This window comes from Vreelandella alkaliphila (genome assembly GCF_016107625.1).
Lineage (GTDB): Bacteria > Pseudomonadota > Gammaproteobacteria > Pseudomonadales > Halomonadaceae > Vreelandella > Vreelandella alkaliphila.
Window position 1 is genome coordinate 1 of record NZ_JABASV010000016.1, and the last position, 57,671, is coordinate 57,671.

Annotated in this window: 49 protein-coding genes (1 of these 49 running past the window's edge); 12 read left to right on the plus strand and 37 right to left on the minus strand. The window is 52.9% G+C overall.

Annotation, left to right across the window (positions count from 1 at the left end):
- Positions 1-263: 263 nt before the first annotated feature.
- Positions 264-1,238 carry a malate dehydrogenase gene (locus JFC11_RS17305; protein WP_038486035.1) on the minus strand — a complete coding sequence of 325 codons (975 nt, stop codon included), beginning with the start codon at positions 1,236-1,238 and terminating at the stop codon, positions 264-266.
- Positions 1,239-1,506: 268 nt separating this feature from the next.
- On the opposite strand from JFC11_RS17305, the gene JFC11_RS17310 reads away from it, so the two are divergent.
- Positions 1,507-2,598, plus strand: coding sequence for an efflux RND transporter periplasmic adaptor subunit (locus tag JFC11_RS17310; protein ID WP_198350149.1), 1,092 nt, complete (start codon positions 1,507-1,509; stop codon positions 2,596-2,598).
- The gene (locus JFC11_RS17315; RefSeq protein WP_198350150.1) at positions 2,582-5,656 is read left to right on the plus strand and encodes an efflux RND transporter permease subunit; all 3,075 of its coding nucleotides are present in this window, start codon (positions 2,582-2,584) and stop codon (positions 5,654-5,656) included. Before JFC11_RS17310 ends, JFC11_RS17315 begins: the two co-directional genes overlap by 17 nt.
- A 167-nt stretch (positions 5,657-5,823) precedes the next feature.
- Here the strand turns inward: JFC11_RS17315 and rsd are convergent, their stop codons facing one another.
- From rsd to yrfG, 9 genes are all read right to left on the minus strand, one after another.
- On the minus strand, positions 5,824-6,312 hold the full coding sequence (gene rsd / locus JFC11_RS17320; protein ID WP_038486042.1) for a sigma D regulator: 489 nt from the start codon (positions 6,310-6,312) through the stop codon (positions 5,824-5,826).
- A gap of 166 nt (positions 6,313-6,478) precedes the next feature.
- Positions 6,479-6,976: a disulfide bond formation protein B gene (locus JFC11_RS17325; protein WP_038486044.1), complete on the minus strand. Its 498-nt coding sequence runs from the start codon at positions 6,974-6,976 to the stop codon at positions 6,479-6,481.
- Positions 6,973-8,613 (minus strand): glutamate--cysteine ligase, encoded by a 1,641-nt coding sequence (gene gshA, locus JFC11_RS17330; RefSeq protein WP_198350151.1) that lies wholly within the window; start codon positions 8,611-8,613, stop codon positions 6,973-6,975. Before gshA ends, JFC11_RS17325 begins: the two co-directional genes overlap by 4 nt.
- Before the next feature lie 142 nt (positions 8,614-8,755).
- Positions 8,756-11,131 (minus strand): Tex family protein, encoded by a 2,376-nt coding sequence (locus JFC11_RS17335; protein ID WP_198350152.1) that lies wholly within the window; start codon positions 11,129-11,131, stop codon positions 8,756-8,758.
- Positions 11,132-12,447: 1,316 nt separating this feature from the next.
- Positions 12,448-12,945 (minus strand): peptide-methionine (R)-S-oxide reductase MsrB, encoded by a 498-nt coding sequence (gene msrB / locus JFC11_RS17340; RefSeq protein ID WP_038486050.1) that lies wholly within the window; start codon positions 12,943-12,945, stop codon positions 12,448-12,450.
- Positions 12,946-13,085: 140 nt separating this feature from the next.
- Positions 13,086-14,642, minus strand: a complete 1,557-nt coding sequence (locus tag JFC11_RS17345; protein ID WP_038486052.1) for a phosphoenolpyruvate carboxykinase — start codon at positions 14,640-14,642, stop codon at positions 13,086-13,088.
- Positions 14,643-14,952: 310 nt separating this feature from the next.
- A complete protein-coding gene (hslO, locus tag JFC11_RS17350; protein WP_038486054.1) occupies positions 14,953-15,828 on the minus strand; it encodes an Hsp33 family molecular chaperone HslO in 876 nt (291 codons plus the stop codon).
- A 58-nt stretch (positions 15,829-15,886) separates the two neighbouring features.
- The gene (gene hslR / locus JFC11_RS17355; RefSeq protein ID WP_038486056.1) at positions 15,887-16,276 is read right to left on the minus strand and encodes a ribosome-associated heat shock protein Hsp15; all 390 of its coding nucleotides are present in this window, start codon (positions 16,274-16,276) and stop codon (positions 15,887-15,889) included.
- On the minus strand, positions 16,276-16,953 hold the full coding sequence (yrfG, locus tag JFC11_RS17360) for a GMP/IMP nucleotidase (protein WP_089037425.1): 678 nt from the start codon (positions 16,951-16,953) through the stop codon (positions 16,276-16,278). The genes hslR and yrfG overlap by 1 nt, the downstream gene beginning before the upstream one ends.
- A 70-nt stretch (positions 16,954-17,023) precedes the next feature.
- Between yrfG and nudE the strand changes: the two genes are divergently transcribed.
- Positions 17,024-17,638 (plus strand): ADP compounds hydrolase NudE, encoded by a 615-nt coding sequence (gene nudE, locus JFC11_RS17365; RefSeq protein WP_193060828.1) that lies wholly within the window; start codon positions 17,024-17,026, stop codon positions 17,636-17,638.
- Positions 17,639-17,895: 257 nt separating this feature from the next.
- On the opposite strand, the gene JFC11_RS17370 is transcribed toward nudE, so the two are convergent.
- From JFC11_RS17370 to nrdR, 12 genes are all read right to left on the minus strand, one after another.
- Positions 17,896-18,948, minus strand: a complete 1,053-nt coding sequence (locus tag JFC11_RS17370) for an oxidoreductase (RefSeq protein ID WP_198350153.1) — start codon at positions 18,946-18,948, stop codon at positions 17,896-17,898.
- A 110-nt stretch (positions 18,949-19,058) separates the two neighbouring features.
- Positions 19,059-20,903 (minus strand): dihydroxy-acid dehydratase, encoded by a 1,845-nt coding sequence (ilvD, locus tag JFC11_RS17375; protein ID WP_038486064.1) that lies wholly within the window; start codon positions 20,901-20,903, stop codon positions 19,059-19,061.
- 139 nt (positions 20,904-21,042) lie between these two features.
- Positions 21,043-23,202 (minus strand): methyl-accepting chemotaxis protein, encoded by a 2,160-nt coding sequence (locus JFC11_RS17380; protein ID WP_198350154.1) that lies wholly within the window; start codon positions 23,200-23,202, stop codon positions 21,043-21,045.
- A gap of 150 nt (positions 23,203-23,352) precedes the next feature.
- Positions 23,353-25,812 (minus strand): endopeptidase La, encoded by a 2,460-nt coding sequence (lon, locus tag JFC11_RS17385; RefSeq protein WP_198350155.1) that lies wholly within the window; start codon positions 25,810-25,812, stop codon positions 23,353-23,355.
- A 202-nt stretch (positions 25,813-26,014) separates the two neighbouring features.
- On the minus strand, positions 26,015-27,268 hold the full coding sequence (locus JFC11_RS17390; RefSeq protein ID WP_095604551.1) for a DUF945 family protein: 1,254 nt from the start codon (positions 27,266-27,268) through the stop codon (positions 26,015-26,017).
- A gap of 127 nt (positions 27,269-27,395) precedes the next feature.
- Entirely contained in the window at positions 27,396-27,869 is a 474-nt protein-coding gene (locus JFC11_RS17395; protein ID WP_038486072.1) for a phosphatidylglycerophosphatase A family protein, read from the minus strand.
- The gene (gene thiL / locus JFC11_RS17400) at positions 27,866-28,843 is read right to left on the minus strand and encodes a thiamine-phosphate kinase (protein WP_198350156.1); all 978 of its coding nucleotides are present in this window, start codon (positions 28,841-28,843) and stop codon (positions 27,866-27,868) included. The genes JFC11_RS17395 and thiL overlap by 4 nt, the downstream gene beginning before the upstream one ends.
- A 35-nt stretch (positions 28,844-28,878) precedes the next feature.
- Complete coding sequence (gene nusB / locus JFC11_RS17405; protein WP_009721754.1) at positions 28,879-29,382, minus strand: transcription antitermination factor NusB; 504 nt, start codon at positions 29,380-29,382, stop codon at positions 28,879-28,881.
- On the minus strand, positions 29,379-29,867 hold the full coding sequence (gene ribH / locus JFC11_RS17410; protein ID WP_009721753.1) for a 6,7-dimethyl-8-ribityllumazine synthase: 489 nt from the start codon (positions 29,865-29,867) through the stop codon (positions 29,379-29,381). The genes nusB and ribH overlap by 4 nt, the downstream gene beginning before the upstream one ends.
- A gap of 4 nt (positions 29,868-29,871) precedes the next feature.
- A complete protein-coding gene (gene ribBA, locus JFC11_RS17415) occupies positions 29,872-31,038 on the minus strand; it encodes a bifunctional 3,4-dihydroxy-2-butanone-4-phosphate synthase/GTP cyclohydrolase II (protein WP_038486076.1) in 1,167 nt (388 codons plus the stop codon).
- A 72-nt stretch (positions 31,039-31,110) separates the two neighbouring features.
- Positions 31,111-32,277 (minus strand): bifunctional diaminohydroxyphosphoribosylaminopyrimidine deaminase/5-amino-6-(5-phosphoribosylamino)uracil reductase RibD, encoded by a 1,167-nt coding sequence (gene ribD / locus JFC11_RS17420; RefSeq protein ID WP_231658604.1) that lies wholly within the window; start codon positions 32,275-32,277, stop codon positions 31,111-31,113.
- Positions 32,277-32,780, minus strand: a complete 504-nt coding sequence (nrdR, locus tag JFC11_RS17425; protein ID WP_038486078.1) for a transcriptional regulator NrdR — start codon at positions 32,778-32,780, stop codon at positions 32,277-32,279. Before nrdR ends, ribD begins: the two co-directional genes overlap by 1 nt.
- A gap of 237 nt (positions 32,781-33,017) precedes the next feature.
- Here nrdR and JFC11_RS17430 point away from each other — a divergent pair, with 237 nt between their 5' ends.
- The 3 genes from JFC11_RS17430 (at position 33,018) to dsbG (ending at position 36,560) form a co-directional block, all read left to right on the plus strand.
- Positions 33,018-34,787 carry a sugar phosphorylase gene (locus tag JFC11_RS17430; protein ID WP_120386636.1) on the plus strand — a complete coding sequence of 590 codons (1,770 nt, stop codon included), beginning with the start codon at positions 33,018-33,020 and terminating at the stop codon, positions 34,785-34,787.
- Between the two features lie 106 nt (positions 34,788-34,893).
- On the plus strand, positions 34,894-35,709 hold the full coding sequence (locus JFC11_RS17435; protein ID WP_038486083.1) for a TlpA family protein disulfide reductase: 816 nt from the start codon (positions 34,894-34,896) through the stop codon (positions 35,707-35,709).
- A 71-nt stretch (positions 35,710-35,780) separates the two neighbouring features.
- Positions 35,781-36,560: a thiol:disulfide interchange protein DsbG gene (dsbG, locus tag JFC11_RS17440; protein ID WP_038486086.1), complete on the plus strand. Its 780-nt coding sequence runs from the start codon at positions 35,781-35,783 to the stop codon at positions 36,558-36,560.
- A gap of 140 nt (positions 36,561-36,700) precedes the next feature.
- Here dsbG and JFC11_RS17445 read toward each other — a convergent pair whose 3' ends face one another.
- The 11 genes from JFC11_RS17445 to JFC11_RS17495 all read right to left on the minus strand — a co-directional run bounded on the left by JFC11_RS17445 (position 36,701) and on the right by JFC11_RS17495 (position 46,674).
- Entirely contained in the window at positions 36,701-37,756 is a 1,056-nt protein-coding gene (locus tag JFC11_RS17445) for a c-type cytochrome (protein WP_176472129.1), read from the minus strand.
- The gene (locus JFC11_RS17450) at positions 37,753-38,448 is read right to left on the minus strand and encodes a c-type cytochrome (protein ID WP_198350157.1); all 696 of its coding nucleotides are present in this window, start codon (positions 38,446-38,448) and stop codon (positions 37,753-37,755) included. Before JFC11_RS17450 ends, JFC11_RS17445 begins: the two co-directional genes overlap by 4 nt.
- Positions 38,449-38,534: 86 nt before the next feature.
- Entirely contained in the window at positions 38,535-39,881 is a 1,347-nt protein-coding gene (locus JFC11_RS17455; RefSeq protein WP_038486091.1) for an ATP-binding protein, read from the minus strand.
- Complete coding sequence (locus tag JFC11_RS17460; protein WP_038486094.1) at positions 39,878-40,579, minus strand: response regulator; 702 nt, start codon at positions 40,577-40,579, stop codon at positions 39,878-39,880. Before JFC11_RS17460 ends, JFC11_RS17455 begins: the two co-directional genes overlap by 4 nt.
- A gap of 197 nt (positions 40,580-40,776) precedes the next feature.
- On the minus strand, positions 40,777-41,199 hold the full coding sequence (locus tag JFC11_RS17465) for a DUF6691 family protein (protein WP_038486986.1): 423 nt from the start codon (positions 41,197-41,199) through the stop codon (positions 40,777-40,779).
- 10 nt (positions 41,200-41,209) lie between these two features.
- Complete coding sequence (locus tag JFC11_RS17470; RefSeq protein ID WP_038486097.1) at positions 41,210-41,671, minus strand: YeeE/YedE family protein; 462 nt, start codon at positions 41,669-41,671, stop codon at positions 41,210-41,212.
- Positions 41,672-41,689: 18 nt separating this feature from the next.
- On the minus strand, positions 41,690-41,881 hold the full coding sequence (locus JFC11_RS17475) for a YgaP family membrane protein (RefSeq protein ID WP_198350158.1): 192 nt from the start codon (positions 41,879-41,881) through the stop codon (positions 41,690-41,692).
- Positions 41,882-41,908: 27 nt separating this feature from the next.
- Entirely contained in the window at positions 41,909-42,775 is an 867-nt protein-coding gene (locus tag JFC11_RS17480) for an MBL fold metallo-hydrolase (protein ID WP_095604544.1), read from the minus strand.
- 360 nt (positions 42,776-43,135) lie between these two features.
- Positions 43,136-44,356 (minus strand): glycosyltransferase family protein, encoded by a 1,221-nt coding sequence (locus JFC11_RS17485; protein WP_198350159.1) that lies wholly within the window; start codon positions 44,354-44,356, stop codon positions 43,136-43,138.
- Positions 44,353-45,312 carry an HAD-IIB family hydrolase gene (locus JFC11_RS17490; RefSeq protein ID WP_038486107.1) on the minus strand — a complete coding sequence of 320 codons (960 nt, stop codon included), beginning with the start codon at positions 45,310-45,312 and terminating at the stop codon, positions 44,353-44,355. The genes JFC11_RS17485 and JFC11_RS17490 overlap by 4 nt, the downstream gene beginning before the upstream one ends.
- 348 nt (positions 45,313-45,660) lie before the next feature.
- Entirely contained in the window at positions 45,661-46,674 is a 1,014-nt protein-coding gene (locus tag JFC11_RS17495; protein WP_120386632.1) for an OmpA family protein, read from the minus strand.
- Positions 46,675-46,891: 217 nt separating this feature from the next.
- Between JFC11_RS17495 and JFC11_RS17500 the strand changes: the two genes are divergently transcribed.
- From JFC11_RS17500 to JFC11_RS17510, 3 genes are read left to right on the plus strand one after another with little or no spacing between them, the layout of a single operon-like run.
- Positions 46,892-47,557: a hypothetical protein gene (locus JFC11_RS17500; protein ID WP_232482962.1), complete on the plus strand. Its 666-nt coding sequence runs from the start codon at positions 46,892-46,894 to the stop codon at positions 47,555-47,557.
- Between the two features lie 4 nt (positions 47,558-47,561).
- Positions 47,562-48,155, plus strand: coding sequence for a FlgO family outer membrane protein (locus tag JFC11_RS17505; RefSeq protein ID WP_038486114.1), 594 nt, complete (start codon positions 47,562-47,564; stop codon positions 48,153-48,155).
- Between the two features lie 41 nt (positions 48,156-48,196).
- Complete coding sequence (locus JFC11_RS17510; RefSeq protein ID WP_120386630.1) at positions 48,197-48,997, plus strand: glycosyltransferase family 32 protein; 801 nt, start codon at positions 48,197-48,199, stop codon at positions 48,995-48,997.
- A 129-nt stretch (positions 48,998-49,126) separates the two neighbouring features.
- Here JFC11_RS17510 and glyA read toward each other — a convergent pair whose 3' ends face one another.
- The 4 genes from glyA to JFC11_RS17530 form a co-directional block, all read right to left on the minus strand.
- A complete protein-coding gene (gene glyA, locus JFC11_RS17515) occupies positions 49,127-50,392 on the minus strand; it encodes a serine hydroxymethyltransferase (protein WP_038486120.1) in 1,266 nt (421 codons plus the stop codon).
- Between the two features lie 156 nt (positions 50,393-50,548).
- Positions 50,549-51,940, minus strand: coding sequence for a hypothetical protein (locus JFC11_RS17520; RefSeq protein ID WP_198350160.1), 1,392 nt, complete (start codon positions 51,938-51,940; stop codon positions 50,549-50,551).
- 51 nt (positions 51,941-51,991) lie between these two features.
- Positions 51,992-54,556 carry an ABC transporter permease gene (locus JFC11_RS17525; RefSeq protein WP_198350161.1) on the minus strand — a complete coding sequence of 855 codons (2,565 nt, stop codon included), beginning with the start codon at positions 54,554-54,556 and terminating at the stop codon, positions 51,992-51,994.
- Positions 54,549-55,382 (minus strand): ABC transporter ATP-binding protein, encoded by an 834-nt coding sequence (locus JFC11_RS17530; protein WP_198350162.1) that lies wholly within the window; start codon positions 55,380-55,382, stop codon positions 54,549-54,551. The genes JFC11_RS17525 and JFC11_RS17530 overlap by 8 nt, the downstream gene beginning before the upstream one ends.
- Between JFC11_RS17530 and JFC11_RS17535 the strand changes: the two genes are divergently transcribed.
- From JFC11_RS17535 to JFC11_RS17545, 3 genes are all read left to right on the plus strand, one after another.
- Entirely contained in the window at positions 55,381-56,052 is a 672-nt protein-coding gene (locus JFC11_RS17535; RefSeq protein ID WP_198350163.1) for an arylesterase, read from the plus strand. The two genes, JFC11_RS17530 and JFC11_RS17535, sit on opposite strands and share 2 nt — an antisense overlap.
- A gap of 120 nt (positions 56,053-56,172) precedes the next feature.
- Positions 56,173-56,886 (plus strand): transglutaminase-like cysteine peptidase, encoded by a 714-nt coding sequence (locus tag JFC11_RS17540; RefSeq protein ID WP_198350164.1) that lies wholly within the window; start codon positions 56,173-56,175, stop codon positions 56,884-56,886.
- 14 nt (positions 56,887-56,900) lie between these two features.
- Positions 56,901-57,671 carry the 5' end (the start) of an EAL domain-containing protein gene (locus JFC11_RS17545; RefSeq protein ID WP_198350165.1) on the plus strand. It continues 1,134 nt past the right edge of the window, so only the first 771 of its 1,905 coding nucleotides appear in the window; it begins with the start codon at positions 56,901-56,903; its stop codon lies beyond the right edge, outside the window.

Consider the following 57,671-nt stretch of genomic DNA (forward strand, 5'->3'; position numbering starts at 1 on the left):
AATGAGGCACCCGCGAACGATTATGGCACTGCCCCGCGGGTGCGCTGACGCTTACACCGCGCTACAAACCCGTCAATTCAATACGTTGCAAACGTAGCGCGTGGTAACGCATCTTGCGAGGAACGAGCAAATGAGGCACCCGCGAACGGCACAGCCGCCCAATAAAAAAACCCCGCAAGCACTTAGCTTGCGGGGTTTGGTATTACTGAGCATTGCTCTAAGAACAGTTTTTAGAACAGCTCAAAGAACGCTAGTAAACGTGCTTAGCCGAGCAGGTGCTCAACAGCCGCGCGCTCTTCACGCAGTTCTTTCTCGGTAGCCTGCATCTTCTCTTTGCTGAACGCGTCCAACTCAAAGCCTTGAACGATTTCATACTTGCCACCCTGACAACGAACTGGGTAGGAGTAGATGATGCCTTCTTCAATGCCGTAGCTGCCGTCAGACGGGATCGCCATGCTGACGATACCATCGCAACCCAGCGCCCAATCACGCATGTGATCAATGGCTGAAGACGCCGCAGACGCTGCAGAAGATGCGCCGCGTGCTTTGATAATCGCCGCACCGCGCTGCTGTACTGTCGGGATAAAGTCGTTTTCGTACCAGTCACGCTCGACCAGATCGAAGGCGGCTTTGCCGTCTACTTTGCACTGCGCCAGATCAGGGTACTGGGTAGCACTGTGGTTGCCCCAGATAATCATGCTGTCAACGTCAGTAACGTGCTTGCCGGTTTTCTGAGCCAGCTGTGTCAGCGCACGGTTGTGATCCAAACGCGTCATCGCAGTGAACTGGCCTGCATCGAGGTCCGGCGCATTGCAAGAAGCAATCAATGCATTGGTGTTAGCCGGGTTACCGACAACGAGTACACGCACGTCACGGCTAGCGTGATCGTTCAGCGCTTTACCTTGTACAGAGAAGATCGCGGCGTTGGCTTCCAGCAGGTCTTTACGCTCCATACCCGGGCCACGCGGACGCGCACCTACCAGCAAGGCGAAATCGGCATCTTTGAAGGCAACGTTCGGATCATCAGTGGCAACGATGTCTTGTACCAGCGGGAAAGCACAGTCGTTAACTTCCATGACAACGCCATTCAGTGCGTCCATGGCTTGGGGAATTTCGAGAAGCTGGAGAATGACTGGCTGATCCGGCCCCAGCATATCGCCAGCGGCGATGCGGAAAATAAGAGAGTAGCTGATCTGGCCGGCACCGCCGGTAATCGCAATACGTACTGGATCTTTCATCATTGCTCCTTGATGGTTCGCCTAGGGTGGGTTCTCGCCTGAGAGTGGGACGACAGAACTCAAGACGCAAAGATGGTATGCCCAGATGTGCAAAAACTCAATCATACATGAGACTACTACCCATTCTCTCAGCGGCTTGGTACTCGCTGCCAGACGCCAGTTGCGCTATGGTGTGTCGGTCAGTAAGCCTTAACTTTTAGTACGGCCTACCCTTCAGCATGACTTGCCTTGTGTGATTTTTTTGGGTTAATACGGATATAACTACCCCATGCGACGAATCCCCTACTCTTACGCGCTTGCTAGCCTGCTAGTTCTGGCGCTTGTGATATGGCTAGCGGTTGGCGATTTTCAACGTTTCCAAAGTAGTCCACCTGATGTAGATGCCACTGAACGCGACGCAACACCTCGTGTAGAGGTGATGACCCAGCAGAGCGCGCCCTATATTCCTAAGCACGTGCTGCAAGGCCAGCTAACTGCTGAAAAAGAAACACTGCTGCGCGCCAATGTAACTGGCTATGTCGCAGAAAAACCGGTGGCCCAAGGAGAAACCGTCAGCCGAGGCGAGACACTGCTTGTACTAGACAACGACGCGCTCCCTCAACGCCTACAGCAGGCACGTGATGAGTTAGCGCTTGCTGAAGCGGAGTACGCGGGTGCTCAAAGCCTACGCCGCCGCGAGCTGATTTCTCAGCCAGAATTGCTGCGCCTGCAAAGTGCCTTAAGCGCCAGCGCAGCCCAGGTAGCTCAGTTGGAAAAGCAGTTAAGCGATACTCGCCCTACCGCACCCTTTGAAGGCGTGTTGGACCGCGTCCAGGTTGAGCTTGGCGACTTGCTGCAACCAGGCGAAGAGTGGGCACGACTGATCGACGACCGGCGTTTAATCGGCACCGCTTGGGTGGCTCAACAGCAAATCGGCGAGTTAAGCGTTGGCTTACCTGTCACCGCGCGACTGCTCAATGGCCAGTCGCTTTCCGGCGAAGTGTCTTACATTAGTAGTCGTGCAGAAGAAGCCACTCGCACATTCTATATCGAAGTAACGCTCGACAATCCAGACAGGCAACGCCTAGCAGGGAGCAGCGCTGAATTCACCATAACGCTGCCACCTCGACAGGTGCATACTCTATCGCCTGCTCTCTTTAATCTGAATGAGCAGGGTCAATTAGCCATCAAGCATGTTGTTGAGAATAACCGCGTTGCCCAAACGGCGATTGAATTGGTCAGTGCTGATACCGAACGCGCCTACGTTACTGGCCTACCCAGCTCCGTGCAGTTGATCACCCTCGGCGCAGGTTTGGTCAACCCAGGCGACACCGTAACACCAGTGTCTACCCAGGAAGGTGGTCATGCGTCAGTTGATTAATGCGGCGCTAACCCACACGCGAACCACCCTGCTGCTCCTGGTTGGCCTGCTGCTAGCGGGTACAACTGCCTGGCAGATGATTCCCAAGGAAGCCAATCCAGACGTCACTATCCCGATTATTTACGTCTCGCTTTCGCTGGAAGGCGTTAGCCCGGAAGATGGTGAGCGCCTGCTAGTTCGCCCAATGGAGCAGGAGCTGCGTGGAATCGAAGGGCTGCGCAAATTTACCGCCCAGTCTAGCGAAGGTCATGGGTCGGTAACGCTGGAGTTTGATCCTGGCTTTGATCCGGATACAGCGCTTTCTGATGTACGCGAACGCGTGGATATCGCCCGCAGTAGCTTACCGGATGAAGCGGACGAGCCTCGAGTCATGGAGGTTAACGTCTCGGAGTTTCCGGTGTTGAGCATCGGCCTTTCCGGCGAGCTGGATACTCGAGAACGGGTAACCATTGCGCGTCGCTTAAAAGAGGAAATAGAGGGCATTGCCGACGTTCTAGAGGTCGATATTGCTGGCGACCGCGAGGACTTACTCGAAATTGTCGTTGACCCACTGGTACTGGAAAGTTATGGCGTTGATTTTGATACGCTGTTTAATCAAATCTCACGCAATAATCGCCTGGTTGCTGCGGGCAGCTTGGATACCGGCGCTGGACGGCTAGCACTAAAAGTACCGGGCATTATCGAATCGTTAAACGATGTCATGGACATGCCGGTGAAAGTTGACGGCGACCAGGTGGTTACGTTTGGCGATGTTGCGTGGATTTTACCGACCTACAAAGATCCCGAAGGATTTGCCCGCATCGACGGCCAACCTGCGGTAGTGCTGGAAATTTCCAAGCGCGCTGGGGCAAATATCATCGCCACCATTGACGCCGTCAAAGAACGATTTGCCCAGGCAGGCGACCTGCTGCCGGAACAGCTGCGTATCACCACGATTTTGGACGAGTCGGTTACCGTTCAAGACATGCTCTCTGAGCTGTTAAATAACGTGCTCACCGCAGTGGTACTGGTATTAATTGTTGTCGTAGCCGTGATGGGTTGGCGCATGGCGCTGCTGGTGGGCCTGACCATACCCGGCGCGTTTTTAACCGGCATTCTACTGGTTTGGGCATTTGGTTTTACGCTCAACATTGTGGTGTTATTTGCGCTGATCTTAGTGGCTGGCATGCTAGTGGATGGTGCGATTGTAGTCAGCGAGCTCGCTGACCGACACCTGCATGAGGGGCAGTCTCCCCACCAGGCTTGGCTGAATGCCGCAACACGCATGAGCTGGCCGGTTATTGCCTCTACCGCGACAACGCTTGCGGTATTTATACCACTGCTATTTTGGCCAGGCGTGGTAGGTCAGTTTATGAAGTACCTGCCTGCCACCGTCATCTTGTGCCTTCTTGCGTCGCTAGCCATGGCTCTGGTGTTTTTGCCAACCCTGGGGCGATTGTTTACCCGCACATCCCATACAGCAACCGCGGGTGCTGGCCCGGTCGACGAAAGCACGTCGCTTGGGCGCGCCTATCGCCGCGTACTCGGACGTTTACTGCAGCATCCCACCTGGGTGCTCGTGTTTGCGGTACTGTTAATTGGGTTGATTTATACCGGCTATGCTCGTTTTAATCATGGCGTTGATTTCTTCCCCAGCGTAGAGCCGGACAGCGCGCAGGTGCTGGTACGTGCCCGAGGCGATTTTTCCGCTGAAGAAACCGACACCATACTGAAGCGGGTGGAAAGCCGGCTGGGCAGCATGGGAGAAGTCGAAGCCCTTTATGCACGCTCTTTTGCGGTGCCTAACCAGCAAATGGGCAATGATGTGATCGGGATGTTGCAGTTTCAGTTTGTCGACTGGTACCAGCGCCGCCCTGCCCGCACGATTTTGGCTGACATGGCCGAGCGCACTCAAGATCTACCGGGGATAACGCTAGAGTTTCGCGAGCAGGAGATGGGGCCTGGTGGCGGCAAACCTATTGTGCTCGAAGTAAGCGCCACTGATCCAGATATCGCAAACGCCGGCGTTGACCAGATTACGGCACTAATGCAGGAGCTAGGCGGCTTTACCGACATCCAGGATAACCGCAGCCTGCCCGGGGTCGAATGGCAGGTAAAGGTTAACCGTGAAGCCGCTGCCCGCATGGGCACCGATATCACCACCATTGGTAGTGCTGTACAGCTACTCACCACTGGCCTTCAAGTGGCCAACTACCGTCCCCCCACCGTTACTGATGAGGTGGATATTCGCGTGCGCTTACCGGAACACTGGCGCACGCTCAACCAACTTGAACGACTGACGATCAACACCCCACGAGGCCAAGTGCCTATTGCTCACTTTGTAGACATTACGCCCGCCCCCAAAGTTGGCACCCTGAATCGTATTGATGGACGCCGTGCGATTACCGTTGAGGCAGATTTAGCACCAGGCTATTTAGCGGACGAGCGGTTGCGAGCGCTACTAGATGCAGGCCAAAGCCAACTTGACGATAGTTTGATGGTTAATGTGGCGGGTGAACAAGAAGATCAGCAGGAATCCATGCAGTTCTTGATCAGCGCTTTCTTGATCGCGATTGGGCTAATGGCGCTGATTCTGGTGACACAGTTCAATAGCTACTATCAAGCAGCGCTAGTGCTATCGGCCATTGTGTTCTCCACTGCGGGCGTTTTGATGGGACTGCTCATTACTGGCCAAGCGTTTGGTATTGTCATGGTGGGCATGGGCATTATCGCCCTGGCAGGTATTGTCGTTAACAACAATATCGTCTTGATCGACACTTACAACGAGTTGCGCGGCCAAGGCATGCCCCCAACCGAAGCGGCACTAGAAGCAGGCACCCTGCGCTTACGCCCAGTGCTTCTCACCGCTATTACCACCGTGCTGGGGTTAATGCCGATGGTGCTGGGAATCAACGTTAATCTTTTTGCACCCGCGCTAGGATTCAATGCCCCCTCGGCCCAGTGGTGGACACAAATGTCCAGCGCGATTGCAGGTGGCTTAACCTTTGCCACTGCCCTAACGCTCTTGCTAACGCCTTGCATGTTAGTAATAGGCGGCAAGGTGAGGCGTGAGAAGTAATAGGTGAGGTGTGAGACTGCATAGCAGGGGCGGCTGGGGCACCGTTCGCGGGTGCCTCATTTGCTCGTGCCTCGCAAGATTCGTTACGCCGCGCTACAAAACATACTGAATTCACAGGGGTTGTAGCGCGTGGTAAGCGAAGCGCACCCGCGGGGCAGCGAAAAGCGCTACGCTGGTGACTTCATCTGCTGTGGGCTGTGGGCGGCGTGCAGGCGGGCGATTAGCTGGTCTTCAAGGGCAAAGCGCTCTGCCAACCCTTTCGCTAAGCGGTCAATCCAGGCGGGCAAACGCACTAGATTCTGCTGACAGCGTACCGGTGAGGCGAAGTCTTCATCGAATTCCAGCACCATGGCCGTTGACAATTCTAAGCGCTCAAGAAGCTTTGCCGCGATTTGTAACGCACTCTCATCGTCGAATGCCTTCGCTTCCTCAGCAAGCTGGGGGTAAATCTCGAAGTGCCCAGCGCTGATGTAGTCCATCAACAACTCACTAAAGGTGTCAATGCGCGCTTTACTAATCGCCTCTAACTCGGCGTCACAAGCTTCTTTCAGCTCAATGAAGCTGACTAACAGCGAGCGGCGCTGATCAAGCCAGCGATCAATCAAACTGTGCACGCCCCCCCAGCGCTCCAGGGCATTTTTGCAATCTTCGAGCATGGGGCTTTCTCCTTACAGATAGCCGTCTTCAACTGAGCTAGACTCGCGCGTCCGTGGACACCTGTCAATCCTAGCGGGTACGGTTTACTTAATTAAATGAGGCCAATCAATTAACGTAAACCATACCACTTATTTAACTCTTTTTTACAGACCATGTTTTTACAGACTATGTTTTTAAAGACCACAGAATACGCAGAGGCGCAATCGCGAGCAATAAAAAGCCGATCAAGGTCCATGCAGGCAGCGACAGGCCTAAGAACATGAAATCGATGTCAGCACACTCACCAGAGCCGGTAAGCACCATGGCAACCACTTCTTGCATCGGCAAGATATCCATCATGTACTCAAGGCCTGGGCCACAGGTTGGCACTTCGTCAGCGGGCAAGCCTTGAAGCCATACATGCCTTCCGGCAACAAAAGCACCCGTACCTACTGCGGCTAAGCTCAGCAAACCGTAGATAGCTTTGCCTACTTTGCCACTTGGGTTATGAAGTGCAGCGATACCTAGCACCAGCCCTGCGGCAATCACCGCGACCCGCTGAAAAATACACAACGGGCAGGGTTCCAACCCCATAATATGCTCAAGCCCCAAGGCTACCGCCATCATCAGAACACAAAAGGCGAAGCCCGCTAACGCGATAGGGCGAACTGCTAATGATGTCATTGACCATCCTCTGGTGAAATAGCAGACAGCGCTCTGGACTCACGCGCTTTGGCAAAGTAAGTGCTTAGGAACTCACTAAAGCTCTCTTGATCGGCTTCTTCAATATCGTGCTGTTGTTGGTGCGAGGTCTCGATCAACTGAGCAAGCAGTGCTTCACGAGAACGTAGCATGGACGTGGATTTAAGCTTGTCGGCTTGCTCTTGAGCCAATTGCAACAGCGTATCGCTGAGCGAGCCATTACCAGCTTCCAGGCGCGCCAGTAGTTGCGCTGAGGGAGTTAGAGAAGGATCTTTCAGCCGCGGCGCTAGCTCAGCGAGTGCCGACGCATGAGGAGTACTCTCTTCTACAGCATCCAATAGGCGTGCCACTTCGGCCATTTCCGCAAAAATCTGCTCGCCCCACTCCTTCACAGTCGTCGTTTTGCCGTTATGGATCAGCTTCAGCGCTGGGTCACGCCCACGCTCAACGACGAAACGGCGATTGTCGTCTAAGCGGTCGCACTCTTCGTCTGAAATCCACGGGCTATCGCTTAATAGACACCACATTAAGAAGGTATCAACAAAACGCATCTGAGCTTCGGTGACACCTAGCGGGTCGAATGGATTAAGATCCAAACAGCGTACTTCGATGTACTCCACCCCACGCGCTTCCAGGGCTTGACTGGGCGTTTCGTTGTGCTTGGCGACTCGTTTAGGGCGAATATCGCTGTAGTATTCGTTTTCAATCTGCAAAATATTGGCGTTTAACTGCTGCCACTCGTCGCCGTTCTTCACGCCCAGCTTTTCGTAGTCTGGCCACGGAGTGGAAATAGCGTGCCGTAGCGTGTTGACGTAGTTGGACAACGAGTTAAAGCAGATTTTAAGCTGCGACTGCACTTTATTCTGATAGCCCAAATCCGACATACGTAGCGTGGTCGCATAGGGGGCGTAATAGGTGTCGTCGCTCAGCGACTGCAGTTTTTCAGGCACTGTACCAGTTGGCAGGAAGCTTTTGTCGATGGCGGGTGATGCGCCAAATAGGTAGAGCAGCAGCCAGCTATGACGACGAAAATGCCGAATCATGCCGAAATAACGCGTAGAGCGATAATCGTTAAAAGGAATATTGGTGGCTTTTTCAAGCTCACGCAGGGCATGCCACATATCATCGGGTAGCGATACGTTGTAATGCACCCCGGCGATAGCCTGCATAATACGCCCGTAGCGCACATCCAACCCTTTACGATAAACATGCTTCATGGTGCCCACATTGGAGCTGCCATAGTCAGCAATCGGTACGCTATCGTTACCGGAAAGCCGAGACGGCATGCTGCCTGGCCAAATCCACTCATTTTCCAAGTGGTGATAGGTAAACGTGTGCAGGTCTGATAAAAATGCCAACGCCTCTTTTGGCTCTGAATACACCGGTGTGATGTACTCCAATAGCGCTTCGGAGTAGTCAGTGGTGATATGCGGGTGGGTTAGCTTTGAACCCAGCGCGTAAGGGTGCGGCGTTTGAGCAATATGGCCGTTGGCGTCAACGCGCAGGCCCTCTTTTTCCACCCCGCGACGCAGGCGACCTAGGCGCCCTAAACGCGCGCTAGGGAGCAAACGCTCAACCTGGGCGGTCAGTGTGGATGGCACAGTGAGAGGTTCAGACAAGGTGAACACTCCTTGTTAGTAAGGCCTGCTTAAAGCAGGCCTTGTTGAAATCAGCTGGCATCGCCATGCGGTTTATCACGTTTTTTTACCGAGAATAGACAGCAGGATATGGCGGCAACCATTAAATATTCAAGACGCGCGACTATTTGCCCTGCTTTGCTTTAAGCAGTGCTGCGCCGAGCGCGCCCATTGGTGCCGCTGCTTCGCTGGACTTTCCTCCCTGGCGTTGACCACGACCATTCTGTCCAGAACTAGCCGACCGCTGGCTACGTGCAGGCTTACGAGGCTCGTCGTTAGTGGAATTTGCAGCTGCTTGCGCCTGCTCTGGCTCATCATCCAAACGCATTGAAAGTCCTACCCGCTTGCGGGGGATATCCACGCTCATCACCTTAACGGTAACGATATCGCCTGCTTTAACTACACTGCGCGGATCATCGATAAAGCGGTCAGAGAGCGCTGAAATATGCACGAGCCCGTCTTGATGAACGCCAATATCTACAAAGGCACCGAAGTGAGTCACGTTGGTGACGGTACCTTCCAGCACCATGCCCAGCTTCAGGTCTTTGAGTGTTTCGACGCCTTCACGGAATTCAGCCGCCTTAAACTCAGGGCGCGGATCGCGTCCTGGCTTATCCAGCTCTTTGAGAATATCGCTGACGGTAGGAACACCAAAACGCTCATCAGCGAAGTCAGCGGGCTTCAGTGCTTTTAGCGTCGCACTATCACCAATCAGGCCTTTTATATCTCGACTATTCTGCTTGGCAATACGCTCTACCAGCGTATAAGCCTCTGGGTGAACAGCGCTGGCGTCCAGCGGATTTTCGGCGTTGCTAATGCGCAAAAAACCTGCACACTGCTCAAACGTCTTTGGCCCAAGGCGACTAACTTCCAACAGCTCTTTACGGCTTGTGAAGGCACCTTTAACGTTGCGTTGAGCAACAATATTTTCAGCAATGGCAGCACTTAGCCCGGCAACACGTGAAAGCAATGCGCTAGATGCCGTATTGAGATCCACACCGACAGCGTTAACGCAGTCTTCTATCACGACTTCTAGGCTACGTGACAGCTGCACCTGGGAGACATCGTGCTGATACTGACCAACACCGATAGATTTCGGCTCGATTTTCACCAGCTCTGCAAGCGGGTCTTGCAGGCGGCGAGCAATAGAGACAGCACCGCGCACAGTGACATCAAGATCCGGCAGCTCGCGGGAAGCGTATTCCGACGCGGAGTAAACCGACGCACCAGCCTCAGACACCATGACTTTACTTAAACGATGTTCGGGTGCTAACGCCTTCAGCAGATCACCTGCCAGCTTGTCGGTTTCACGACTGGCGGTGCCATTGCCAACGGCAACGAGTTGAACGCCGTGCTGTTTAACCAGCTTAGCGAGCACATTGAGCGATTCGTCCCAGCGATTCTGCGGCGCATGGGGGTAAATCGTCGCTTGGTCGATAAATTGACCGGTAGCATCCACCACCGCAACCTTGCAGCCGGTTCTTAGACCCGGGTCAATCGCGAGAGTCACTTTTTGCCCTGCAGGCGCCGCCAGCAAAAGGTCTTTCAGGTTGGCGGCAAACACCTCGATAGCAGTCAACTCTGCCTGCTCGCGCAGGCGACCCAACAACTCGGTTTCAAGCGCGGTATAGAGCTTCACACGCCACGTCCAGCGCACTACTTCGCTCAACCATTTGTCGGCGGGGCGGCCTTCATCGCTAATACCCACTTGTTTGGCAATAGCGACCTGGGCCGGATGAATTGGCGCGTCCTCTTCGCCAGGCAGACGAATCGCCAGACTTAGAATGCCTTCGTTGCGACCACGGAACATAGCCAGCGCACGGTGAGATGGCACCTTGGCAAGTTTCTCGTCATGTTCGAAGTAGTCAGAGAACTTTGCGCCCTCCTGCTGCTTGCCATCTAGCACGCGGGCACTCAATTCGCCCTCTTGCCATAACCGTTCACGCAATCGGCCAATAAGTTCAGGGTCTTCGGCGAAGCGTTCCATGAGAATTTGCTTAGCACCATCAAGGGCGGCTTTGGCATCTTCAATGGCTGGAATATCGCCTTCTGCAGGGCGCAGGTACTGCGCTGCTTCGCTTTCGGGATTAAGCTGCGGATTGGCCAACAGGGCATCAGCCAGTGGCTCTAGGCCCGCTTCACGGGCAATTTGAGCTTTCGTGCGGCGCTTTTTCTTAAACGGTAGGTATAAGTCTTCTAGGCGCTGCTTCGTCTCAGCTGCCTGAATCGTTGCTTTTAGCGTGGCATCCAGCTTGCCTTGCTCATCGATAGCCGCTAGTACGGCTTCACGGCGCTCTTCCAGCTCGCGCAAATAGCGCAGACGCTCATCCAGTTGGCGCAGCTGAATATCATCGAGGGCACCCGTTACCTCTTTACGATAACGTGCAATAAACGGCACGGTAGCGCCACCATCCAGAAGCTCTACCGTTGCGGAGACCTGTTCAGGCCGTACGTTTAGCTCAGTGGCTAAGCGTGAAATAATGCGTTGTTTGACATCCATAACGTGCAACTAACTCATGCAGCATTCGAGGTGCCGACAAGGTACCACAATCGCACGATGCTGGCATGAATTGGCCACGATGGGGAAGCTGCCCTCGCGGGTGCGCTTCGCTTACCACGCGCTACAACACCACTGAGTTCAATGGCTGCATCCCTGTAGCGCGGTGTAACGAGTCTTGCGAGGGACGAGCAAACGAGGCACCCGCGACACTCCATGGGCACATGATCAACTCCAGCACCGCTTCGCACTACCCTCGCGGGTGCGCTTCGCTTACCACGCGCTACAACACCACTGAGTTCAATGGTTGCATCCCTGTAGCGCGGTGTAACGAGTCTTGCGAGGGACGAGCAAACGAGGCACCCGCGACACTCCATGGGCACATGATCAACTCCAGCACCGCTTCGCACTACCCTCGCGGGTGCGCTTCGCTTACCACGCGCTACAACACCACTGAGTTCAATGGTTGCATCCCTGTAGCGCGGTGTAACGAGTCTTGCGAGGGACGAGCAAACGAGGCACCCGCGACACTCCATGGGCACATGATCAACTCCAGCACCGCTTCGCACTACCCTCGCGGGTGCGCTTCGCTTACCACGCGCTACAACACCACTGAGTTCAATGGTTGCATCCCTGTAGCGCGGTGTAACGAGTCTTGCGAGGGACGAGCAAACGAGGCACCCGCGACACTCCATGGGCACATGATCAACTCCAGCACCGCTTCGCACTACCCTCGCGGGTGCGCTTCGCTTACCACGCGCTACAATCCCACTGAGCTCAATGTTTGCGTCCCTGTAGCGCGGTGTAACGAGTCTTGCGAGGGACGAGCAAGCGAGGCACCCGCGACACTCCATGGGCACATGATCAACTCCAGCCTTCGCACTACCCTCGCGGGTGCGCTTCGCTTACCACGCGCTACAATCCCACTGAGCTCAATGTTTGCGTCCCTGTAGCGCGGTGTAACGAGTCTTGCGAGGGACGAGCAAGCGAGGCACCCGCGACACTCCATGGGCACATGATCAACTCCAGCCTTCGCACTACCCTCGCGGGTGCGCTTCGCTTACCACGCGCTACAATCCCACTGAGCTCAATGTTTGCGTCCCTGTAGCGCGGTGTAACGAGTCTTGCGAGGGACGAGCAAGCGAGGCACCCGCGACACTCCATGGGCACATGATCAACTCCAGCCTTCGCACTACCCTCGCGGGTGCGCTTCGCTTACCACGCGCTACAATCCCACTGAGCTCAATGGTTGCATCCCTGTAGCGCGGTGTAACGAGTCTTGCGAGAGACGAGCAAACGAGGCACCCGCGGATAGTGTTTTATGCAGGCACAAACCGCAGTGCTACACCGTTGTTGCACCAGCGCAAGCCGGTAGGCTCTGGACCATCACCAAAGACATGACCTTGATGACCGCCGCAGCGCGCGCAGTGATATTCTGTGCGTGGCCACACCAGTTTGAAATCCAACTTGCTTAACAAATGGCCCTCAACATGCTCGAAAAAACTGGGCCAACCGGTGCCAGAGTCATACTTCATCGCGCTGGTGAAAAGTACAAGATCGCACCCAGCACAGCGGTACTCACCTTCCCCAACCTCTCCGTCCAGTGGGCTTGAAAAGGCGCGCTCAGTTCCCTCTTCGCGGAGCACGTAAAAGGCTTCATCAGTCAGGCGTTCACGCCATTCGTCTTCGCTTAATTCAAGCTTTTCAAGGCCAGGAGCTGCTTTAAGGTCTAATCGCGGAAAGCCAAACGAGACGCCAGGAAGAACACCTGCCAATCCCGTTAGTCCAGCAAGACCCAAAAAGTGACGACGCTTCATTTGCGCACCCCTTTAACACGTCAAGGACATAGACACAAAAACGGGACGGCGCCTTAGCACCGTCCCGTTTTGACTACTTGACTGCCTAAACGTTCGATTAGTTATTCAAACGTTTGACAACTTTTACCCTATCGTACATATCAGGTTAACTGCGGACCCGCCTTGATAATTGCCTCGTTAACACCTTCAAACTTCTTAAAGTTATCAACGAATTTGGTGGCAAGATCTTGCAGGTGACGATCGTAGGCATCTTGGTCAGCCCACGTTTCGCGAGGATTGAGCAGGCTAGAGTCTACACCCGGCACCGCTACAGGCACTTGAAGGTTAAGGCCATCGATGTGCTGGGTTTCAACATCACGCAGCACGCCGGACTGAATAGCACTGATGATGGCGCGAGTAGTTGGGATAGAGAAACGTGAGCCACCTTCACCGTAGGCACCCCCTGTCCAGCCGGTGTTGACGAGATAAACCTGAGCATCTTTTTTGTCTACCCGCTTGATCAGCAGGTCGGCGTATTCACGCGCAGGACGCGGGAAGAACGGCGCACCGAAGCAGGTAGAGAATGTGGCAGCCAAGCCTTCAGATGAACCCATTTCGGTAGAGCCCACTTTCGCTGTGTAGCCTGACAAGAAATGGTACGCGGCGGCTTCTTTGGAAAGAATCGATACGGGCGGCAATACGCCAGACATATCGCAGGTCAGGAAGACGATAGCGTTAGGCTCACCAGCCAGGTTCTCCGGTACACGCTTTTCAACGTGCTCTAGCGGGTAAGCGGCACGAGAGTTCTGAGTCAGGCTGTCGTCGGCGTAATCCGGCTCGCGACGATCGTCAAGAACAACGTTCTCAAGCACGGTACCAAACTTAATCGCGTTCCAGATAACCGGCTCGTTCTTCTCAGAAAGGTCGATACATTTAGCGTAGCAGCCACCTTCCATGTTGAAGACGATACCGTCGCCCCACGCGTGCTCATCATCGCCAATCAGGTAGCGCGCTTGGTCAGCGGAAAGCGTGGTTTTACCCGTACCTGAAAGACCGAAGAACAGGCAGGTTTCGCCGTCTTCACCAACGTTTGCAGAACAGTGCATCGGCAGAACGTCAGCTTCTGGCAACAAGTAGTTCTGCACAGAGAACATTGCTTTCTTCATTTCACCGGCATAGCGCATACCAGCAATCAATACTTTGCGCTCGGCAAAGTTAATAATGACACAGCCATCAGAGTTGGTGCCGTCGCGGCTGGGGTCACACTCAAAACCCGCGGCGTTTAGAATCGTCCACTCATCTTTAACCGCTGTGTTGTATGCCTGCGGGCGCACAAACATGGTGCGGCCAAACAGGTTTTGCCAAGCCGTTTCTGTGGTAACACGAACGGGTAAGTAGTGTGTGTTATCACTGCCGACATGCAGTTCGGCTACGAAGTGCTCACCGCTACCCAGATAGTCTTCTACACGTGCCCACAGCGCTGAAAATTTCTCAGCATCAAACGGGCGGTTCACGCTTCCCCAGTCGATGCTATCGCGAGTAGAGGGCTCGTCGACGATATAGCGATCTTTCGGTGAACGCCCTGTGCGCAGACCGGTGTTTACCACCAGCGCACCGTTAGCCGACAGGCGGCCTTCACCACGGGCCACGGCGCGCTCGATCAGTTCGGCGCTGCTAAGATTAACGTGGGCTTGGGGAGCGGCTTGAGTCGTGGTCATGTCGATTCCTGGGTCTCGAATTTACCGGGCGTCAACGACGCCTTGAGAAATCATCTCAGCCGCTTATTGTTTCCAATACCATGGGCTGAGTGCGCTGAAGTCCGGCGCATTATGGCAAAAAGAAAGCCCCCAGGAAACGGGGGCTTTCATCAAATATCTTGTAGTTAAACTACTACAATGACACTACATTTTGTGTTGCAGCGCAGTATATTTTCAAACAACCGTTCGGCAGGCATCCTATAGGCTTTGCTATGACTAGCGCGGTATCTATACGACTTCAATACTCATGCCATCATCTGCGACTACACAATCAATGAATCACCGGGGGTGGCGCGTCCGGATTTTCTAATAAAATTTCAATATCTGCGGCTGTGTAGTGATATTTCGTGTGGCAAAAGTGGCATTGCGTATCGATTGCGCCTTCTTCACGCAAAATATCGCGCAGTTCCTGTTCGCCAAGCGTGTATAACGCATGACTCATTCGCTCCCGCGAGCAGGTGCAACCAAAGCGTAGTGCTTTCGGCTCGAACACTCTAACCGTCTCTTCGTGATAGAGCCGATACAGCACTTCGCGCTGCTCCAGCCCCAGCAGCTCTTCAGCCTTAATGGTTTCAGCGAGATGAACGCTGCGCTCCCAAGCATCAACATCTTGATTTTGTGAGGCGTCAGGCAGGCGCTGAAGCAGCAGCCCACCTGCACGCTCGCCATCAGCCGCGAGCCAAAGGCGTGTTGGCAACTGTTCTGATTGGCCAAAGTATGCTTCTAGGCAGCCCCCCAAGGTAGCGTGATCAAGCGCAACAATACCTTGATATCGATGCCCTTCCCTTGGATCGAGGGTAATCACAATTTGGCCTTCACCCACCAGCTCTCGGAAACTGGCATGTTCGCTGGGCAGCACAGCGTCTTCCGCGATTCGCGCGATCGCACGCAGCTCACCACCGGGGTTGGACTCGGCCATTAAGAGTGCAAGCGAGCCTCGTCCACGCACTTCAATGCTTAAGGTGCCGTCTAGTTTTACCGTGTCCGTTAGCAAAGCGACCGCCGCCAGCAGCTCACCCAGCAGTTCATTAACCGCTGGTGGATAGGCGTGACGGTCTAACACCTCATGATAGGCAGTGCTGAGCGTGACGATTTCACCACGCACGTTGGTTTGGTCAAACATAAAACGTTGGATTTGATCAGACATAAGGAAACCGCCGGAGAAGTAGAGAGAAGGCTTACCGCCATGACGAATAAGTGCGTGTTTAATCGCCCTGTTGGCGCTGGAAGCGCTGGATATCACGCCGCTGTTTTTTATCAGGGCGTTTGAGTGGGTGCTGCATGGCTTCATTGGTGAGACGACGAGCTTCAGCTTCTTTAGCTCGACGTTGCACGCTTTCCTCGGTTTCAGCGTAGAGCTTACGCGCTTCTGGCGCGCCGCGACGCTGGTCGGAAAGCGAAATCACTTCCACCTCAAAAATATCCCACCCTTGGGGAACGCGAATAAGCGCCCCCAGCTCGACATTTTTGCTGGTTTTGACGCGGCCACCGTCATAGTGAACTTTACCGCCTTCTATCGCTTTTTTAGCCAGGGCACGGGTTTTGAAAAACCGTGCGGCCCATAGCCACTTATCCAAGCGAACGCTGTCGCTCATTAACGCTCTCCTCGCTGCCCTGGCAGGTTATCTGGCAGCAGTTGGGCAAACCGGTCTAGGGCAATAAACTCCTGCAGTTCTTTTTCAGGCCGCTGGCTATCTGGCTGCTTAATACCCAGTAAGTGTTTGATACCAAACTCACGGGCACTTTCGAGTACGCGTGCGTTATCATCGATAAACAGCGTACGCGCTGAATCAAACGGTTCTCGCTCTTGAAGCGCAAACCAGAAAGCCTGCTCCTCTTTAGCAGCCCCCACATCTTCTGATGAGATGATGGCGTCGAGGTAGTTTTCCAACCCTGTCAGCGGTAATTTTAGCGCGAGGCTGGCACGGTCTGCGTTGGTCGCTAGAATGACACGGGGGTGGGCTTGCTTGAGCCAGGTTAAAAAGTCTAACGCGTCGCTACGCAGGCCTATCAAGTGTTGTACTTCGCGTTTCAGCGCCACGATATCCACACCGAGCTCGCGGCTCCAGTACGCAAGGCTGTACCAGTTCAGCGTGCCCTGTTCACCGATAATTCGCGCACGCAGCGCTTCTTGGCTCGCTGCGTCTAGCTGATGAAGCTCAACATAGCGTTTTGGCAGGTGCTCTAGCCAGAAATGGCTATCGAAGTGCAGATCCAGCAGCGTGCCATCCATATCGAGTAGGACAGTATCAATCTCGCGCCAATCAATCATTGCCGCTCCAGTATGAAAGAGTAAGCATGCTATTGTAGCGTAACCCGTTTTTTGCAGCCACGGAGGCATGATGTCACTCCACGACGCTTCAACAGGCAATACCCCACATGACTACCTGAAAAAGCCGCAAATCTTGGCGCGAACCAACGTCGCCAAAAGCCGTTTATTCCAGATTGAGTCGCTTGACTTGCGCTTTTCTAATGGTGAAGAGCGCCAGTTTGAACGTTTAACCGGCGCAGACCGAGGCGCGGTAATGATTATTGCCATGCCCGATCCAGAGCATGTACTGCTTATTCGTGAATATGCGGCGGGCTTTGAAGATTATGTGCTGACGCTGCCAAAGGGGCTAGTTGATCCCGGCGAAGATATTGTCACTGCAGCCAACCGCGAGCTAATGGAAGAGTGCGGCTTTGGCGCGCATCGCATTGAACCGCTGGTGGAGTTATCGCTTGCGCCTAACTATATGCGCCACCGCATGCAGGTACTCATCGCCACCGATCTTTATCCCAAGCGCCTGCCGGGCGACGAGCCAGAGCCGTTGATTGTCGAAACCCATGCCATTGAAGAACTGCCGGCACTGCTATTACGTGACGACTTCCACGAAGCCCGCGCCATCGCCGCGCTCTATATCGCAAGGGATAAGCTACGCGAAGAGAAACGTAATAACGCAATGGATTTGTTGTAAAGCGTTAATGATCAACGCGGGCAAATAGTCTAGAAGGGAGCTTCAGCTCGCGATGGTTTGGCCTCCTAAAATAGATCAGTGGCACGGTACCTTGTGGGAGGGAGCTTCAGCTCGCGATGACCCAGGCTTTTCTGCCTGTGCCAGCTATGGGCGGCTGCGCCGCCATCGCCGAGATGTCGGACCACCGATAAATCGGCCTCCTACAATGATGACCCCAGGGGTGCCTGGCCACTGCCAAAAGGCTTTTCATCCAATGCTTACAAATGGTGTTTTAGCGGTATCCAGCGGCGTTGGCGGTGGCTGTCTAGGCCAGCTTCCAAGAGCGTCATGTTGCGTAGCGCATCGTCAATATCAACAGGCAGCGGCGTTTTATCGCGGATCGCGACGGCCACGCCTTGATAGTAAGCCAGGTAGTCACCCGCCTGGGTAGCATGCTCGTGACGCACTAGCGGTGCCTCTTCTCCGTCGCCCTCGCGAAGGGTCAGCGTACCAGGGGAGTCAGCACCCCAGGCAGGCGTTGGCACTTCTCCCGCTTTTAAGCGATCCTCTTGAGGGTCTAGACCGTATTTAAGGTAGCTACCTTTCGTTCCATTAATGCGGAAGCGCGGTGTTGATTCGGCAACCAGCGTGCCAGCGCTGAGGCTAACGCGGCAGCCGTCGTACTCCAGCAGCGCTAAAAAGTCATCATCGGCTTTAGCGTCATCTCTGCGCACACCCAGATCTAGCATGATGGCATTTGGCATCCCAAACAGCTCACAAGCTTGGTCAAGCAAGTGAGGGCCTAGGTCATACCAAATTCCCCCACCTGGTGTGGCTTTTTCGCGCCAGCGGTCACGAACTTCAGGACGAAAACGATCAAAACGCGACTCAAGCCCAGTGACACGGCCTAACGTGCCGGCTTCAAGCAGCGCTTTAATAGTAAGGAAGTCACTATCCCAACGGCGGTTATGAAATACCGACACCAAACGCTCTTTATCAATCGCCAGCGCTTTTAGCTGCTTGGCTTCTGAAAGTGTGACGGTAAACGGCTTATCGACGACTACGTGTTTACCCGCCATCAACGCTGCTTTGGCGAGCGGAAAATGCGTGTCATTAGGTGTAGGGATAACAATTAGATCAATATCGCTACGCTGACATAACGCCAGTGCTTGGCGCTCAACCTCAACATCCAAGTCAGCATGCACTTTGGCGGCATCGCTAGAGGATACTGCGACTAAATCCAAGCCTTCCGTTGCCTGAATGAGTGGCGCATGAAACGTTTTACTCGCAAATCCATAGCCAACGAGGCCAACGTTGATAATCGCCTTCATTACATTCCTTAGTCGTTTTGACGGTTTGCATTGGGCATAAAGCAGCTCACATAAAGCAATCCACATAAAACAGCCCGCTTTGCACGGGCTGTTTTACATAGTACCTACACCTAGTCGAGCTTGGAAAGGTCGCGAACCGCACCTTTGTCTGCTGACGTGGCCAGCAATGCGTAGGCTTTCAGTGCGGGAGTTACCTTACGAGGCCGCTGCTCGACGGGCTTCCAGGCGTCTTTGCCTTTAGCTTCCATTGCCTCGCGACGCTTCGCTAATACTGAATCAGGTAGTTGCACGTTAATCGTACGGTTGGGAATATCAATCAGAATGGTATCGCCCTGCTCAACCAAACCAATCGCGCCACCTGCCGCCGCTTCGGGGGAAACATGACCAATGGAAAGCCCAGAAGTCCCGCCAGAGAAGCGGCCATCCGTCAACAATGCACAGGCCTTACCCAGCCCTTTGGATTTTAAGTACGAGGTCGGATAGAGCATTTCCTGCATGCCAGGACCGCCTTTAGGGCCTTCGTAGCGAATGACCACTACATCGCCCTCTTTGACCTTACCGTCCAATACATTGGCCACTGCTTGATCTTGGGACTCAACGACGTGGGCTTTGCCTTCGAACACGAGAATCGAATCGTCAACGCCTGCCGTTTTAACCACGCAACCATCGAGGGCGATGTTGCCGTAAAGCACAGCCAAACCGCCTTCTGTTGAGAACGCATGCGCTAGGTCGCGAATACAACCGGTAGCACGATCGCCATCTAGGCTTGGCCAGCGGGCGCTTTGTGAGAAAGCGGTTTGGGTTGGAATACCACCAGGGCCTGCTTTAAAGAACTCGACCACCTCAGCGTTTGGCGAGCGCATAATATCCCACTCTTCCAGCGCCGCTTTTAGGCTATCGCCGTAAACAGTTGGCACTGACGTGTCCAGCACTCCCGCACGATCCAGTTCGCCCAGAATAGCCATAATTCCACCCGCACGGTGAACATCTTCGATATGGTATTTCTGGGTATTGGGTGCCACCTTACATAGCTGCGGCACTTCCCTAGAGAGCCGATCAATATCCGCCATGGAGAAGTCGACTTCCGCTTCTTGGGCCGCCGCCAGCAAATGCAAAATTGTATTCGTAGATCCGCCCATGGCGATATCTAACGTCATAGCATTTTTGAACGCTGCTTTGTTACCAATCGCACGGGGCAGCAGGTGGGCTTCTTCGCCTTCATAGTAGCGCTTGGCCAGCTCTACAATGCGATGGCCAGCGGTTTCAAACAGGCGCCGACGGTCTGAATGGGTCGCCAGCACGGTACCATTACCAGGTAGCGCTAAGCCTAATGCTTCCATTAGACAGTTCATCGAGTTAGCGGTAAACATACCCGAGCAACTGCCGCAGGTGGGGCAAGCACTGCGCTCGACTTCAGCCAGAGTTTCATCATCAACGCTATCGTCAGCCGCCATAACCATGGCGTCGACCAGATCTAGGCCGTGATCTAGCAGCTTGGTTTTACCCGCTTCCATGGGCCCACCCGAAACAAAAATGACCGGAATATTGAGGCGCATAGCAGCCATCAACATCCCAGGGGTAATTTTGTCGCAGTTGGAAATACACACTAGCGCGTCGGCACAGTGGGCATTACACATGTACTCAACGCTATCAGCGATAATATCGCGGCTGGGCAGCGAATAGAGCATGCCGTCGTGCCCCATAGCGATGCCATCATCTACCGCTATGGTGTTGAACTCTTTAGCCACACCGCCGGCTTTTTCAATTTCACGGGCGACCAATTGGCCCATGTCTTTTAAGTGAACATGGCCCGGTACAAACTGGGTAAACGAGTTCGCAACCGCAATAATAGGCTTATGGAAGTCGTCGTCTTTCATACCTGTAGCGCGCCAAAGGGCGCGGGCGCCGGCCATATTACGGCCGGCGGTGGTCGTACGGGAGCGATACTCGGGCATGGTGTCCTCTTCTACATCTTTATCGTGGCCTACCGCATTCTTGGCGACAGGCAAGTGAATCCAGCGGCCTTAGATTGTGGCATGAGCGCACCGTGGAGACTAGATGGTGAGAGCAACCTCCCTTCCCAATTTGTCAGAGTTAAAACGTCTCCCACTGTGCAGAGTGATCTTGACTAGCCACTTCTCTTGCCGCAGCGCCTGAAGGCAGTTTCAGTGATGCTTTACGCTGCGCTTGATTAACCTGCTGTAGCTTTTCCCGGGCAGAGTGAATATTTTCTTCCTGGGCGCCTTCCAGACGGAAGGCATCCACTACATTCGCTAGCTCAAACGTCTCTAGCGCTAAATTATCCGCAGAGGCCGCGATGGTTTGTACTTTGGTGGCGTTTTGCTGAGTCACATTATCCATTTCAGCAATCGCGGAATTAATTTGGCCAATACCGCTGCTTTGCTCGCTTGAGGCGGTGCTAATCGACTCCATCAGCTCACTGACACGGCTGACCTGCTGCATCACATTATCGATGGCTCGCTCAGCTTGCTCGACCGCGCCACGGCCGCCACTGACCTCTTGCGTCGTACTTTCAATCATCTTGCGAATTTCTTGGGCCGCATCAGCACTACGGCTCGCCAAGTTACGCACTTCACTAGCTACTACCGCAAAGCCTCGACCATGCTCTCCAGCACGTGCAGCTTCGACCGATGCATTGAGTGCCAGGATATTCGTTTGGAAAGCGATTCCGTCAATGACGCCAATCATCTCCGCCATTTTTTCAGCACTTTGGGCAATACGCTGCATTCTTGCGACCAACTGCTGCATTTGCTCTCGGGTATCGCGGGTGCTTGAGGCATTCTGCACCGCCAGCTCCGTCGCTTGGCGAGCATTCTCAGTATTTTGCTGCACCGTGGACGTCATTTCTTCCATACTAGAGGCCGTTTGCTGCAGTGATGACGCCTGCTGCTCGGTGCGAGAAGCAAGCTCTTCATTTTCAGCGGCAATTTGCTGAACAGCAGGCGTGACAACCGACACTCGATGTTCTACATCACCGACAATACTCGCCAAGCTAAAGCGCATGGTATCCAACGAATAGAGCAACTCGCCCAGCTCGTCTTTCGTTTCACGACGTTCGCGAGCAGCCAAATTACCTGCTGCAATCTGAAAAGTAATATGTCGCGCCCCTTCTACGCTGCGCAACACTGACCTTAGAATTACGGTACTGAGACCTACCATCAACAGCAAACCAATGACCATCAACACCACTTGAGCAATCAACATTTGCTGGCGTCCCTGCTGAGCCTGACCCACCAGCGCTTCAGCATTTGCTCGCTCATCGCTAACTAACTGGCTACTGCTCTCTCTTAGCTGCTCTGTGGTAGGTTGTACACCGTCGTTAAAGGCTTCGAAAGCGGCAAAGCCATTTGCGTCACTGACCGCCGTCATCGTGGTATCGACACTGTTTACCCAGGTCGCTAATCTTGCACTAAAAGCTTGCAGACGCTCAGAATCGGCATTGCTGTCAGTAAGATACTCGTTCCAAAGCGTTTGTATTGATTGAGAATATTCGCTAATTGATGCGGCAACTGCATCAACATCAACCCGCCGAGGGTTACGAACAGCAGGTTCCAACTGAGTTACAACCTGTCCGATTTGGCGGTCTATTCGCTGAAGATTGGCGACGGCTTCTAGCCCTGAGCGATTTAACGTATCGAGACGCTCACCAGAAACCATTAAGCCGTACATCCCTAGGCCGCCTGCCAATCCCATTAGAATAATGGAGGCTACGACCATACCCGTTAACTTAGCTTTTAGGCTATTAAACTGAAAGCGAGCAAAAAAGCCTCCCACACCACGGCGCCTTAGCGCCCCTTGCGCCAGCGTGTAGCGGCGAGATTTACCTTTTTCGCGTATTTCTTTATAGACGGTTTCTGCCAGCGCAATACTTTGAGCTGGGGCTTTGCGCCGCAACGAGGTATACCCTACGATGCGATCGCCATCCCTGAGCGGTGCTACGCTAGCTGTGACCCAATAATGATCACCATTTTTACGACGATTTTTGACCGTACCCTGCCAGCTCGCACCTGACTTAATCGTCTTCCAGAAATCTGCATAAGCTGCTTCCGGCATATCCGGGTGGCGAATTAGATTGTGAGGGCTTCCCATCAATTCATCACGGGTATAGCCGCTGACCTCGACAAACGCTGCGTTAGCGTAGGTCACATTGCCCTTCAAATCGGAACGTGAAATCAGCACAGTCTCATCGTCAAGCGTGTACTCACGCTGAGTGACGGGTTGGTTGTTGCGCATGCAGAGGCTCCCTAGGGGACTTTTAATTTTGATTTGCCTCTATTATCACTTGCTGCAAGGGAATTTAACCTCTGAATAACCCTAAAAAAACGCCGCACTCTTTGGTGCGGCGGCTTAACTAAACGGTTGTTTAACGATCGATTGAAGCGCCTACGTGAAGACCACATTGGCCACATCACGATAGCGGTTTGCAAAATGCACCGTCATTCCCTCTTTCAAGTAATCGGGAAGCTCTTCGTAATCACGCTTATTAGCTTCTGGTAGTATCACCTCAAAAATATCGCTGCGGCGTGCGGCAATAATTTTCTCTCGAATTCCCCCCACCGGTAAGACTTGCCCGGTTAAGGTCAATTCACCGGTCATTGCCAAGGGTCGGTTAATCGCCTGATGCTTGGCCAGCGAAAGCAACGCCGTAGTCATTGTGACCCCTGCCGACGGGCCGTCTTTGGGTGTCGCCCCTTCGGGCACGTGCAGATGCACAAATGCTGAATCAAAGAAGTCGGCATCGGCACCATACTCTTGCAAGTGACCCAGCGTGTAGCTATAGGCAATATTGGCGGACTCCTTCATCACATCGCCAAGCTTGCCGGTGAGTTTAAAACCGCGATCCAGAGCATGAACTTTGCCCGCCTCAATAGGCAGTGTTGCGCCTCCCATGGAGGTCCAGGCAAGCCCGGTAACAACGCCTTCGCCTTTCAGCACTTTCTCTTTGCGGAATAGCGGTGCTCCCAGGAACTTTTCCAGGTTTTTAACCGATATTTTTACCGTTTCCAGCTGCTCTTCCAGCAGCTTTACGGCTGCCTTGCGAACAATACGATGCAGCTGTTTTTCAAGCTGACGAACACCTGCCTCACGGGCATAGCCGTCAATAACCTGCTTGAGCGCGGCATCCGTTAAGTTAATACGCTTCTTAGGCAGGTTGTCGCGTTTCAACAGCTTCGGCCATAGGTGGTGCTTAGCGATCTGTAGCTTTTCTTCCGCGATATACCCAGAAAGGCGAATCTGCTCCATACGGTCAAGCAACGGCCCTGGGATAGAGTCCAGCGTATTCGCGGTGCACAAGAACAGCACTTTGGATAGGTCCATGCGCACATCGAGATAGTGATCCAGGAAATCGACGTTTTGCTCTGGGTCTAACACTTCAAGCAGCGCTGACGCGGGGTCGCCCTGGAATGATTGGCCCAGCTTATCAATCTCATCGAGCATAATCACAGGGTTCTCGACTTCGACTTCTTTAAAGGCCTGGACTAGTTTGCCGGGCATTGCGCCAACGTAAGTACGACGATGACCTTTAATTTCAGCCTCATCGCGCATCCCGCCCACAGAAAAACGATAAAACTCACGGCCCAGTGCTTCAGCAATAGAGCGCCCAATCGAAGTTTTACCGACCCCGGGAGGGCCGACCAGCAGCACAATCGAGCCACCTACATCGCCTTTGAAAGTACCTTCGGCAAGAAACTCAATAATCCGCTCTTTCACATCTTGTAAGCCGTCGTGATCGCGGTTGAGAACTTCCCTGGCATGAGCCAAGTCAAGCTTGTCCTGGCTGGTAACGCCCCAAGGCAACGAGGTGAGCCAATCAAGATAGTTACGAGTAGTGCCGTACTCTGGCGAGCCGGTTTCTAGCACGCTGAGCTTATTGAGTTCATCGTCAATACGCGCTTGGACGCGTTCTGGCACCACCAGTGACTCTAGGCGGTTCCTAAACGTATCGACGTCGTTTTCACGGTCGTCTTTGGAAATACCCAGTTCACGCTGAATAACCTTAAGCTGCTCACGCAAGAAAAATTCTCGCTGCCGCTCCTGCATCTGAGCATTTACCTGCTCACTGATCTCGCTTTGCAACTGTGCAACATCGATTTCTTTGCGTAGCAGAGGGAGAACTTTATGCATACGCTCAGCCACCGACAGCGTGGCGAGTACATCCTGCAGCTCAGGGCCTTTGGCAGATGTGATAGCGGCTGCAAAGTCAGTTAGCGGACCGGGCTCATGAGGACTAAAGCGATTGAGGTAATGTTTAAGCTCTTCGCCATAAAGTGGGTTAATCGGCAGCAACTCTTTGATGCCGTTAATAATGGCCATCGCATAAGCGCGGGTTTCTTCGTTTTCAGCGTCGACTGGTTCTTTGGGATAGCTTACTTCCACCAGATAAGGCGGCTCTTTAGACAGCCAGCGCTGAATTTTAAAACGCCTAACCCCCTGAGCGATAAACTGGATCTGTTGATCTTCGCTCTGGAGTTTATGTACTTTGACCGCCGTGCCAATCTCAGGAAAATCGTTGTAATCCAACGACTCAACACCTTGTTCGCCAACAAAGGCAACGCCTATGGTGTGGTGCGGGGTATTACCTACCCGACGCATGGTTTCTTCCCAGCGCTCGCGGTTGATGACCAGCGGCTGTACCTGAGCGGGAAAGAATGGCCGGTTATGAATCGGCAATAAATAGATGCGCTCTGGGAGCATATCGCTAGCAGGCACTAACGAATTAACTTTCTCACCGTCTGAACGGTGCTCTTCACTGTTCGAGGTATCGTCTTGCGGTGCATCGGACTCATCGTCCGTCTGCCAATCGAGGTGTTCGTGATCGCGGTCGTAATCCTGGTCGCTCATGCGCCCTCCCATAACAGTGACTAGCGGATTGATCCGCTTAGCAATGTCTAAGGAATGTGGGCACAGGGGGTGAACTTCAACCCTTGGCACCATTTGTAGCAGTGTATTCGAAGAGTGGTAACAGCTTCAGAGCTCGTCGCTGTTTAGTAGAAAGCATTGATGCTCAAAACAGTGATACTCAAAACGGTAATGCTCAAAACGCTTATGGCCAAAGCTGAGGCATTGGACGTCCATTAACACGCAATTCGCCACGAACAACATCAAACTCTAACTCTTGCGTCCCCAGGGGTAGACCTAGCCAAAGCGCTGCCACGGTTGGTGCATCGTACCAAGTGAAATCACCATCAACTCGATCCAACCAGCGAGCGCGCTCTTCTGGCTTATCCAGCCTCGTCATCATAAGCTCATCAAGCCCACGCGCATCAAAAAAGAGCGCACCATCTGCATTAACATTGATACCTAGCAGCGGGCTTTCAATCGCGATCGTTGTCACGTCTAAACGAGGTGAGTCACTCAACACACCTTTTAAATCAGGGGCTAAACGCACCAGCAGCCCTTCTGCCATTGGTAGGCTAGCGTCGCCCCATGAGGCTTCTTGCCGCAAACGCAAGATTGTTGCGCGAACAGCATCCGCATTTAAGCGTGAAAGTTCGGCCTCAATCCGACCGCTTAACAAAGGTGTATCGGGCGCTTCGCTTGGGACGCTCACCTCGCCAATGATCAGTTCGCCATTCAAGCGAAGCTCTTGCTCGTCGAGGACCATGTGGCTGTGAACATCAAGCGGCGACACACGAATATCATAGGCAGGATAGTGAAGTGATAACGACTCAACATGCAGATGGTCACGCTGAGCAAAATGATAGGCATCGTCAATGTAGGTATAACGGCTTTCAAGAGACGAAGGCCCCATCGTTAATTGAGCGGGACCATCTGTTAGCGTGAGCTGGTCGAGCAGCGCACGCAACCGCCAATCACCAAATACGCCTTCTAAGCGCATACGGGCACCACGAACCGATAGCTCACGACCATTTTGCTGGATCACAAAAGGGGCAAGTGCCAGACGCAGTTCACTGTGCCCACTTAGCGTATGGTAGCGTCCTTGCCAGCGCGGTATAGACGGGGCAGAGACCTCTCCCACGGCTTTTTGCAAAACGCTATCTAAGCGGGGCAGTAGCGTTCCTTCAACGTCAGTACTTAACGCACCATGACGAGCACGGTAAGTAAGCTCTAACCGCCATGGCCGCCCTAATAAGGGCGATAAAAGCAGTTTTCCCTGAGACGTCAACCACCCTTGGCGGCTCTCCGTCCGACTAACCCGCCACTCCCCTCGCGCTTCCAAATCTTCTAATGCTTGACGAAGGCTGCGTTCAAACAAAATGCTTGATAGCAGTTGTGCCGCCACCCACGCCACCACTAAGGCCGCGAGAATAGGCACGATTAGTCGTTCCTTGCGCATGCGATCTCCTTGAACACCCCCACGATTGGAGCCATTCGCCAACGACATTGCGTGATCAGTTCCCAGTAATTAGCTAAGTCCATTTATTATATAGGTGACCCACCTGCCGGTTTGTGCAGATAGGTTATTAGTGTAGCCAAAACCATAAATGCATCGTACTCCACGCGTAGATGCCCGCCATAACGTCATCAATCATAATGCCAAATCCCCCGGCAACACGCCGGTCTGCCCACCGGATAGGCCACGGTTTGAAGACATCGAAAATACGAAAAACAATGAATCCCCAGAGAGCGGCCTCCCACGAGAAGGGCACTGCCGCCATGGTTATCCAGTAGCCAACAAACTCATCCCAAACAATACCGGAGTGATCATGCACGCCTAAGTCATGGGAAGTTTTGTCACACAACCACACCCCAACCACAAACGCCACAAAAACAATGCTGAGATACCAGACCAAAGGGAGGTCGGCCATCATCCAGTAGAATGGGATTGCTGCTAGCGTCCCGAAGGTGCCAGGCGCCCAGGGCACCGCACCACTGCCTAGGCCAAAGGCAAAAAAATGGGTTGGCCGACGCCAAACGCTCGCTGGTGCTCGGTTCATGGCGCTTCCCCGCTAAAATGCTGCCACCCTTCGTAGTCACTGGCGGCAACGCCAGTGACACCTAGCGTTTCGGTACAGTGACCTATCACCGTCAGCGAGAGACCGAGATCGGCGAGCCGCTGTTGGGCAATAGCGAGACTTTTGGGTGATAGTGTCACCAGCAGCTCATAGTCATCACCACCCGATAGCGCGGCTTTAATCGCGTCATCGTGGCCTAACGTTTCTTGCAATCCTATAGCCAACGGTAGCGCGTCGACGTCTAGTGCACAGCCTATACCAGATGCCTTACGCAAGTGCGACAAATCTGCCAGCAAGCCATCTGAAATATCTAATGCCGCCGTTGCAATACCGCGCAGTGCAACACCCGCGGCTAAGCGAGGTTGCGGCAACAAATAGCGAGCCAGAAGAGGGTGCGACAATTCGCGTTCGCCCTGGCGCCAAAGTGCTAGGCCACCGGCACCACCACCCAAGGCACCGGTCACGGCGATAACATCGCCGACCTGCGCACCTGAGCGAGTTAGCGCTTGGTCAGATGGCACTTCGCCCATCACCGTAACACCGATGGTCAGCATCCCAGAGGTGACATCGCCACCAACCAGCGCGGTGGAGTGCTGCTGGCAAAGCGCGTGAAACCCTTCAGCGTATCCTGCTAACCAGTGTTCAGCAGCTTCGCGGTCATTAAAGATGCTCTTATCCAGCGTCATTGCCATCAGGCACCAACGAGACTTAGCACCCATGGCTGCTAAGTCGCTGAGCGCCACCGCCAGCGCGCGATGTCCTACCGCGTGCGCTGGGGCATCGTGAGGAAAATGCACGTTACTCACCGACGTATCAACGCTGACCACAAGCTGCTGACCTGCTCGGGGCACCAAAAGCGCTGCATCGTCGCCATTTTCAAGCGCTATGCCAGCTGTCGCGTGCGCCTCCTGCGGCGACATGAAGTAGCGCTGAATCAGTTCAAATTCGCCAAGCACAAAGGCCCCTTAAACGCATTATCAGGAGGCTCGCCTTACAGACGGCGAGCGCTGACCTCAGCACTTCGTAAGCGATTTGCTAACTTATCGAGAATGCCGTTCACGTATTTATGGCCGTCGGTGGCACCAAATGATTTGGCCAGCTCAACGCCTTCGTTAATCACTACTCGGTAGGGTACTTCCATCCGCCGAGAAAGCTCATAGGCACCCAAGCGCAGGATGGCTAGCTCAACAGCATCAAGATCTTCGAGGCGTCGGTCGAGCAGCGGCGCAATTTCACGATCTAACTCCGCTTTGAACCGGACCGTGTTATGCAGCAGTTCATGGAAAAGCGCCTTATCAGCGATTTCCATTACTTTCACCCAATTTTCGTAATCTTCCAGGTCATCATCTGCCACCTGGCTACGAAACTCAGCTTCGATAGTGGTGATCGATTTCCCTGTCATTTGCCACTGGTAAATCCCCTGAACCGCTAACTCACGCGCGGCGTGGCGCCCTAGCTGCGCGGCAGAGGGCTTACGCTCACGACGTTCGCTCATTGGTTGTCTCCTAGCGGCAATGCTCGCAGTAATGAGACCATCTCCATCGCTGCCATTGCGGCTTCCGTACCTTTATTACCCGCTTTGGTGCCCGCCCGCTCAATCGCCTGTTCGATAGACTCAACGGTCAACACGCCGTTTGCGACCGGCGTATCGAACTCAAGCTGGAGGTGGTTAATGGCGGTGTTGCAGCCGCCAGCTACATATTCAAAATGCGGCGTGCCACCACGAATAACAGCGCCCAGCGCGATAACAGCGTCGGGCTTCATGACGTTAAGTACACGCTTTACTGCCAGCGGTAGCTCCCAAGCACCAGGTACATGGACAAGATGAATATTGTCCGCATCAACGCCGTGGCGTGTCAGGCTATCAATAGCACCTTCCACCAGGCTATCCACTACATGGTGGTTAAAACGGCCTACAACGATGACATAACGGCCATCGACATCCACAAAAGTGCCTTCAACTTGCGAAAGGGATTGCATCAATTTATTCCTGCTGAGAAGTTGGCTCATACGCCGTGTCATTTGGCCCTAGACGCTCGACAACTTCGAGATCAAAACCGGAGAGCGCCGAGAATTTCCACGGTGAGCTGAGTAGCCGCATTTTGCCCACCCCTAAATGGCGTAGGATTTGCGAGCCAGTACCAATCGTTAAGTAGTTACCTGAACCGTCCGAATCGCTGGTGCGCGGTTGACGCACGCGATCCAGAAAAATATCGAGCTGATCTTTCAAGTCTTGGTGAGGACGACCATCGTCAATCAGCACAAAGACCCCCGCAGACGCATTAGCGATCTCTTTCAGCGCACGATGGGCATCCCAACGGCACTGCTCATCTTTCATTAACCCTACGATATCACGCAGCGTATCCGCCAAGTGAACACGCACCGTTGTCGCCTGCTCTGGCGTCGGTTGCCCCTTAACTAACGCCAAATGATGAGCACCTTGTATACGGTCCCGGAACACATGCAGCGCCAGTTCCCCATGGGCCGTCATCACACTGGTCGTTTCAACCGCATCAACCGTTTGTTCATTGACGATACGGTAGTGAATCAAGTCGGCAATCGTGCCAATTTTAATACCATGCTTTTTAGCAAACACTTCAAGCTCAGGCCGACGCGCCATACTGCCATCATCATTCATGATTTCACAGATGACGCCGCTGGGGTCGCAGCCCGCTAAAGAGGCTAAATCACAGGCTGCTTCAGTATGCCCAGCACGACGTAGAACACCACCAGGTTCAGCCATTAGCGGAAATATATGCCCTGGCTGTACGATATCCGTCGGCTTGGCATTCGCCGCCACTGCTGCTTGAACAGTACGCGCACGATCAGCTGCTGAGATGCCGGTGGTCACACCTTCGGTCGCTTCAATGGAGAGCGTAAACTTAGTGCCAAACCCAGAGCCGTTATCACGCACCATCAGCGGTAGGTTTAGCTGCTCGCAACGCTCGCGAGTCATGGGCATACAAATAAGCCCACAGGCATAACGCGCCATGAAGTTGATATGCTCGGCCTGAACTTTTTCGGCCGCCATGATGATATCACCTTCGTTTTCGCGATCCTCATCATCCATGAGAATCACCATTTTGCCCTGGCGGATATCTTCCACCAGCTCAGCGATAGGGGACAAACCCTCTGAAGAGGAATGCGCCATGGAATCTCCAAAATAAGTGGTCGCAACACATGCGATTTCGCGCGTCAGGGTACCTTGCTCTGGCCCGGCGCGCTAGTCAGTGCACGGTTTAGCGATGATGCGCCAATCACTCCCAACGGCTCGAATTTCTTTAATAGTTAAACGCTTTTGGTCGGCCATGCGGGTCATCCCGGGCAACGCAAATAGTGGTCGAGCCTCGCCACCCAAAAGCGTGGGAGCAACAAATAACTGCAGTTCATCCACCGCATTTGCATCTAGCAGCGCGCCTGCCAGCGTAGCGCCGGTTTCAACCAGCAGCTCATTTACCAGCTCATGCTCAGCCAACCAGCTCAGCATCTCTGCGAGGTCGATTCGGCCTTCTTGAGCCGCGGGCAGTACCTTAATGTCAGCGCCTGCAGCTTCCAGCTTTTGGCGTTTTTCTTCACTGTGGTGTTCAGTGGTAATAATCAATGTGCGGCCTGGTTCACGAAGACAAGCGGCCGCTAACGGTAACCGCAGACGCGAATCCAAAATAACGCGTAGTGGCTGCCGCTGACTAATTGTATCCGCGTTATCGAGCCCCAACTGGTCTGCGCGCACTGTTAGCCGTGAATCATCCATAATGACGGACTCAACGCCGCTCAAAATAGCGCTTGAACGAGCTCGCAGACGCTGCACTTGACTGCGAGCTTCTGGGCCAGTAATCCATTGCGACTCTCCAGAGCCCATGGCAGTGCGGCCATCCAGGCTCATGGCCATTTTTAAGCGTACAAAGGGACGTTTGTGCTGCATACGGGAAATAAAGCCAGGATTTAACGCACGGGCATCCTGTTCCAACAGCCCAACATCTACCTGAATTCCTGATTCCCGAAGCCGCTTGATACCGCGTCCACTCACGCAAGGGTTAGGGTCAACCATTGCGACCACCACGCGGGCAACGTTGGCATCCGCTAACGCAACGGCACAAGGGCCAGTGCGTCCTGTATGGGAACAAGGTTCCAGCGTGACATAAGCCGTTGCGCCTTCTGCCTTTGCACCAGCGGCGTTAAGCGCGTGGATTTCTGCATGAGGTTCGCCAGCACGGAGGTGAAAGCCATCGCCAACCACTTGCCCTTCCGCGTGTTGATCGTAGCGGACAATAACACAGCCTACCCGGGGGTTGGGGTCTGTTGTATACAGCCCTTTCGCCGCCAATTGCAGAGCACGCGCCATAAATTGATGATCAGCGCTGGTAAAGCCTCTCTCCATCAACTCGTTCATCAAGCCTCTCCGCGATGTGGATCGCTGTGGGCTGATGCAGGGTGATCGCCAGGATCTTGAGAAAGACGGTCTATCTCAGCGCGAAATTCGTCTAAATCCTGAAACTTACGATATACCGATGCAAAGCGAATATACGCCACCTGATCCAGGTTGCTTAATGCCTTCATAACGGCCTCACCGATATCCCGCGCATTTACTTCGCGGTCCCCGCGGGCACGAAGCGATTGGCGAATACGCTCAACGGCGGCTTCTATTGCCTCGGCACTTACCGGACGCTTCTCCAGCGCTCGCAACATGCCTGCACGCAGCTTGCTCTCGTTAAAGGTTTCGCGTGAGCCGTCGGATTTTACGACCCTCGGCATAATCAGTTCTGCGGTTTCATACGTGGTGAAGCGCTCTTGGCAGCTAGCGCATTGGCGACGACGGCGCACCTGGTCACCGTCGGCTACCAGCCGCGAGTCGGTCACTCGAGTATCATTAGCACCACAAAAAGGGCAATGCATGGCAGTCAACCTGTTGTCAGTACGTGCAGCGTGTCAGCTTGTGCGGATAACGGCACATATAAGCATATTGTGAACTTTTATTAGCAGCGGAGTAGCCACGCGCTACAACGACATGCAGTTTAAGGGCGCTTGCAAGCAAAAATAGTCGCTTCTTTAAACGCGGCGTTAACCTAGCATTGTAACGATTTGGCACACAAGCTGCAGCGTTTGTCGTAGGTTGTTTAAGAGGAAACCCCTATGACCCCATTTGAGCAGACAGTCCACCATTTCCTTTCGCACCTCTACGGCCCCCGCGCCAGCGAGGTACAGCGCCGTCTTGGACAACACATTGACCACTTTCGCAGTGCATCACAGGCGCCAGCCATAACAGAAAATACCGCGGCTGAAGGCGATAATGCACCAACGTGGAGCGAAAAAGATCAATGGGTCATTAGCTACGGTGATTCCATTGTGGCAGAGGAAACGCCTCCTCTTGCTGTGCTGAATGAGTTTCTTCAACGCTATTTGGGGGAGCGTATTAGCGGCGTGCATGTGCTACCTTTTTTTCCTTGGAGTAGCGATGATGGCTTTTCAGTCATTCATTACCGCGAGGTTAATCCAGAGCTAGGTGATTGGCAGCACATCCGTGAGCTAGCAAGCCACTATGACGTGATGGGCGATTTAGTGCTAAACCACGTGTCTCGCGAATCCCTGTGGTTTGTGGATTATTTAACCGGAAGTTTGCCGGGTCGTGATTACTTTATAGAAATAGACCCAGAAACCGATGTTTCTGACGTGGTTCGACCACGTAGCAGCCCATTGCTAGTGCCCATTTCCACGCGCCGGGGCACGCGCCATGTATGGGCAACCTTCTCAGAAGATCAGATCGATTTAAACTTTGAAAATCCTGACGTATTGCTCGAGTTTGTTGGCATCCTGCTGTTTTACCTCCAACAGGGCGTGCGTATCATTCGCCTGGATGCAGTGGCATTTTTATGGAAGCGTCTGGGAACGCCATGCATCCACCTTCCCGAAACCCATACGGTGGTCCGTTTACTGCGCGCCATTGTGGATGAAATAGCGCCGGGCACGCTGATAATTACCGAGACCAATGTCCCTCACGCAGAAAATATCAGTTACTTTGGCCTAGAACGGTTAGCCAATGGGGCGCCTGACGAAGCCCATATGGTCTATCAATTTGCCCTACCACCACTGCTATTGCATACACTCACCCGCGGTGAAGCCACTACCCTTCAAACATGGCTTTCCAGCCTGCCGATATTGCCCAGACACTGCACCTATTTAAACTTCACCGCGAGCCATGATGGTATTGGCGTGCGCCCTTTAGAAGGGGTGCTACCCGATCATGAGCGAGATGCACTGCTAGAACTGATGCATCGCTTTGGTGGCTTTGTCAGCATGCGCAGCAATCCCGATGGCAGTGACTCGCCCTACGAAATCAATATTACTTGGTTTGAGGCCATGCGCGGCACGCGCAGAGGACCAGACCCCTGGCAAATTGCCCGCTTCCTGTGCAGCCAAGCTATTATGCTGACGCTCCAGGGCATTCCCGCCCTCTATATTCATACATTGACCGGCACGCTTAACGATGTCGAAGGAGTGGAGCGCAGCGGCCGATTGCGCTCAATTAATCGACGCCGCTGGCAGCGTGATGAGCTAGCACTGTTACTCGAAAGCCCCTCAACGCCGACTCACGATGTGTTTCATGCGCTTAGCCGCTTGCTGGAACTTCGGCGCACAGAGCCCTGCTTCCACCCCAACGCCACACAACGCGTACTGACCACGCCGCCTGACGTGTTAGCCATTGAGCGAGGCCCGCTAAGCGACGGCCGCCGCCTGCTTGCCCTGTTTAATGTCACCGATACGCTACTGCCATTAGATAATGTAGGAGAAGCACTTGAGCAGGCACTTAGCCAACATGCTTGGCGTGCTTTAGATCTGCAAAACGCCCTGGAGGAAACCGCGCTTCCTCCCTATGCAATAAGATGGATGGTGGCAGACACGTGAAAGGTGCATTGCGGCATAATGTCTCAGCAATTAGGCAATATAATCGTCAAATAATCGACTGCTGAGATACTGCAGCATTCAACATTGACTGAGATAATAGCTAATTATGCTGCAACAAAGCATTGCAATTGGCCCTTTGGGCTTCAGCCTCCATCAGCTAGTTTTAATAGTGACATTTCTGATAGCGCTTTTGGTGGGGGCGTTACTAGGGCGGCGACATAGCGTAGCGGTCAGCGATACGCTTATAACGATATTTTTTATTGCTCTCCTGGCTGCGCGAGTAGTGTTTGTAGTGCGTTACTGGGAAGCGTATGACGGTATTATTTCCCGATTAGATATTCGTGACGGTGGCTTTGATTTAGCAGCCGGTCTTATTGCTGGACTCGGTTACGCGAGTTGGGTTCTATGGCGCTCTTCTCGCCAACGCTGGCCTTTAAGCGGTGCTTTACTTGCGGGAATTTTCACATGGGGGATGCTAGTTGGTAGCACTCTATTAATTGAGCAACAATCGCGCCCACTACCACACACTGCTTTATTAGACAGGAACGGCCACTCTGCCAACCTGCCACAACTTGCCAAGCAAACGCAGCAGCCTCTTGTTGTTAATCTTTGGGCAAGCTGGTGCCCCCCTTGTATTCGTGAAATGCCTGTTTTTGAGGAAGCTCAAAATACCGAGCAGGACATCACATTTGTGTTTGTTAATCAGGGGGAAAGCGCCCAGCACATTGAGACATTTATGAATCAACATGACCTCTCACTCGATAATGTGTGGCTTGACCAAAGCAATGCATTAGGGAGCGCAACGGGTGCTCACGCCATGCCCACTACCCTTTTTTATAACGCAGAAGGAAAACTCGTGAACACGCATTTTGGCGAACTTTCTCGAGCAACTCTTCAACAAGGCTTGGAACGTTTGCGCTGAGACAGCCTCCTACCTTCGCCCATAACATCAACGAATTACAGTGCTCATCTTTTACATATAAGGATTTACTTATGAAACACTTTTCCCTGTCTCGTTTAAGCACTTTGTTACTATTAACGAGCATTGGCAACATCTCCACAAGCTATGCCGAAGAACTGCCTGCACCAGTTCAAGCGCTCACCAACCAGGGGATAACGATTCACGGTCAGTTTGAGGCGCCAGGGGGCATGCGTGGTTACGGTGCTAGCGTACAGGGCCAAGAGTTGGCGATTTATTTAACTCCTGATGGCCAACACACCATTATCGGCACGCTAATGGATGATCAAGGCAACGACCTCACCGAAGCACAGATAGAGGAGCATGTTCGGGTTCCGCTTGAAGCGCAAACCTGGGCGTTACTGGAAGAGAGCCACTGGATTCAAGATGGCGATGAAAACGCGCCGCGGGTTATCTATACCTTTACCGATGCTAACTGCCCCTACTGTCGCCAACTGTGGCAACAAAGTCGCCCTTGGGTAGAGGCTGGAGAGGTACAGCTGCGCCATATTATGGTGGGCATCTTGGCACCGAACAGTCCCGCCCTGGCGGCCACCCTGCTGGGAGCAGACGATCCTGCTGCCGCGCTACATGACCACAGCAACGGCGATTCGCTTTCAGCAAGCGCCCAGCCTCGAGATATTGAAGAACAGGTATATGCCAACAATCAGCTTTTTGAGGAGCTAGGCCTGTACGCTACGCCCACCAGCGCCTTCCAGCGCGAGACAGACAGTGGCAATTTACGTATCGACAGGATTCAAGGCTTACCGAGCGAGGAGCGTTTAATTGAAATGATGGGCGGTGAAGCGCCTTAAAGCAGACAATATAAGCAAGTTTTAAAGCGCCCATCCAGCATCCTCAAACCAATCAGTAGCCCGTGGGGTTATACCACCACGGGCTACTGTTTTTTCCGGATACGTTGGTTGCGATGCTTCTATCGCTGCTCCTTAGCTAGTTACTCGTCTGTCAGATTTTCAAAACGAGGCATACCGACGTTCCATGGTTCGATATCGCCTTTTTCGCCAAAGTTCGCATGGTCACCAAGTACATGGCCGTCATGCTCACGGACCTGCCCATAAAGCGAACGTTTATGGAAAGTAGGGCCAAAGCGCTCTAGTGTCTCAGCAACGTCACCCGTGTAACGGGGGTCTTGTGGTCGCTCTTGGCTACTCATGTAATAGGCAATGTCCCAGGCATCCTGGTCACTTAACGAGCGTGGCTGTCCTAGCGGCATATTGTTGTAAATAAATCCTGCGGCGGTATCGACTCTGACAATGCCTGCGCCCCAGTTATTAGAGCCATCCCCCCAGGGAGCGGGGAACACATACTCGCCGTTCTCATAGTGTCCAGCGCCGTTGTCTTGATGACAAATAGCGCAGTTTTCTTGGTACGCCGCTTCACCACGGGCGTAATCGGGGGATTCATCTGGCTCGTCTGGCGCAGGAAAACCGCGACCATAAATAGGCTGACTGGGGTACATTGGCGCACCGGTAGCCAGCCATTGGTGGTAAGCGCTGAGTGCGAGCATCTCATCACTGCCATAGGCAGGCGGCGTTCCATTCATCGAGTAAGCAAAGCAGCCAGCAATGCGCTCTTCAAGATTGTTAACGTGCTGATTTTTACCCCTGAAGTCAGGAAGCGTAACCGCCGCTGCCCAGACCGGTGCACTAAACGGTTGACGCCCTTCGCCTAAGTGGCAGCTTGAGCAGTTCATGTCATTGAAAACGTTTTCACCACGTAGCTGCTGCGTGTTGGTAAATAGGTCGTAGCCATACCGAATGACCTTTTTTAGCTCTGGATGGATATCAGCGTCTTCCAGGTCTGCCATGGTCGGTGGAACATGAACTAGCTCGCCCTCTTGCGGTGCAGGAAAACCAAGTTCCACTAACTGCTGATAGGGCGCTTCGTTAGAGGGATCGGCAGCATTGTCAGCAAAAGCGCTGACGGCTAGTCCGGTAGCTAATGAACAGCCTGTTAGTGCTAGCACGAGACGTTTTTTATGCATAATCATTGCGCTGCCTCCTCTTCTTCACTGCCGGTTTGGGCGCTAACGTCCTGGCCGGCATACCATGCTGACACCGCCTGGATATCCTCATCGCTCATACGCTTAGCAATAGCCCCCATCAAATTTTGGGGATCATTACTGCGCTGATCATTTTGCCAAGCATGCAACTGGTTGCTTATATAGCCTGCGTGCTGGCTTGCAATACCAGGGAACGTCTCCCCAACGCCAGTGCCGCCCGGGCCATGACAGCTCTTGCATGACACAATGTAGGCATCCCAATCTCCGCGCTCAGCCAACTGTTCGCCACGGGCTAATAGCGCCTCGTCCACGTCATCGCCACCTTGGCCAGGGGTGATAGGCATTTCGCTATAATAGGCGGCAACGTCCACTATTTGCTGGTCATTAAGCATATTAGCAAAGGGCATCATGGTGGCGTTTTGGCGACGTCCCTCTTTAAAATCGTGTAGCTGCTTAACGATATAATCGGCATTAAGCCCAGCCAAACGCGGCCACGATTCGCCTCCAGGTATGTTCATCCCACTGCCGTTAGCTTGATGACACGCTGTACAGGTTGCCGCGGCGGCCTGGCCACGCTCGGCATCGCCTGTTTCGGCAAAGGCCGTGCCTGCGAGCGTGCTGACCCCTATAAGGCTGGCGCCCATCAACAAGTTGAACTTGCTCCATTGTTTTTTATTCATATATCCCCCTGACTGCTGTTCGTTATTTACTTACCTGCCCGTTATTTACTAGTCGTAGCCCATTTACTGCGATGATGCAGCGAGAGCTATCGAATAGCCTCAGGTCTTTCTCGTTGCTCATCCCCTACCGTAGGAATGGTTAAATGGGCGCTAAACCCGCCGGCCTGGACATTTTCAAAATTTACCCAGCCCCCAAAACGCTCAACAATTGCCGCCACAATCGCTAAGCCCAAACCGCTACCTTGCTGCTTGCTCACGCGCCAGAAACGCTGAGTTAACTGCTTTAGTGTAGCGTCATCGACGCCGCTACCCTGGTCATGCACTGTGAACGTTACGTGACGCTGATCAGGGGTACACTGCACGCTTAGCGCGACAGGCTGCTCACTCGCCCCATGATGCAATGCGTTATCCAGTAAATTACGTAGTGCGGTTATTGCCAGCTCTCTAGGCATGGCAACGCACACTTGGGGTAATTGAGAGGGAAGCTGGCACTGCCCTGCAGTTGCCATGCTATCGGCGATCGCAACATCAACAATCTCACCTACCTGACTTAGCTCGCCATCATCAAAGCGCATGCGCCCTTCAACTCTTGCTAACGTCAGTAACTGGTCTAGCGTATGCGCTAGTCGAACCACCCCCGCCTCTGCGTATCTGAGTGATTCTTTCGCCGTTTCGCCGTCGGCTCGCTGCGCTACTTGAAGATGGGTTTTAATCGCAGTTAAGGGAGTGCGTAACTCATGAGCGGCATCGTTGGTAAAACGCTGTTCACGGACAATGGTTTGTTGGATTCTTACGAGTAACCCATTGAGCGTCTCAATCAACGGTTTAATCTCTTTCGGCACACCATAGGTAGATACGGGTGCCAGCGCTTCCGGATGACGACTGGCAAGCGACGCGCGCAGCCTGGTTAGCGGCGCAAAACCAAGCCAAACAACCACCCAGAGCGCAATTAAACTGCCCGTTAATGCCACCACAAACGGCACGACAGCGACGCGAAACACATCGCTAAGCAATATGTCCCGCTCATCCATCCGGTCGGCGGTAGTAATGACCAGATTGCCACGTTCATAGGTAAAGACACGCCAGGTAGTATCGCCTTCCTGCCGGTAAGCATGACCACGCTCACCCGGTGCCAGTATAGTTTCCATGTTGGCATGAGTACGGGCAATGATATCGCCACGCGGGGAGTGCACCTGGCAGGCCAACCCCTCGATGGGCGGGATAGACAAAGCGCGAGCTTGGCTCTGTTCCCAGACATCTTCAGGCAGTTGAAGCACGAGCCCGGCGACCATGCGTGCCGACTGAGCAAGGCGCTGATCGAGTGTTTCTACGAATTTTTTTTCTAAATCATTGAGCAACCAAGCCGCAGCAACACCCCATAGCAATGCCAATGTCACCCCCAGGGTAAGCAATAGGCGGGCTCGTAAACTCATTGCTGCCCCTTATGAGGCGTACCTGGAATGTGGACAGCCTCAGGTTTGCCTAACCGATATCCCAACCCGCGAACCGTCTCAATAATGCCACTGCCTAGTTTTCGACGTAGATGGTGGATATGCACATTCAGTGCATTGCTCTCTACATCGTCACTCAAACCATAGAGGCTATCTTTTAGCTGGTCGGCAGAAAGCACGCTGCGCGGCGAATGCAGAAAGGCCTCTAAAAGCACCAGTTCTCGGCGCGATAGCGTTACCAACTGACCGGAGACTCTCACTTCACGCGCATGAGGATCCAGCGTTAGCGCCCCATGTACCGTCATACCCTGGCTACGGCCCGATACTCGCCGAAGCAGTGCATGAAGACGGGCCACTAACTCGTCAAGGTCAAAGGGTTTCACCAGATAGTCGTCGGCTCCGCACTGCAGGCCGTCAACACGGTCTCGTACCGCATCCCGCGCTGTTAGCATTAACACTGGGGTAGCGTTACCTTGGTCACGCCACGATTGCAGCAGTTGCAAGCCGTCGCCATCAGGAAGACCGCGATCAAGTATCACAACGTCACTTACCACTGACTGCATGATTTGTCCCGCTGCTTGAATCGTGGACACATGATCGACGACAAAGTCGTACATCATTAAACCGGAGCGTATTCCTGATGCGACCAATGGATCATCTTCAATGAGCAAGACGTGCATGACGGTTTTCCTTTTATTGCTACCAGCATGGCAAACGCACATTAACCCAACATTAAGCTAGCGGGCTGTGCCATAAACTCATTTACCAAAGCTCATTTACCAAAGCTCATTTACCAAAGCTTATTTACAAAAGCTCATTTACAAAAACGCCCTTGCCTAAAGAGACAAGGGCGATAACAGTGGTTTATACATTAACGCTACTGGCTAATACGTTTTGCGATAAACCAGCCTGCCACCATCGCGGCCAACAACGCCAATAACGGCAATGAGATCCCACCGATGGAGGCGATGGCAGGGCCAGGACAGTAGCCAGAAAGCCCCCATCCAATGCCAAATAGCGCTGCCCCCCCCAGCAGCTTACCGTCTAACGCTTGCTTAGTTGGAAGCTGAAAATTAGCGCTAAACAGCGGCTCGCCACGTGCAAATACCAACCGATAGCCCACAAACGTTGTGCCTACCGCACTGCCTAGCACGAACATCAGCGTTGGATCCCAAGCGCCGGCTACATCAAGGAAGCCAAGTACACGGGCAGGATCAGTCATACCCGAGATAGCTAACCCAAGCCCGAATAGCAAACCAGCGATATAGCCAGCAGCGGTTTTTACTGTTGCACTATTCATATCACGCGCCTCATACACCACCTCCAATCATATGACGCATCACATAGACCGTGGCCACCGCTGTGAGTAGAAACACCCCAGTGGCGGCCATAGAGCGGGGGGATAAGCGTGCCAAACCGCAAACGCCATGGCCGCTGGTACAGCCGCTGCCAAGCCCAGTGCCTAACCCGACTAACAGACCGGCTATCAACATTAGCGGCACACCGCCAGCTGGCGCACCGATCACCGCACCGGGAGCATCGGCAACGTTGCCTAGCCCGCCTCCCATTGCCATGACCAATAACGGGCCACTCACCAGCCCGAACAAAAAGGCTATGCGCCAAGCACTATCGCCTTTAGGTCGCTGGGTTATTAAGTTCCCAATAATGCCGCTAATACCGGCGATGCGCCCCAAGGCTCCCATCAACCACACAGCGGATAAGCCTATCAATACACCACCAACGAGCCCTTGCAGGCTTGCTATCCAGTCCACAGGTGTCTCCTTGCTGTGTTAATGCTTGTTTTTACAGGTTGAGATGCCCAGCAGAGGATACAATGGGCAAAAATTAAACAGCCCAGTGGCGAGTGGTACGACGCCAATCCATCCCCATGCGCCAATGATGCCGGTAAGCGCCAGTATGATCAGAATAAGACCAACTACGATTCGTGCCACTTTGTCGATACCGCCGACGTTTGCTTTCATTTTCTGCTCCTCGATAATCAATATCAGTTAAAAACGGTTGATAGGGACTTTTAGATAGACAACGCCATTGTCGTCGGAAGGCGGCATCTCACCCGCGCGCATGTTGACCTGTACAGAGGGAATAATGAGCTTAGGCATGCCTAGCGTGGCATCACGCTCCGTGCGCATTTTCACGAACTCATCTTCTGAAATGCCTTCATGTACATGGACGTTCGCGTCACGCTGCTCTGCAACACTGGTTTCATGCTGATAAACGTCTCGGCCAGGTGCTTTATAGTCATGGCATAAAAACAGTCGTGTTTGCGTTGGCAATGCCAACACCTTTTGGATAGAGCGGTACAGCGTACGCGCATCGCCACCGGGGAAATCACAGCGTGCGGTGCCGTAATCTGGCATAAACAGTGTGTCGCCAACGAAGGCCGCGTCGCCTATCACATAAGTAAGGCAGGCAGGCGTATGGCCTGGCGTATGAAGCACGCGCGCTTGAAGACTGCCAATGGTGAACGTATCGCCTTCATTAAACAGAGCATCAAATTGGCTACCGTCCCGAGCAAACTCAGTCCCTGCATTGAATGCTTTACCAAAAATTTCCTGTACGTCGACAATGTGCGCGCCAATCCCGGTTTTTCCACCTAGCATTTGGTGTAAATAAGGCGCCGCAGAGAGGTGATCAGCATGTACATGGGTTTCTAAAATCCACGTTACTTCAAGGCGGTTATCGCGAATGAATTCAATGATCTCGTCAGCAGAACGTACATCCGTATGCCCCGCGGCATAATCAAAATCCAGTACCGAATCTAGAATAGCGCAGGCATTACTATCTGGATCCTGCACCACATAGCTAAAGGTGTTAGTGGGCTCATCAAAGAAGTGAGTGACAATCGGGTGTTGCATTCTGTGCCTCCCGCTAATGGCAAGTAATGATGTTGCTATGCAACCATCATAGACCATAAAATGTTATATGTTTATACTTATTTGGAATTTAAAACGATTTCTTGAGCATGATCAATATTGCTCGTCGGCCAATAGCCGCGAGACAAAAAAGCACCTCGCTGCCAACGAGGTGCTGTGATGAGAATGATATGGTCGGTTAAGCGAAATTCATCAGCGTCTATCGACTTAAAGCCTTTATACACTTTGAGACTTGATACGCTTAAAGGCCCGATAAACTCAAAGCACTTATAAACTTAAAGCACTTATAAACTTAAAGCACTGATAAACTTAAAATTTATAGAAACAAACAAGCATTGAGCGTTAAACCTTACCCTGATTATCAAGCTCTACCGCTTCATGCATACGGGCTAGCACATCAGGCATCGCCGCTTGTACACGGTTCCAACTGGGAATAAAGGGGCGTTCACGAGGGTTATCTAAAAACAGATTGCCAGCTTCTAGTAAATTGCTGGCAAATAGCTCAACTGCCTGTTCTTCACAGTGGCGATCTAAACTTAGTCCATTCATCGTCGCGTCGTGATCATAGGCTTCAATGAGGTCTAAGGCTAAACGGTAGTAGGTTGCTTTGAGCGTCCGGAAATCTTCGCTGCTAAAGCTAACCCCTTGGGTAGCCAGCTTACGATACAGCGCTTTTGCGATATCCAGACTCATTCGGTTCAAGCCACTGGTCGCATCCTCTTCACTAACGGGCTGATGCTTATGGTCATAGGCGTCGGCAATATCGACCTGACATAGCTGACGGTGGGAGTAGTTGCGCTGCAACTCGGACAGCACGCCGATTTCCAATCCCCAATCAGCGGGAATTCGAATGCCCTCTAGCACATCACTGCGCATGGCAAATTCACCAGATAACGGGTAACGGAAGCTGTCTAGATAATCCAAATAAGGTAACGGACCACAGACAGTTTTCAAGGCACGTAGCAGCGGCGTCACCATCAACCGAGAAACACGCCCATTGAGCTTTCCTTCGGCGATACGCGGGTAATAGCCTTTACAAAAACTGTAATTAAAACGGGGATTCGCGACAGGATACATAAGGCGCGCTAGAAGGCCACGGTCGTAGGTAAGAATATCGCAATCGTGAAGACCAACGGTGGTGGAGCGACCTGAACTAAGCACATAGCCAGCGCAATACCATACGTTTCTTCCTTTTCCTGGCTCTAAAGCCCCTAAACCATGACTTTCTAATTCTTGGTCGATAGCACGTAAACGCGGGCCGTCATTCCATAGAATTCGAGTGTGCTGGGGCAAGCGTGAAAAGAATTCCCGTGCATATAAAAATTGATCGCGGTCTGCTCTGTCCAAACCAACGACAATTTCATTGAGATAAGGCACTTTCACCAGCTCATCAACAATCGCCGACAGCGCAGGCCCTTTCAGTTCAGAAAAAAGCGAGGGTAAAATTAGTCCCATTGGGCGACGTTTGGCAAACTGGCAAAGCTCTTGTTCAAGGGCTTCAACTGGCCGGCGCGTTAAGTTGTGAAAATCGGTTATCACACCATTTTGATGGAAATCACTCATACGCTAGCCTCCCGTGGCTTGTAATCTGATGCAGCGGCGTCATTCACTGGCGCCATTTCTAGACGCCCGTCATCTCGCCCCCACCAGTGGGCTACCCCCTCAGCCCAGCCAGTTGGCCCAGTTGCATTTGTTCGATATAACGCGCTGTTGTGCGGCTCAACGTTAAGAGCGTGGCAACCTCGAATCACTACAGCTTGATCGACAGTTTCCAGCATAGTGATATCGTTTGGGCCATCGCCCAAGCCCAATGAAAGTGGCGAACTGCCTCGTAACGCAGTAAATCGTTTAATTAGCCACTCTACGGCACCCCCTTTATCAGACAAGCGCCCAATCACATGCCAAAAGCGGCCCCCTTGCGTGAGCTCAAGGCCATCGCCTTCAAGCGCAATGCGGAACGTTTCAAGTGCGGCTGCATTATCTTCCCAAATAAGTGGCTCACTCCCCTCCCGCTGCCGCGCTGCTTTCGCACGGGTTTCATCAAGCCCAGTTAACGCCATTACCTGTTGAAGACTTAAGTCGCCCATTCGAGTAAACCGAACCCCCAGACGCTTACGCCAAACGTTTAGTCGCGCTTTAATGAAACCACTATCAACTCCGGTGTGTTTAATAACGACGCCATCTCGGCCATTACCAGGGCGATCTAGACGCGCATGACACCATCCTGGGGGCAGTCCGATAACGGCACCATTTTCGGCAATAAAGGGGGTCGCCGTTAGCCCAAGGGCTTCTCGTAGGGGAATGAGTTCAGCGCGAGTTTTACTGGTAACCGGAATGACCGGAACCCCTAGCTGTTTAAGGCGGGCAAGCCAGGGCTTGGCAGGTGAGAAATCATAACTGTGGTGATCTAGTAATGAACCGTCCAAGTCGGTGACTACCAAACGCGGTTGAAGCGCTGGGTCTAAGTCGCTTGGTGACTGAGCATCACTGGGCAACGCAGTACGCTTGTATTCGGTCATAGCACCACCCTTTTGCAATCTTAAAAGTCGTTACACACGTCCACTTTTAGATGAGCAACAAAGCAGTTTGTATGCCAATACAATTTTATTTTTAATAATCAAAAATTTAACTCATAAAAAGCAGCCACTTTCTTATGAGACCCAAAACAACGCAACTTCGGCGCACCAAAATAGTGCGCGAATAAATTGAAAAAAATTCGACAAGCCCTTGGAAAAAGCTCATAAATAGCTATACTGAAATTGTACTCACTGGCAACCTTGTACACCCCTCACCTGATGCCAGTGGGCTGCAGTGAGCCAAGCCCTTTCATGCCCGCCTCCCCCGGCGGGTTTTTTTTGACTTACCCCCTAGTCCACATGAATAACCACCTCAACGCGACGATTTCGCGCTCGCCCTTCGACAGTATCGTTATCTTCTAGCGGCTGAGTTGCGGCTAGTCCAACGGCTCGCAAACGCTCTGGAGCAACCCCTGCGGCTTCAAGTGCCTCAACGATCGCAATCGCCCGCGCACTTGAAAGCGCCCAGTTGGACGAAAACTCTGGGGTATTGATAGATTGGCTATCGGAGTGTCCCTCTACCCACACTTCCCCCTCGAAGCGCTGGATGGTATCCATCAATGATCCTACTAACGATGAGCCACCTTCTGTCAACTGAGCATCGGCAGAGGGAAATAGCAACCGATCTTGTACACGCAGGCTGATACCTTCAGCGACTCGGGAAACTTCAACGCCTTCCAGGTTAGGTAGGTACGTCGAAGCCTCCACACGCTCAGACAATCTCTCATCAAGTGCTAATGCGCTATTAATCGCCACGTCAGATACTTTTTGTACATTGATAGGTGGACGGTCGGTGAGCACTACCATGTAATCGGCCAACGGCGAAACAGACTGACGCTCATCGGTGGGCAGTAGCAACTGCGGAAGCCTACTATTGGCAGTCGATGGCTGGGTATCTATCGATACTTCTTCAATCCGCGCCAATAAAGGAGGCACCTCCACAACAGCAGTGCGAGCTTTAGGCAACCCTGCCACACCCAACGCAGCGCTAATCGCAAACGGGCTGAGCGTATCACTGCTAGGTGATACGCCGAGTACTGTGCGCTGCTGACGGGCTTCAGCAAGCGCATCCGGCAGGGGTATTTCTCTAGCAGGTGACGACTCATAGCCGTACTCATCGGCTGTTTCTTGCTGAAACAATGATGGGCTTGTCACATTAGCCGCAGCAATAATAATAACGAACAGGGCTACCAGTAGCGTCATAATGTCAATATAGCTAATCATCCAACCGCTATTACTTTCATCTTCTGGATAAGCGGTTAGCAATGAATCATGACGCGGACCAGCGCGATGGTCTTCAAGCATGGGGGGGTTCACTCATTCAAGTTTTTAACCTCGTGGCCGATCTAGGGTAAGCGTGGCAAACTAGTCTATCAAAAGCCGTTTCGTAGCGAGAAGGAACAATCAGGTGCGCACCCGACCTATGTCATCAAGAGCTCATTCATTAAGCACTGAGCCATCATCGACCCAATCGTCCATTGGCCGACTATTTCGCCCTGTCGGCATTGGACTGGCGAGCCTGATGCTAAGCGGCTGCTTTTATGCCAATACATCGCAGGCTCCCATTGCGACTACCTATCCTTATAGTGAGCAGCAGCGCATGCAAGCGGCCCAGCACTGGGAAGTGCTAGCCCAACACGAAGCAGCAGGCATTCTTCGCAATGAACGGGTTCGCTTTAGGGATCTCCATATCCCAGCACAAGAGCATACGTCAGTTAGCGCCTATTACGGTGGCGAATTTGAACGTGGCTTTCGCACGCTATTAACAAGCGAACTGGTGTCACGCGGGGGAAGCGTGATGACGCAACCCAACACTGGCGGTGCCACCGTTCAAGTGGACGTAGAAGTTGTTGAGCATCGTGACCGCGGCTATATACGCCCACCGTTTGGTGCATACACCGCCCTTGCCGGTGGCGTGACCGTGGCTAGCATGGCACTAGGAAACTGGAGCGAGCCTGCGCTTGCATTAATTCCCGCTGCGATGGTGGCAGATACGACCAGCGGCAGTTGGACTTATGAGGGCAAAGAGGAGGTTATCATCACTACCCAGATCGTTGATAGTGAACGCATTCTCTACTCCTCTTCTAATATTTATTACATAAATGCTGGTGACCGACGTCACTATGCGCCAAATCGCGTTCCTCAAGCGCCTGCAACCCCAACTGTTTCTATCACCGATACTTGGTAATTACATGCTTTCACTCTCCCACTCTCTGTCTCCACTGCGCGGCTTAGCAGTTGGTGCACGTCTGCTTATCGTTGCGTTGTTTATGCTGTTTTTGGCTGGCTGCACTGCACTTGGCAATAACAATAGCATGCGAAATGCCGAGCCTCAGCCAGACCTTTCCGAACTAGCCCATGAAGCCGCCGCGCAAATGGTCGCCAGCAACCCAGACCTTACACGCCATAGCCCGATGATTGCGGCTACCTTTGTAAGTATTGATAACTTAAGCCAGTCGTCTACGTTTGGCCGTATTAGCTCTGAAATTATGGCGTCCGCCCTCGCACGGCAAGGCATGCAGGTACGCGAAGTCAAAATGCGTGACAGTATGTTTATTGAAGAAACCGTTGGCGAATTAATTTTATCCCGCCAAGTCCAACGTCTTAGCGCCCAGCACAACGCACGCTCGATACTGATGGGTACTTATGCACAAGGCCAGGACTATCTCTATGTGAGTGCACGGGTAGTTCGCGCTGGTGATGCGATGGTTCTTGGCAGCGCTGACTTTAAGCTGCCGCTGGATAATAACACCCGAAGCTTATTGGAAGGCCAAGGCGGCTGGTAATCGATTCACCTCTTGCCGCGACACGAATGAAAAGGATGAACATGCCCACCCGCACAAGCAAACCACTTATCGTGGCCACTAGTCGCTTGATAAAGCTATGCGCAAACATTACCAAGCTGCTTAGCTATATTTTTCATGCCGTGCTGCCGAACAAGCGCTTCACGCTGCCAGCCTATGCCGCGCCTTGGCTGGCACCTAAAAATGATTCGACTATTCCACGGATTATTTGGCAGACCAACTTCACTAATAGAGTGACCCTTCCGGTTTACCTGAACTACTTGTTTAATCGTCTCATGGCTCCTCGTTTCGAATATCGTTTCATGATTACCGAGGCGCGGAGTGACTTTATTAAAGAAAATTTCGACGACGCTCTATTCACCAGCTATTCAAAGTTACAAATTGGTGCGGCGCAGGCTGACTTTTGGCGCCTCATGGTGCTTTACAAATACGGCGGCGTTTATCTCGATATTGACGCACATGCCATCTGGCCGCTTGCCCGCGTTGTGCCTACCGATATTGACGAGCTCTACGTTACGACCCGCAAAGGTGAGCTGAGCAATTACTTCATCGCCAGCAAACCAGGCAACCCCAACCTACGCAGACTGATTGATCAAGTGCAGCAAAACATTGAAGAGAACACGCTCACCAATGTGTTTGAGCTCACAGGTCCTGGCGTATTTATTCAGCTATTAGATCAACGCACCGTACCCACGGTGTCGTATCGCCACGCCTGCAATCAAGGTAATTTCACGAACGAGCACTTCCAATACATTGATAAAAAAGCGGGCAAATGGACCAGAGAGCAGAAAAAAGTCAGCATCATTCGCCAAGAAGAGCCTTGATCTTCAGATCGACTTGATGCCAATAAAAAAGCGCTAACCATATAGGTTAGCGCTTTTTTTATCGTTTTTGCTTTATCCCTGTTTGCTTTGCCATGCCACTACTGTTCGGCCTGGCAAAGCGAGCCAATGTTACTTGTAAACAGGGAAGCGGCCACATACTTGGGCCACTTTATCGAGCACTTGGGCTTCGATTGAACTGGTGTCCTCACCTTTAGCAAGTATATCTAAGATGTCACAAATCCAACCGGCCAGTTGACTGCACTCATCTTCACCGAAACCACGGGTAGTAACGGCAGGCGTACCAATACGCAAACCAGAGGTCACGAATGGGCTTTGCGGATCGTTAGGCACCGCGTTTTTGTTCACAGTGATGTGAGCGCGGCCCAGAGCGGCGTCTGCATCTTTACCGGTCACGCCCTGCTTGATCAAAGACAGCAGGAACAGGTGATCTTCAGTACCACCAGACACGATATCGTAACCGCGGTCGATAAACACCTTGGCCATCGCCTGGGCGTTTTTAACCACCTGCTGCTGGTAAGCTTTGAATTCAGGCGCCATGGCTTCTTTGAAGCAGACTGCCTTGGCGGCAATAACATGCATCAACGGGCCGCCCTGGCCACCAGGGAAGACAGCAGACTGCAGCTTTTTCTCGATATCCGCATCGTTTTCAGCGGAGAGAATAACGCCGCTGCGTGGGCCACGCAGGGTTTTGTGTGTGGTAGATGTCACGACGTGAGCATGGGGCAGCGGGCTCGGGTAAACGCCTGCAGCAACCAAGCCAGACACGTGCGCCATATCAACCAGCAAGTAGGCACCTACTTCATCAGCGATCTCACGGAACTTAGCCCAATCGACAATTTGCGAGTAAGCAGAGAAGCCAGCAATGATCATTTTGGGCTTGTGCTCACGAGCAAGCTCAGCCACCTGATCATAATCAATCAAGCCCTGCTCGTTCAGCCCATACTGAATAGCATTATAGTGCTTGCCAGAGAAGTTAGGCTTGGCACCATGGGTTAAGTGACCACCGGCATCCAGGCTCATCCCCAAGATGGTGTCACCCGGCTTTACCAGCGCTTGGAAAACCGCGCTATTGGCCTGAGAACCAGAGTGAGGCTGAACATTCACGTAGGTCGCGCCGAACAGCTGCTTGGCATAGTCGATCGCAAGATTTTCAGCGATATCAACAAATTCACAGCCACCATAGTAGCGCTTACCTGGATAGCCTTCGGCGTATTTATTGGTCAGCTGGCTGCCTTGCGCTTCCAGTACGCGGGGGCTGGCGTAGTTTTCAGAAGCAATCAATTCAATGTGAGCTTCCTGGCGTGCAACTTCTTTTTGCATCGCGTCAAAAAGCACATCATCGAATCCGGCAATCGTCATATCGCGGCTGAACATCGGCGGGAACCTCGTTACAAAAGGATCATCATGGGGAAACTAGGGCGCTATCATAACGCAGCCTGACGCGACTTTCATCGCATCCGCGTCAGGTCGTGCATGAGCGTATTTCATGTTGATGTCGTCATCAAAAAACTGACTAACTGGTCAACCGCGCTACTTTAGCTCAAAGGTGAGCGTAAACCGCTCAGTACTCGCCATCGGGTTCATCATGAATTGGTTAAAAGTAAACGGATTGGGCAATGCGACATTGACCGTTAAGGCTTGGGAATGGCCAGCCATAATGTCGACCATCCCGGTCATTAATTTGGTTATTTGCGAGCCTAACAAGGGCTCAAGCTGACGAGCCTGCCTCAGCGCCATAGAGACTGCTTGCGCTTCGGTAATATTCTCGTGCGCGGCGATCTCGGTAGTTAATCGCGGCAGCAACCCTTCATCGGTATAAGCCACAACGACCTCACCACCATGCAACGTGGCGGATTCAAACAACGCAGGGTTTTGCATTGCCTGCTCAATGGAAACGCTTTTTGGCAAACTGATCGGCAAATCAAGGCTGTATTCAATTCCCGCAGCACTACTCAAGCGCACATAGCCATCAGCGATCAAGCGGTCGGTTTCCCCCTCTTCCGCCCAGCGGGAGTGACTGCGCCCGTCAGCCTGTAACTGACCACTTCCCCCTGTGAGTATTTTGTTAAAGGTTTCGAACTCTTGTCGTTGCTCGAGTGGCAATAAAGGCAGCAGCCCTCCAATATCAAAAAATGCGCCTTCGAAGCCTGCATCACCCACATAGGAATTGCCTTCTATCCAGGCGCTATCCAACGCTACACGCCAACCATCCCCGGACAGATTCATGCCATTCAACGCGGCATGTTCCACGCTCTCTTCTCCAGGCGTATCGATTCCGGTTAGCTGCTCAATGCGCAAATTAGCGAGCGCAAGAACCGAACTAATCCCACTTTCCAAGTCGTTAAAATCGGCACTGACGCCCTGCATATCGAACAAGCCAATGGCACTACTGCTGACCTCTTCAAGCATGAGCGTTTCAATGTGCAACTGCCCCTCAAGCGGGGGAGAGTCTAGCTCACTAAAAAACTCATCCGCTGCCTCACCCTGTAGGTTTAGCGTGATGTCACGCGCATTCAGCGCCTTCCATACCATGCCTGGCGCACTCATTTCATCAATCGACGGCACTGCTTGCGAAGCGTTAGGCAATTCAATGGAGGCAACGCTGAGAAAAGGCAATGAGTTACCTGCCTCGCTAATGGCCATACCGTCAATGACTACATTGTCTGGACGATGATAGTCACCCTCAACGAGGTAACGTTCGATAGTAAACACATCGCCATTCGCATAAGTGATAGCAATATGTTCAGCGACAATAGCGTCAGGCTGCTCATACACTTGGGCAACTGTGAATGCGCTCGACTCACTACCTAGCCGCTCACGAAGCTCTGCTTCAAGCTGCTGAGGTGAAGCATTCACCGCACCGGAAAGTAGCAGCAACAAAACCCCAGCAGTAAGCTGGCGATGACCTACAGACACAGACATGTCATGACCTCCTTGTGAGAAGCGCTAAGCATAGCACTTGGCAAAGTTTTGTTAAGCCTCACCAAGCAACCCCAAGCTCGCCGCAGGCGCTTGACGCCGCAGGCTATAAGAAAGGGCATGTCCGATAATGCCAATCAGTAATGCGCCCCCTAAGGGTAGAACTAGCCATAAGCTCACATGCAGGCGCGGTGTTAAATCAAGCCAATAGAGATAAAGCGCGGCAGTGGCAAACTCTGCAAGGAAGGCCCCCATCAAACCGCTGGCAAAACCGAGCAGCGCATATTCAGCACCTTGTACCCGTGAAATCATTCGGTTACCTGCACCAAATACACGCAGCAAGCCGCTCTCATGGGCGCGTACCGGTCGACTAGCCGTCAGTGCTGCATAAAGCACACTAACGCCAGCCATCAGAACCAGAATAAGCACTAGCTCTACCGCTCGGGTGACCTGGGTAAGCACCTCGCGCACTTGGCCTAAGATGGCATCCACGTTGAGCAGTGATACGCCTGGAAAATCATTAACTAATTGTCGGATTAAGCTCTGCTCTTGTTCTGGCAAGTGAAACGCGGTGATAAAACTATGGCCAAACGATTCAAGCACGCCCGGTGGAAAAATAACGAAGAAATTTGGGTTAAAACTATCCCAGTTAAGGCTGCGCAGGCTCTCAATACGGGTAGTGATCGTATCACCGCCGACGGAGAACGTTAGCTCGTCGCCTAACCCAAGGCCAAGGCGCTCTGCTAGTCCATCTTCCACGGAGATGGGCACAACGTTAGAAGCTTCCTGAGGCGTGGCCTCCACCTCACTCATCCATCCCTGAGGCCCACGCGGTTGTGAAAACCACTCTCCGGCGACGACCTGATTACCTTCGGGCAGCGCTGATTGCCAGGTAAGATTCAGTTCACGGCGCAGCGAGTTATCGCCTCTGGCATCAGGAGGAACGGCTTCTATCGGCGGCTGACCGTTAATAGCACTGATTCTTCCGCGCACCATTGGGTATAGAGTGCTTTGAGTCTCCACCCGCGGAGCAACCGCATCTTCGAAAGCATCTCGCTCACTGGGCTGAATATTGATAGCAAAGTAATTAGGGGTATTCGCCGGCAACTGATCCTGCCAGGTGGACAATAAATCCCCCCGCACTAGTACGATCATCGCCATCGCAAAAAACGTGACCGAAAACGCCAGCAGTTGTCCAAGCCCTGCTTGCTTTCGACGGGCCAGCTGCCTGCCGCCCAACCGAAACGCTTGGCCCCACTCACTTCCACCGGAAAGCCGTTGAACAGCTTTCAACAGGCCGTTTAGCAACAGCGTGCTAGCCATCCATAGAAGCCCTAACAGGGCCGCACCGCCAATGAGTAGCGCCAGTGCAAGCGAAAAACTACCTGAGTAAAGCCACAACAGGCCACCAAACACTAGACTCGCCACTCCCACTACTAACCAAGCAGACGGCGGTAGTGGGTCAAGCTCACGACGCAACACTTTCAGCGCACTGACACGCTTAATGCGTAACAGTGTGGGGCCAGCAAAACCAACCAGTACCGCAAGCGCAGTAAAAATGCCCAGCCAGAGCGGCATAATGCCGGGGGGTGGTAAAGTCATAGGCAGAAAACTTGTTAACAGCCAAAGCAGCACAGCCTGACCAATAAGCCCTAACAGCGCGCCAATAATTGCGGCCATCAGTGCGAGTCCCATTAGTTGCAGGGTAAAAATAGTCACCAGTTGATATTGACTAGCGCCGAAGCAGCGCAGCAACGCCGCGGTGTCCAGATGGCGTTCAACGTAACGACGAGTCGACATAGCCACCGCGACGCCCGCTAATAATACCGCCGCCAATCCGGCAAGCCCAAGATAACTCTCAGCGCGTTGAAGCGCGTTGCCTAACTGAGGACGGTCAACACGTACATCACGTACGTCTACCCCATTACGTTTTAGTTCGGCCAGCAAGCCCTGTACTTGCTCCAGTGCTGTAGGAGGCCCAGCAGCAAGCAGTTCAAACTCGAGCCGTGACCCTAACTGCACCAATCCTGTTGCTTCCAAGTCGGCGGTATTAAGCATTAAACGAGGATTAAAATTACTAAAACCAGCTGACTGATCCGCCTCGCGCTCGATAATCCCACTAATAAGCAGTTCTGCTTGGCCTACTTGAACACGGTCGCCTATCGCAATGTCAATCAGCTGCGCTAACCGTGGGTCTGCCCAGGCTTCCCCAGGCGGTGGGCCTGATGCAATCTGCTCAACCCCGTCCCCACGATCCACATGGGAAACGCCATAGTGAGGATAGACATCATCCACCGCTTTCAAGCTAGCTGGCTGGAAGCGCTCACCACGACTAATCATTGACACTAGATCAACCTGATCACTCAGCGTAAACCCCGCTTGCTCTAGCGTGGTGCGTAGCTCCTCAGAGAATGGCTCGCGCTGCTCAAGAACTAAGTCGCCACCCAGCATCTGACCTGCTTGGCGCTCTAACCCACGCTCCAGGCGATCTAAAAAAAAGGCGATCATGGTAGAAGCGGCAACGGCCAACACCAGCGCGACAAACAGTGCGCGAACATCAGCCGCGCGTAAGTCACGTTTCAAACTACGTGCCGCAAGCCGCCAGTTTATATCACTCATCGCCACCCCCGTTTACAGCAGCGGTTGGTTCAAACGGCATTAACTGCCCGTTAGCCAGGCGTAAACATCGGTCGCAGCGGCGTGCAAGTGCGTGGTCGTGGGTCACTAAAATTAGCGTCGTGCCTGCTTCACGGTTTAGCGTGAAGAGCAAGTCAATAATCTGTGCCCCCGTATCAGGGTCAAGGTTACCGGTTGGTTCGTCGGCAAAGACTAGCTCAGGGTCGGTAACGAATGCGCGTGCAATGGCAACGCGCTGCTGCTCACCTCCCGAAAGCTGCTTAGGCAGATGTTCTGTGCGCTCACCAAGCCCGACTCGCTCAAGCCATTGAGCCGCGGCCTGAGTTTCTCCTGCTCGGGGAGACAGCTCTAACGGCAATAGCACATTTTCCAATGCACTTAACGTCGGTAGCAGCTGAAAGTTTTGAAATACAAAACCGACTCTTCCAGCCCGCAACGCAGCACGCCCATCTTCATCCATTTGGCTTAGCGGCTGGCCAAATAGCGTGAGTTCACCATCACTGGGCGTATCCAACCCTGCCAACAGCCCTAGCAAGGTCGACTTACCAGCACCGCTTTTACCAAGAATGGCAACACTTTCTCCCGCTGCCACGCTAAGCGCAAGGTCGTGTAAGATAGTTAGCGAACGTTCACCGCTTTTCACCTGTTTAGAAAGTTTCTCAGCATGAAGTACTGGCTGGTGAGCTTGCTTGTGAGGAACCTTGCTGGCGGTGATGGTGTCGGTGGTGGGCTGATGCGAAGAGGCAATATCGGTTGGCAAATTAGTTGTTGGGTTCAAGTTGGCTTGTGGATCAGAGGAGTAAGACATGAAGCATGGCATCCCTGTAGCGTGGCAAAGACTGAACCGCATGGTAACCGGAGGGTTGCTGGCACTGATAGTCATCTTTAGCGCGCCGGCACTCAACGCCGACCAACCCCCAACACTTTTAGTCATGGGCGATAGTCTTAGTGCCGCCTATGGTATAGAGCAAGAACGGGGCTGGGTCACGTTATTGGCTGAGCGGCTAGAAGGTGAAGCCCAGGTTATAAATGCCAGTATCAGCGGTGAAACGACGTCCGGCGGTGCACAACGATTGGCTAACATCATCGGACAGCGACAGCCTGATATCGTTCTGTTAGAGCTCGGTGGCAACGATGGGTTACGCGGCCTTCCGCCTACTCAAATGCGTTCCAATCTAGCTAGTATGATTGAACAAAGCCAACAGGCAGGTGCTGACGTACTGCTTCTCGGCATTGATATTCCGCCCAACTATGGCCAAGCCTACCGTGATGCCTTCACAGGCGTTTTCCATTCGTTAGCTGATGAGTATGACGTGTCTCTCGTCCCTTTCTTGTTGGAAGACGTAGCACTTAACGAACAACTGATGCAAGACGACGGCATTCACCCCACCGCCGAGGCTCAGCCAATTATTTTAGACAACGTTTGGCCAGCACTGGAACCACTGCTCGACAGCGTGTTTCAAGCATCCGCCAAATGAGGTGACGACAGTCCTCCCTCCGCGTTTAAAGCTAGTACTTTCTAATGAGAAGATATTACTGAGGAGATAGTGCACTTCAACGCAGTAGCTTGTAGGCTTAACGCTTATTAACTATTACTCATGGCGTTTATGCCTGCCTCCTCTCGCTCCCAACTTAAGCAACTTTCGCGTCGACAGTTTTTAGCTACTGTCGGCGCTGTTGTGCTGAGCTCAGGATTAGGTTTTCACGCCTCGCCTGCAACAGCCTTCAACCCCCAACGATTACGGCAGAGCATGCAACAACAGTATGGCCAAAGCGGTCTTGCTGTTTTAGAAGAGTGGTTTGCCATGCTGGAGCGTTTGCGTGGGCAAGAGGTGCAAATGCAACTTCGCGAGGTCAACGACTTCTTTAATCGCCGAGTACGTTGGATTGATGATATCCACGTATGGGGACAAGAGGACTACTGGGCGACGCCATTAGAGGCCATGGGTAAAGCACAAGGCGACTGCGAAGATTACTCCATTGCCAAGTACATCACCCTGAAGCAACTAGGTGTTCCCGGTGAACGCCTGCGCATGATTTATGTTCGGGCACGCATTGGCCGCAGCCAGATCACCCAGGCACATATGGTACTTGGCTACTACTCAACGCCCAGTGCCGAGCCGTTAGTACTTGATAATATTGCGCCTTCTATTACCCCTGCTTCTCAGCGCACTGACCTAGACCCAGTATTCAGTTTTAATAGCGATGGGTTATGGGCTGGTAGCACAACGCAATCACGTGCCGACCCGTTAGCGCGACTATCACGCTGGCGCAATGTCGTTGAACGGATGCAATCACAAGGTTTTATTTAAGAGGATTAAGCACTATGTCGCTGATTAAACAGCTCTGGCTGGCCATTATTGCGCTACTGTTGCTTTCGTTTATCGGCAGCCTTGCGATCAGCATCACTTCGAGCCGTGACTATATCGAGCAGGAAGTGCGCATTAAAAACGAAGACAATGCAACGGCATTGGCACTTTCCATGAGCCAGCTCGATAAGGACGTGGTAACACTAGAACTGTTAATCTCCGCACAGTTTGATACTGGCTATTATCGCCGCATTACCCTGCGAGACACCGAGGGCCAGGTGCTCATTGAGCGTTCGGCCAACGAATATAGTGGCGATGTACCCGCCTGGTTCCGCAACGTTATTCGCTTTGATGTGCCGATTGGCACGGCAACGATTCAAGACGGCTGGCGGCAATTCGGTACGCTTGAACTCGAAAGCCAGCACAGTTTCGCCTATACCTCTTTGTGGCGCATTATGCTTGAGCTTGCAGGCTGGTTCTTGCTGGCCGGCGCTATCAGTCTCGCCATTGCCACCGTTGTGGTGCGCGGTATCAAGCATCCTCTGGTACGGGTTGTCGCCCAGGCAAAAGATATCAGCGCCCGACGCTTTACCACCATTAAAGAACCCCGCACGTTAGAGCTACGCGAAGTGGCCCAAGCAATGAACGTTCTGTCTGCTAGTGTGCACCAAATGCTCAGCCAGGAAAGCCAAAAACTGGATGAGCTACGTCGCCACCTGCAACACGATCGTGTCACAGGGGCGCTCAATCGCGATGTGTTTATGAGCCGTTTATCATCGTTACTGGGG

What these genes read in the sequence shown, in the direction of transcription:
- JFC11_RS17305 (WP_038486035.1), bottom strand. Translation starts at nt 1,238, where the DNA reads ATGAAAGATCCAGTACGTATTGCGATTACCGGCGGTGCCGGCCAGATC.
- JFC11_RS17310 (WP_198350149.1), top strand. Translation starts at nt 1,507, where the DNA reads ATGCGACGAATCCCCTACTCTTACGCGCTTGCTAGCCTGCTAGTTCTG.
- JFC11_RS17315 (WP_198350150.1), top strand. Translation starts at nt 2,582, where the DNA reads ATGCGTCAGTTGATTAATGCGGCGCTAACCCACACGCGAACCACCCTG.
- rsd (WP_038486042.1), bottom strand. Translation starts at nt 6,312, where the DNA reads ATGCTCGAAGATTGCAAAAATGCCCTGGAGCGCTGGGGGGGCGTGCAC.
- JFC11_RS17325 (WP_038486044.1), bottom strand. Translation starts at nt 6,976, where the DNA reads ATGACATCATTAGCAGTTCGCCCTATCGCGTTAGCGGGCTTCGCCTTT.
- JFC11_RS17335 (WP_198350152.1), bottom strand. Translation starts at nt 11,131, where the DNA reads ATGGATGTCAAACAACGCATTATTTCACGCTTAGCCACTGAGCTAAAC.
- msrB (WP_038486050.1), bottom strand. Translation starts at nt 12,945, where the DNA reads ATGAAGCGTCGTCACTTTTTGGGTCTTGCTGGACTAACGGGATTGGCA.
- JFC11_RS17345 (WP_038486052.1), bottom strand. Translation starts at nt 14,642, where the DNA reads ATGACCACGACTCAAGCCGCTCCCCAAGCCCACGTTAATCTTAGCAGC.
- hslO (WP_038486054.1), bottom strand. Translation starts at nt 15,828, where the DNA reads ATGTCTGATCAAATCCAACGTTTTATGTTTGACCAAACCAACGTGCGT.
- hslR (WP_038486056.1), bottom strand. Translation starts at nt 16,276, where the DNA reads ATGAGCGACAGCGTTCGCTTGGATAAGTGGCTATGGGCCGCACGGTTT.
- yrfG (WP_089037425.1), bottom strand. Translation starts at nt 16,953, where the DNA reads ATGATTGATTGGCGCGAGATTGATACTGTCCTACTCGATATGGATGGC.
- nudE (WP_193060828.1), top strand. Translation starts at nt 17,024, where the DNA reads ATGTCACTCCACGACGCTTCAACAGGCAATACCCCACATGACTACCTG.
- JFC11_RS17370 (WP_198350153.1), bottom strand. Translation starts at nt 18,948, where the DNA reads ATGAAGGCGATTATCAACGTTGGCCTCGTTGGCTATGGATTTGCGAGT.
- ilvD (WP_038486064.1), bottom strand. Translation starts at nt 20,903, where the DNA reads ATGCCCGAGTATCGCTCCCGTACGACCACCGCCGGCCGTAATATGGCC.
- JFC11_RS17380 (WP_198350154.1), bottom strand. Translation starts at nt 23,202, where the DNA reads ATGCGCAACAACCAACCCGTCACTCAGCGTGAGTACACGCTTGACGAT.
- lon (WP_198350155.1), bottom strand. Translation starts at nt 25,812, where the DNA reads ATGAGCGACCAGGATTACGACCGCGATCACGAACACCTCGATTGGCAG.
- JFC11_RS17390 (WP_095604551.1), bottom strand. Translation starts at nt 27,268, where the DNA reads ATGCGCAAGGAACGACTAATCGTGCCTATTCTCGCGGCCTTAGTGGTG.
- JFC11_RS17395 (WP_038486072.1), bottom strand. Translation starts at nt 27,869, where the DNA reads ATGAACCGAGCACCAGCGAGCGTTTGGCGTCGGCCAACCCATTTTTTT.
- nusB (WP_009721754.1), bottom strand. Translation starts at nt 29,382, where the DNA reads ATGAGCGAACGTCGTGAGCGTAAGCCCTCTGCCGCGCAGCTAGGGCGC.
- ribH (WP_009721753.1), bottom strand. Translation starts at nt 29,867, where the DNA reads ATGCAATCCCTTTCGCAAGTTGAAGGCACTTTTGTGGATGTCGATGGC.
- ribBA (WP_038486076.1), bottom strand. Translation starts at nt 31,038, where the DNA reads ATGGCGCATTCCTCTTCAGAGGGTTTGTCCCCTATCGCTGAGCTGGTG.
- ribD (WP_231658604.1), bottom strand. Translation starts at nt 32,277, where the DNA reads ATGAACGAGTTGATGGAGAGAGGCTTTACCAGCGCTGATCATCAATTT.
- nrdR (WP_038486078.1), bottom strand. Translation starts at nt 32,780, where the DNA reads ATGCATTGCCCTTTTTGTGGTGCTAATGATACTCGAGTGACCGACTCG.
- JFC11_RS17430 (WP_120386636.1), top strand. Translation starts at nt 33,018, where the DNA reads ATGACCCCATTTGAGCAGACAGTCCACCATTTCCTTTCGCACCTCTAC.
- JFC11_RS17435 (WP_038486083.1), top strand. Translation starts at nt 34,894, where the DNA reads ATGCTGCAACAAAGCATTGCAATTGGCCCTTTGGGCTTCAGCCTCCAT.
- dsbG (WP_038486086.1), top strand. Translation starts at nt 35,781, where the DNA reads ATGAAACACTTTTCCCTGTCTCGTTTAAGCACTTTGTTACTATTAACG.
- JFC11_RS17445 (WP_176472129.1), bottom strand. Translation starts at nt 37,756, where the DNA reads ATGATTATGCATAAAAAACGTCTCGTGCTAGCACTAACAGGCTGTTCA.
- JFC11_RS17450 (WP_198350157.1), bottom strand. Translation starts at nt 38,448, where the DNA reads ATGAATAAAAAACAATGGAGCAAGTTCAACTTGTTGATGGGCGCCAGC.
- JFC11_RS17455 (WP_038486091.1), bottom strand. Translation starts at nt 39,881, where the DNA reads ATGAGTTTACGAGCCCGCCTATTGCTTACCCTGGGGGTGACATTGGCA.
- JFC11_RS17460 (WP_038486094.1), bottom strand. Translation starts at nt 40,579, where the DNA reads ATGCACGTCTTGCTCATTGAAGATGATCCATTGGTCGCATCAGGAATA.
- JFC11_RS17465 (WP_038486986.1), bottom strand. Translation starts at nt 41,199, where the DNA reads ATGAATAGTGCAACAGTAAAAACCGCTGCTGGCTATATCGCTGGTTTG.
- JFC11_RS17475 (WP_198350158.1), bottom strand. Translation starts at nt 41,881, where the DNA reads ATGAAAGCAAACGTCGGCGGTATCGACAAAGTGGCACGAATCGTAGTT.
- JFC11_RS17480 (WP_095604544.1), bottom strand. Translation starts at nt 42,775, where the DNA reads ATGCAACACCCGATTGTCACTCACTTCTTTGATGAGCCCACTAACACC.
- JFC11_RS17485 (WP_198350159.1), bottom strand. Translation starts at nt 44,356, where the DNA reads ATGAGTGATTTCCATCAAAATGGTGTGATAACCGATTTTCACAACTTA.
- JFC11_RS17490 (WP_038486107.1), bottom strand. Translation starts at nt 45,312, where the DNA reads ATGACCGAATACAAGCGTACTGCGTTGCCCAGTGATGCTCAGTCACCA.
- JFC11_RS17495 (WP_120386632.1), bottom strand. Translation starts at nt 46,674, where the DNA reads ATGCTTGAAGACCATCGCGCTGGTCCGCGTCATGATTCATTGCTAACC.
- JFC11_RS17500 (WP_232482962.1), top strand. Translation starts at nt 46,892, where the DNA reads ATGCTAAGCGGCTGCTTTTATGCCAATACATCGCAGGCTCCCATTGCG.
- JFC11_RS17505 (WP_038486114.1), top strand. Translation starts at nt 47,562, where the DNA reads ATGCTTTCACTCTCCCACTCTCTGTCTCCACTGCGCGGCTTAGCAGTT.
- JFC11_RS17510 (WP_120386630.1), top strand. Translation starts at nt 48,197, where the DNA reads ATGCCCACCCGCACAAGCAAACCACTTATCGTGGCCACTAGTCGCTTG.
- glyA (WP_038486120.1), bottom strand. Translation starts at nt 50,392, where the DNA reads ATGTTCAGCCGCGATATGACGATTGCCGGATTCGATGATGTGCTTTTT.
- JFC11_RS17520 (WP_198350160.1), bottom strand. Translation starts at nt 51,940, where the DNA reads ATGTCTGTGTCTGTAGGTCATCGCCAGCTTACTGCTGGGGTTTTGTTG.
- JFC11_RS17525 (WP_198350161.1), bottom strand. Translation starts at nt 54,556, where the DNA reads ATGAGTGATATAAACTGGCGGCTTGCGGCACGTAGTTTGAAACGTGAC.
- JFC11_RS17535 (WP_198350163.1), top strand. Translation starts at nt 55,381, where the DNA reads ATGAAGCATGGCATCCCTGTAGCGTGGCAAAGACTGAACCGCATGGTA.
- JFC11_RS17530 (WP_198350162.1), bottom strand. Translation starts at nt 55,382, where the DNA reads ATGTCTTACTCCTCTGATCCACAAGCCAACTTGAACCCAACAACTAAT.
- JFC11_RS17540 (WP_198350164.1), top strand. Translation starts at nt 56,173, where the DNA reads ATGGCGTTTATGCCTGCCTCCTCTCGCTCCCAACTTAAGCAACTTTCG.